Annotated in this window: 55 protein-coding genes and 2 pseudogenes (2 of these 57 only partly in view); 34 read left to right on the top strand and 23 right to left on the bottom strand. The window is 69.4% G+C overall.

Going from position 1 to position 55,323, the window contains the following annotated elements:
• Positions 1 to 832, bottom strand: the 5' portion of a protein-coding gene (locus ID574_RS50605) for an AfsR/SARP family transcriptional regulator (protein WP_223167914.1). It extends 1,274 nt beyond the left edge of the window; 832 of the gene's 2,106 nt are visible here — the first part of the coding sequence; its start codon is at positions 830 to 832; the stop codon falls past the left edge of the window.
• Between the two features lie 101 nt (positions 833 to 933).
• Here ID574_RS50605 and ID574_RS50600 point away from each other — a divergent pair, with 101 nt between their 5' ends.
• Positions 934 to 1,803: an alpha/beta fold hydrolase gene (locus ID574_RS50600; protein ID WP_188196242.1), complete on the top strand. Its 870-nt coding sequence runs from the start codon at positions 934 to 936 to the stop codon at positions 1,801 to 1,803.
• A 319-nt stretch (positions 1,804 to 2,122) separates the two neighbouring features.
• Here ID574_RS50600 and ID574_RS50595 read toward each other — a convergent pair whose 3' ends face one another.
• A complete protein-coding gene (locus ID574_RS50595; protein ID WP_188196241.1) occupies positions 2,123 to 3,259 on the bottom strand; it encodes an epoxide hydrolase family protein in 1,137 nt (378 codons plus the stop codon).
• A gap of 62 nt (positions 3,260 to 3,321) precedes the next feature.
• Between ID574_RS50595 and ID574_RS50590 the strand changes: the two genes are divergently transcribed.
• Positions 3,322 to 4,338: a helix-turn-helix transcriptional regulator gene (locus tag ID574_RS50590; protein WP_188196240.1), complete on the top strand. Its 1,017-nt coding sequence runs from the start codon at positions 3,322 to 3,324 to the stop codon at positions 4,336 to 4,338.
• Between the two features lie 63 nt (positions 4,339 to 4,401).
• On the opposite strand, the gene ID574_RS50585 is transcribed toward ID574_RS50590, so the two are convergent.
• The 3 genes from ID574_RS50585 to ID574_RS50575 all read right to left on the bottom strand — a co-directional run bounded on the left by ID574_RS50585 (position 4,402) and on the right by ID574_RS50575 (position 6,837).
• The gene (locus ID574_RS50585) at positions 4,402 to 5,859 is read right to left on the bottom strand and encodes a serine hydrolase domain-containing protein (RefSeq protein WP_188196239.1); all 1,458 of its coding nucleotides are present in this window, start codon (positions 5,857 to 5,859) and stop codon (positions 4,402 to 4,404) included.
• Positions 5,860 to 5,901: 42 nt separating this feature from the next.
• Positions 5,902 to 6,246, bottom strand: a complete 345-nt coding sequence (locus ID574_RS50580; protein ID WP_223167921.1) for an MFS transporter — start codon at positions 6,244 to 6,246, stop codon at positions 5,902 to 5,904.
• 159 nt (positions 6,247 to 6,405) lie between these two features.
• Positions 6,406 to 6,837 carry a VOC family protein gene (locus ID574_RS50575; protein ID WP_223167913.1) on the bottom strand — a complete coding sequence of 144 codons (432 nt, stop codon included), beginning with the start codon at positions 6,835 to 6,837 and terminating at the stop codon, positions 6,406 to 6,408.
• Between the two features lie 130 nt (positions 6,838 to 6,967).
• Between ID574_RS50575 and ID574_RS50570 the strand changes: the two genes are divergently transcribed.
• Complete coding sequence (locus tag ID574_RS50570) at positions 6,968 to 7,861, top strand: LysR family transcriptional regulator (RefSeq protein WP_223167912.1); 894 nt, start codon at positions 6,968 to 6,970, stop codon at positions 7,859 to 7,861.
• 558 nt (positions 7,862 to 8,419) lie between these two features.
• Here the strand turns inward: ID574_RS50570 and ID574_RS50565 are convergent.
• Complete coding sequence (locus tag ID574_RS50565) at positions 8,420 to 9,526, bottom strand: serine hydrolase domain-containing protein (protein ID WP_188196238.1); 1,107 nt, start codon at positions 9,524 to 9,526, stop codon at positions 8,420 to 8,422.
• A gap of 302 nt (positions 9,527 to 9,828) precedes the next feature.
• Here ID574_RS50565 and ID574_RS50560 point away from each other — a divergent pair, with 302 nt between their 5' ends.
• Entirely contained in the window at positions 9,829 to 11,082 is a 1,254-nt protein-coding gene (locus tag ID574_RS50560) for a sensor histidine kinase (protein ID WP_188196237.1), read from the top strand.
• Positions 11,079 to 11,738 (top strand): response regulator, encoded by a 660-nt coding sequence (locus ID574_RS50555; RefSeq protein WP_188196236.1) that lies wholly within the window; start codon positions 11,079 to 11,081, stop codon positions 11,736 to 11,738. The genes ID574_RS50560 and ID574_RS50555 overlap by 4 nt, the downstream gene beginning before the upstream one ends.
• Before the next feature lie 10 nt (positions 11,739 to 11,748).
• Here the strand turns inward: ID574_RS50555 and ID574_RS50550 are convergent, their stop codons facing one another.
• Positions 11,749 to 14,844, bottom strand: coding sequence for a DUF7825 domain-containing protein (locus ID574_RS50550; RefSeq protein WP_188196235.1), 3,096 nt, complete (start codon positions 14,842 to 14,844; stop codon positions 11,749 to 11,751).
• Positions 14,845 to 15,018: 174 nt separating this feature from the next.
• Here ID574_RS50550 and ID574_RS50545 point away from each other — a divergent pair, with 174 nt between their 5' ends.
• From ID574_RS50545 to ID574_RS60995, 3 genes are all read left to right on the top strand, one after another.
• The gene (locus tag ID574_RS50545; protein ID WP_188196234.1) at positions 15,019 to 15,423 is read left to right on the top strand and encodes a YybH family protein; all 405 of its coding nucleotides are present in this window, start codon (positions 15,019 to 15,021) and stop codon (positions 15,421 to 15,423) included.
• 456 nt (positions 15,424 to 15,879) lie between these two features.
• Positions 15,880 to 16,041, top strand: coding sequence for a hypothetical protein (locus ID574_RS61000; protein ID WP_223167911.1), 162 nt, complete (start codon positions 15,880 to 15,882; stop codon positions 16,039 to 16,041).
• 5 nt (positions 16,042 to 16,046) lie between these two features.
• Positions 16,047 to 16,196 (top strand): hypothetical protein, encoded by a 150-nt coding sequence (locus tag ID574_RS60995; protein ID WP_223167910.1) that lies wholly within the window; start codon positions 16,047 to 16,049, stop codon positions 16,194 to 16,196.
• Between the two features lie 293 nt (positions 16,197 to 16,489).
• On the opposite strand, the gene ID574_RS50535 is transcribed toward ID574_RS60995, so the two are convergent.
• On the bottom strand, positions 16,490 to 16,783 hold the full coding sequence (locus ID574_RS50535; RefSeq protein ID WP_188196233.1) for a hypothetical protein: 294 nt from the start codon (positions 16,781 to 16,783) through the stop codon (positions 16,490 to 16,492).
• 130 nt (positions 16,784 to 16,913) lie between these two features.
• Here ID574_RS50535 and ID574_RS50530 point away from each other — a divergent pair, with 130 nt between their 5' ends.
• A complete protein-coding gene (locus tag ID574_RS50530; RefSeq protein WP_188196232.1) occupies positions 16,914 to 17,777 on the top strand; it encodes a hypothetical protein in 864 nt (287 codons plus the stop codon).
• A gap of 1,057 nt (positions 17,778 to 18,834) precedes the next feature.
• On the opposite strand, the pseudogene ID574_RS50525 reads toward ID574_RS50530, so the two are convergent.
• Positions 18,835 to 19,128: pseudogene (locus ID574_RS50525) on the bottom strand (hypothetical protein); the annotation flags it as partial.
• Positions 19,129 to 19,210: 82 nt separating this feature from the next.
• Here ID574_RS50525 and ID574_RS50520 point away from each other — a divergent pair.
• The 5 genes from ID574_RS50520 to ID574_RS50500 all read left to right on the top strand — a co-directional run bounded on the left by ID574_RS50520 (position 19,211) and on the right by ID574_RS50500 (position 21,782).
• A complete protein-coding gene (locus ID574_RS50520; RefSeq protein WP_188196230.1) occupies positions 19,211 to 19,378 on the top strand; it encodes a hypothetical protein in 168 nt (55 codons plus the stop codon).
• 185 nt (positions 19,379 to 19,563) lie between these two features.
• On the top strand, positions 19,564 to 20,124 hold the full coding sequence (locus ID574_RS50515; protein WP_188196229.1) for a transcriptional regulator: 561 nt from the start codon (positions 19,564 to 19,566) through the stop codon (positions 20,122 to 20,124).
• A gap of 11 nt (positions 20,125 to 20,135) precedes the next feature.
• A complete protein-coding gene (locus ID574_RS50510; protein WP_188196228.1) occupies positions 20,136 to 20,822 on the top strand; it encodes an SRPBCC family protein in 687 nt (228 codons plus the stop codon).
• A gap of 213 nt (positions 20,823 to 21,035) precedes the next feature.
• Entirely contained in the window at positions 21,036 to 21,185 is a 150-nt protein-coding gene (locus ID574_RS50505) for a helix-turn-helix transcriptional regulator (protein WP_188196227.1), read from the top strand.
• A gap of 3 nt (positions 21,186 to 21,188) precedes the next feature.
• Complete coding sequence (locus tag ID574_RS50500; RefSeq protein WP_188196226.1) at positions 21,189 to 21,782, top strand: helix-turn-helix domain-containing protein; 594 nt, start codon at positions 21,189 to 21,191, stop codon at positions 21,780 to 21,782.
• A gap of 668 nt (positions 21,783 to 22,450) precedes the next feature.
• On the opposite strand, the gene ID574_RS50495 is transcribed toward ID574_RS50500, so the two are convergent.
• Positions 22,451 to 22,942, bottom strand: coding sequence for a hypothetical protein (locus ID574_RS50495; protein ID WP_188196225.1), 492 nt, complete (start codon positions 22,940 to 22,942; stop codon positions 22,451 to 22,453).
• Positions 22,943 to 23,035: 93 nt separating this feature from the next.
• Between ID574_RS50495 and ID574_RS50490 the strand changes: the two genes are divergently transcribed.
• Together ID574_RS50490 and ID574_RS50485 are read left to right on the top strand one after the other, a co-directional pair.
• Positions 23,036 to 24,103, top strand: coding sequence for a serine hydrolase domain-containing protein (locus tag ID574_RS50490; RefSeq protein WP_223167909.1), 1,068 nt, complete (start codon positions 23,036 to 23,038; stop codon positions 24,101 to 24,103).
• A 972-nt stretch (positions 24,104 to 25,075) separates the two neighbouring features.
• Entirely contained in the window at positions 25,076 to 26,002 is a 927-nt protein-coding gene (locus ID574_RS50485) for an AraC family transcriptional regulator (protein ID WP_188196224.1), read from the top strand.
• A 196-nt stretch (positions 26,003 to 26,198) separates the two neighbouring features.
• Here ID574_RS50485 and ID574_RS50480 read toward each other — a convergent pair whose 3' ends face one another.
• Positions 26,199 to 26,480 carry a hypothetical protein gene (locus ID574_RS50480; protein ID WP_188196223.1) on the bottom strand — a complete coding sequence of 94 codons (282 nt, stop codon included), beginning with the start codon at positions 26,478 to 26,480 and terminating at the stop codon, positions 26,199 to 26,201.
• Positions 26,481 to 27,001: 521 nt separating this feature from the next.
• Complete coding sequence (locus ID574_RS50475) at positions 27,002 to 27,319, bottom strand: hypothetical protein (RefSeq protein ID WP_188196222.1); 318 nt, start codon at positions 27,317 to 27,319, stop codon at positions 27,002 to 27,004.
• A 733-nt stretch (positions 27,320 to 28,052) separates the two neighbouring features.
• On the opposite strand from ID574_RS50475, the gene ID574_RS50465 reads away from it, so the two are divergent.
• The 4 genes from ID574_RS50465 to ID574_RS50450 all read left to right on the top strand — a co-directional run bounded on the left by ID574_RS50465 (position 28,053) and on the right by ID574_RS50450 (position 31,004).
• Complete coding sequence (locus ID574_RS50465; RefSeq protein ID WP_188196221.1) at positions 28,053 to 28,952, top strand: hypothetical protein; 900 nt, start codon at positions 28,053 to 28,055, stop codon at positions 28,950 to 28,952.
• Complete coding sequence (locus ID574_RS50460) at positions 28,949 to 29,332, top strand: GntR family transcriptional regulator (protein ID WP_188196220.1); 384 nt, start codon at positions 28,949 to 28,951, stop codon at positions 29,330 to 29,332. Before ID574_RS50465 ends, ID574_RS50460 begins: the two co-directional genes overlap by 4 nt.
• A 384-nt stretch (positions 29,333 to 29,716) precedes the next feature.
• The gene (locus tag ID574_RS50455) at positions 29,717 to 30,316 is read left to right on the top strand and encodes an RNA polymerase sigma factor (protein WP_188196219.1); all 600 of its coding nucleotides are present in this window, start codon (positions 29,717 to 29,719) and stop codon (positions 30,314 to 30,316) included.
• Between the two features lies 1 nt (position 30,317).
• Positions 30,318 to 31,004, top strand: a complete 687-nt coding sequence (locus tag ID574_RS50450) for a hypothetical protein (protein WP_188196218.1) — start codon at positions 30,318 to 30,320, stop codon at positions 31,002 to 31,004.
• Positions 31,005 to 31,421: 417 nt separating this feature from the next.
• On the opposite strand, the pseudogene ID574_RS63180 reads toward ID574_RS50450, so the two are convergent.
• A pseudogene (locus ID574_RS63180) lies at positions 31,422 to 31,941 on the bottom strand (transposase); the annotation flags it as partial.
• Positions 31,942 to 32,598: 657 nt separating this feature from the next.
• On the opposite strand from ID574_RS63180, the gene ID574_RS50430 reads away from it, so the two are divergent.
• Complete coding sequence (locus tag ID574_RS50430) at positions 32,599 to 33,387, top strand: hypothetical protein (protein WP_188196216.1); 789 nt, start codon at positions 32,599 to 32,601, stop codon at positions 33,385 to 33,387.
• 652 nt (positions 33,388 to 34,039) lie between these two features.
• Positions 34,040 to 34,528, top strand: coding sequence for a pantetheine-phosphate adenylyltransferase (gene coaD / locus ID574_RS50425; protein ID WP_188196215.1), 489 nt, complete (start codon positions 34,040 to 34,042; stop codon positions 34,526 to 34,528).
• Here the strand turns inward: coaD and ID574_RS50420 are convergent.
• The 3 genes from ID574_RS50420 to ID574_RS50410 all read right to left on the bottom strand — a co-directional run bounded on the left by ID574_RS50420 (position 34,506) and on the right by ID574_RS50410 (position 36,793).
• A complete protein-coding gene (locus tag ID574_RS50420; RefSeq protein WP_188196214.1) occupies positions 34,506 to 34,886 on the bottom strand; it encodes a hypothetical protein in 381 nt (126 codons plus the stop codon). The genes coaD and ID574_RS50420 overlap by 23 nt on opposite strands.
• Before the next feature lie 63 nt (positions 34,887 to 34,949).
• Positions 34,950 to 35,150, bottom strand: coding sequence for a hypothetical protein (locus ID574_RS50415; RefSeq protein ID WP_188196213.1), 201 nt, complete (start codon positions 35,148 to 35,150; stop codon positions 34,950 to 34,952).
• Positions 35,151 to 35,425: 275 nt separating this feature from the next.
• Positions 35,426 to 36,793 (bottom strand): MFS transporter, encoded by a 1,368-nt coding sequence (locus tag ID574_RS50410; protein ID WP_188196269.1) that lies wholly within the window; start codon positions 36,791 to 36,793, stop codon positions 35,426 to 35,428.
• A gap of 67 nt (positions 36,794 to 36,860) precedes the next feature.
• Between ID574_RS50410 and ID574_RS50405 the strand changes: the two genes are divergently transcribed.
• The 3 genes from ID574_RS50405 to ID574_RS50395 all read left to right on the top strand — a co-directional run bounded on the left by ID574_RS50405 (position 36,861) and on the right by ID574_RS50395 (position 39,715).
• Complete coding sequence (locus tag ID574_RS50405) at positions 36,861 to 37,595, top strand: helix-turn-helix transcriptional regulator (protein ID WP_188196212.1); 735 nt, start codon at positions 36,861 to 36,863, stop codon at positions 37,593 to 37,595.
• A gap of 768 nt (positions 37,596 to 38,363) precedes the next feature.
• Positions 38,364 to 38,750 (top strand): hypothetical protein, encoded by a 387-nt coding sequence (locus ID574_RS50400; protein ID WP_188196211.1) that lies wholly within the window; start codon positions 38,364 to 38,366, stop codon positions 38,748 to 38,750.
• Between the two features lie 365 nt (positions 38,751 to 39,115).
• Complete coding sequence (locus tag ID574_RS50395) at positions 39,116 to 39,715, top strand: Clp protease N-terminal domain-containing protein (RefSeq protein ID WP_188196210.1); 600 nt, start codon at positions 39,116 to 39,118, stop codon at positions 39,713 to 39,715.
• Positions 39,716 to 40,219: 504 nt separating this feature from the next.
• On the opposite strand, the gene ID574_RS50390 is transcribed toward ID574_RS50395, so the two are convergent.
• On the bottom strand, positions 40,220 to 41,212 hold the full coding sequence (locus tag ID574_RS50390; RefSeq protein ID WP_188196209.1) for a threonine ammonia-lyase: 993 nt from the start codon (positions 41,210 to 41,212) through the stop codon (positions 40,220 to 40,222).
• Positions 41,213 to 41,564: 352 nt separating this feature from the next.
• Between ID574_RS50390 and ID574_RS60985 the strand changes: the two genes are divergently transcribed.
• Positions 41,565 to 41,732, top strand: coding sequence for a hypothetical protein (locus ID574_RS60985; RefSeq protein WP_223167926.1), 168 nt, complete (start codon positions 41,565 to 41,567; stop codon positions 41,730 to 41,732).
• 5 nt (positions 41,733 to 41,737) lie between these two features.
• Complete coding sequence (locus ID574_RS50385) at positions 41,738 to 42,073, top strand: class I SAM-dependent methyltransferase (protein ID WP_262496160.1); 336 nt, start codon at positions 41,738 to 41,740, stop codon at positions 42,071 to 42,073.
• A 215-nt stretch (positions 42,074 to 42,288) separates the two neighbouring features.
• On the opposite strand, the gene ID574_RS50380 is transcribed toward ID574_RS50385, so the two are convergent.
• The 4 genes from ID574_RS50380 to ID574_RS50365 are packed head-to-tail and all read right to left on the bottom strand — an operon-like array spanning position 42,289 to position 46,284.
• A complete protein-coding gene (locus tag ID574_RS50380; RefSeq protein WP_188196208.1) occupies positions 42,289 to 43,137 on the bottom strand; it encodes a shikimate dehydrogenase family protein in 849 nt (282 codons plus the stop codon).
• Between the two features lie 45 nt (positions 43,138 to 43,182).
• The gene (locus ID574_RS50375; protein ID WP_188196207.1) at positions 43,183 to 43,956 is read right to left on the bottom strand and encodes an enoyl-CoA hydratase/isomerase family protein; all 774 of its coding nucleotides are present in this window, start codon (positions 43,954 to 43,956) and stop codon (positions 43,183 to 43,185) included.
• Between the two features lies 1 nt (position 43,957).
• Positions 43,958 to 45,529: an acyl CoA:acetate/3-ketoacid CoA transferase gene (locus ID574_RS50370; protein WP_188196206.1), complete on the bottom strand. Its 1,572-nt coding sequence runs from the start codon at positions 45,527 to 45,529 to the stop codon at positions 43,958 to 43,960.
• Positions 45,526 to 46,284, bottom strand: coding sequence for an SDR family NAD(P)-dependent oxidoreductase (locus ID574_RS50365; protein ID WP_188196205.1), 759 nt, complete (start codon positions 46,282 to 46,284; stop codon positions 45,526 to 45,528). Before ID574_RS50365 ends, ID574_RS50370 begins: the two co-directional genes overlap by 4 nt.
• A 56-nt stretch (positions 46,285 to 46,340) precedes the next feature.
• Between ID574_RS50365 and ID574_RS50360 the strand changes: the two genes are divergently transcribed.
• From ID574_RS50360 to ID574_RS50350, 3 genes are read left to right on the top strand one after another with little or no spacing between them, the layout of a single operon-like run.
• Entirely contained in the window at positions 46,341 to 47,402 is a 1,062-nt protein-coding gene (locus tag ID574_RS50360) for an amidohydrolase family protein (protein WP_188196204.1), read from the top strand.
• 37 nt (positions 47,403 to 47,439) lie between these two features.
• On the top strand, positions 47,440 to 48,600 hold the full coding sequence (locus ID574_RS50355) for a Gfo/Idh/MocA family protein (RefSeq protein ID WP_188196203.1): 1,161 nt from the start codon (positions 47,440 to 47,442) through the stop codon (positions 48,598 to 48,600).
• Positions 48,600 to 49,454: a sugar phosphate isomerase/epimerase family protein gene (locus ID574_RS50350; protein ID WP_223167908.1), complete on the top strand. Its 855-nt coding sequence runs from the start codon at positions 48,600 to 48,602 to the stop codon at positions 49,452 to 49,454. The genes ID574_RS50355 and ID574_RS50350 overlap by 1 nt, the downstream gene beginning before the upstream one ends.
• 16 nt (positions 49,455 to 49,470) lie before the next feature.
• Here the strand turns inward: ID574_RS50350 and ID574_RS50345 are convergent, their stop codons facing one another.
• Both ID574_RS50345 and ID574_RS50340 read right to left on the bottom strand, forming a co-directional pair.
• Entirely contained in the window at positions 49,471 to 50,505 is a 1,035-nt protein-coding gene (locus tag ID574_RS50345; RefSeq protein WP_188196202.1) for a LacI family DNA-binding transcriptional regulator, read from the bottom strand.
• Between the two features lie 192 nt (positions 50,506 to 50,697).
• The gene (locus tag ID574_RS50340; RefSeq protein ID WP_188196201.1) at positions 50,698 to 51,726 is read right to left on the bottom strand and encodes a LacI family DNA-binding transcriptional regulator; all 1,029 of its coding nucleotides are present in this window, start codon (positions 51,724 to 51,726) and stop codon (positions 50,698 to 50,700) included.
• A gap of 195 nt (positions 51,727 to 51,921) precedes the next feature.
• Here ID574_RS50340 and ID574_RS50335 point away from each other — a divergent pair, with 195 nt between their 5' ends.
• The 4 genes in view from ID574_RS50335 to ID574_RS50320 are tightly spaced (each overlapping or abutting the next) and all read left to right on the top strand, a layout consistent with a single transcriptional unit that may run on beyond the window.
• Entirely contained in the window at positions 51,922 to 52,902 is a 981-nt protein-coding gene (locus ID574_RS50335) for an ABC transporter substrate-binding protein (RefSeq protein ID WP_188196200.1), read from the top strand.
• A complete protein-coding gene (locus ID574_RS50330) occupies positions 52,899 to 53,756 on the top strand; it encodes an ABC transporter permease (RefSeq protein ID WP_188196199.1) in 858 nt (285 codons plus the stop codon). Before ID574_RS50335 ends, ID574_RS50330 begins: the two co-directional genes overlap by 4 nt.
• Positions 53,756 to 54,550 carry an ABC transporter ATP-binding protein gene (locus ID574_RS50325; RefSeq protein WP_188196198.1) on the top strand — a complete coding sequence of 265 codons (795 nt, stop codon included), beginning with the start codon at positions 53,756 to 53,758 and terminating at the stop codon, positions 54,548 to 54,550. Before ID574_RS50330 ends, ID574_RS50325 begins: the two co-directional genes overlap by 1 nt.
• A protein-coding gene (locus tag ID574_RS50320; protein ID WP_188196197.1) for an ABC transporter permease crosses the window boundary here: on the top strand, positions 54,547 to 55,323 show its 5' portion. The gene runs 42 nt beyond the window's last position; 777 of the gene's 819 nt are visible here — the first part of the coding sequence; its start codon is at positions 54,547 to 54,549; the stop codon falls past the right edge of the window. Before ID574_RS50325 ends, ID574_RS50320 begins: the two co-directional genes overlap by 4 nt.

Below are 55,323 nucleotides of genomic sequence, written 5' to 3'. Positions count from 1 at the left end.
CCGACGGCACGCTGCGGTCGTAGGCGGCCGCCGCCTGCGCCCACACCGACCCCGCCGTGTCCGGCGCCGGGTCCAGATGGGGCGCGTGGCGCAGGATGTCGGCCTCCAGAGCGCGCAGGCGCGGCCCCGGGTCCACGCCCAGATGCTCCACCAGCAGGGCGCGCGCCCGGCGCAGCACCGCGAGGGCGTCGCCCTGGCGGCCGGTACGGTACAGCGCCAGGGCCAGCAGCCGCCACGCGTCCTCCCGCCACGGGTGCTCGGCCACGTGCGCGTCCAGATCCGGCACCGCCTCGGCCGCCAGCCCCGTCGCCAGCCGCGCCTCGGCCTGCCGTTCGACGGCGCGCAGCCGCAGCTCGGCCAGCCGGGACCGCTCCGCCCGCGCCCACGCCTGGTCGGCGAAGTCGGCGTACGCGGGCCCGCGCCACCAGCCCAGTGCCTCCTCCAGCCGCTCGGCGACCTCCTCGGGTGGAAGCGCCGCGGTGACCGCCTGCTCGAAGCGCCAGGCGTCCACCGCGTCGGGGGCGGGGCGCAACGCGTACCCGGGCCCTTCGGTGACCAGCAACCGTGGCGCGGTCCGGGGTGGCCGGTCGGGCTCCAGCGCGCGGCGCAGCGCCGCGACGAACGTACGCACCGCGCCCACCGCACCCTCCGGCGGGTCGTCCTCCCACAGGTCGGCGACCAGGTGGGAGACGGGCACGACCCGGCGTCTGGCGACGATCAGCCGGGCCAGCACCGCCCGATGCCGCGGACCCTTCACGTCGATCACGCCCCCGGCCCCGTCCCAGGCCGTCACCGGCCCCAGCACCCCGAACCCGACCCGCACCGCCGACATCACCCTCCCCCGCCAGCCACGGTAGCGCGCTGATCGGATGCTCATTCGCGCCCGGCACGCTGGAGCCGACCGGATCAGTCATCGCAAGAGGAGCGGAAATCATGATCACCGGGTTCGACTACCGGCGCGTCCCCGTCGCCGACGGTGTGTCGCTCAACGTGGCCGTCGCGGGCTCGGGCAGCCCGATCGTCCTGCTGCACGGTTTTCCTCAGACCCACCTGATGTGGCGGCACGTCGCCGCCGACCTGGCCGCCGACCACACCGTGGTCTGCCCCGACCTGCGCGGGTACGGCGCCAGCGACAAGCCCGCCGAGGCCGGCCCCGGCACCTATGCCAAGCGCACCATGGCCGCCGACGTGGTGAGGCTGGCCCGTGAGCTCGGGTTCGAGCGGTTCGCGCTGGCCGGGCACGACCGCGGCGCCCTGGTCGCCTTCCGCGCCGGGCTCGACCACCCGGCGGCGATCTCCCATCTGGCCTGCCTGGACGTGCTGCCGACCGTGGACATGTGGGACGTGCTGCGGGGCGCGGGCGCGGCCGTCGGCTTCCACCTGTACCTGATGGCGCAGCCGCCCGGCCTGCCCGAGCGCATGATCGCCGCCAGCGCGGACGCGTTCTTCGGCCATTTCCTCGACCTGTGGACCGGCGACCCGCAGGCGATCCCGGACGACGTCCGCGCCGCCTACCTGGAGGCGTGCCGGCAGGCGATCCCCTCGATCGTCGCCGACTACCGCGCCTCCGCCGGCATCGACGTCGAGCACGACCTGGCGGACCGGGAGGCCGGCAACCTTCTGCGGATGCCGGTGACCGTGCTGCAGCAGGACTGGGGCGCCGCACTCGGGTACGACGCGGCGGCGTTGTGGCGGGCCTGGGCGCCCGACCTGCGGCACGAGACCGTCACCTGCGGCCACTTCATGGCCGAGGAGGCCCCGGCCGACATCGCCAAGGCCCTGCGCGCCCTGCTCGCCCGCTGACCACCTCTCATTAGGGGCTGCTCACCTGAAGGCGTCGAGGTCCTCGGCCGCCCAGTCGCGGAAGGTGCGCGGTGTCAGGCCGGTCAGGTCGTGGACGGCAGGCAGCGGGGTGCCGAACAGGACGGCGTTCCTCTCAGCCCCGCCCAGACGACCAGCGGGCAGGTCGGTCAGGCGGGGGACCGGGCCGGCACCCGGTGCCGTACGCCACTGGGTGCCGACCTGGGCGCGGCTGCGGACGGTCAGCTCTCTTGGTCGCTAGCGCCGTGGAGCGCGTGCCGCTCCAGGTGCCGGGCGCACACCTGTGCCCACGTCAGGTTCGTCACCGCAACGCGCCGAAGAACGCCCGGATGTCGGCCGCGTGGTCCTGCGGCACCTCCATCGCCACGAAGTGGCCGCCGGGATTCCCCTCCGGCCAGTGAACGATCTTGTTGTCCCGCTCGGCGAGGCGGCGCATCAGAGCGGAGCCGCCCCCATACACGCCGGACGGCACCCGGTTCTGCCCCTTCGGCCAGGCGAAAGCGCCGTCCTCGGCCAGGGTCACGCGCTCGTACATCGGCCACGAGGACGACCCTGACGTGCCGGTGAACCAGTACAGCGAGGCGTTGGTCAGCATCAGGTCCCGGTCGATGGCCTGCTCAGGAGTGTCCACCGTGATGCTGAACTCCTTGAACTTCTGGATCAGCCAGGCCAGCAGCCCGACCGGGGAGTCGTTCCAGGCGTAGGCGAAGGTCTGCGGCGCGGCCCGCAGCAGCGCGTGATGGTCCACGCCGCCGCTCATCCACTGTTGCATCATCTGCCATTCGGCCCGCTCGGCGTCGTTCATGTCCGGCACGTCGGCCTCGGTCGGGAAGCCGAACCCGCCGTCGATGTGCACGCCGACGACGTGCTCCGGGTCCGCCGCGGCCACCGCCGGCGCGATGTAGGCGCCCAGGTCGCCGCCCTGGGTGCCGTACCGGTCGTAGCCGAGGCGGGCCATCAGCTCGGCCCACATCCGGGCCACCCGCTCGACCGTGAACCCGGTTCGCGGCGGGGCCTGGGAGAAGCCGAAGCCCGGCACCGACGGCACCACGACGTGGAAGGCGTGCGCCGGGTCGGCCCCGTGCGCGCGAGGATCGGTCAGCGGGCCGATCAGATCGGCGAACTCTACGAACGAGTTGGGCCAGCCGTGCGTGAGGATCAGCGGCAGCGCGTCCGGCTCCGGGGAGCGTACATGCAGGAAGTGCACGTCCAGCCCGTCGATGCCGGTGATGAACTGGGGGAACTGGTTCAGCCGCGCCTCGTGGACGCGCCAGTCGTATCCGCCCGCCCAGTGGTCGACCAGGTCCCGCAGGTAGTCCACCGGCACCCCGCGGCTCCAGTCGTCGCCGGGCAGTTGCCGGGGCCAGCGGGTACGGGTCAGCCTGTCGCGCAGGTCGTCGAGGTCGGCTTGCGGGATGTCGATCCGGAATGGCGTCATGTGAATCACCCTAGGATTCATGTAGGTCAGGTTCTGGCACATATGGCTGGCATTCTTGATTCATGTCTTCAGATACCTCAGGCCGGCTGCTGAGCCTGCTGTCGTTGCTGCAGACCCCCCGCGAGTGGCCGGGCAGCGAGCTGGCCGCGCGGCTGGGCGTGAGCCTGCGCACCATCCGCCGAGACGTGGACCGGCTCCGCGAACTGGGCTACCCGGTGAACGCCACGATGGGCGCGGTCGGCGGGTACCGGCTGGCCGCCGGCAAGGCGATGCCGCCGCTGCTGCTGGATGAGGAGGAGGCGGTGGCGATCGCGGTGGGGCTGCGCACCGCGGCCGGGCACGCGGTGGCCGGCATCGAGGAGGCGTCGGTACGGGCGCTGGCCAAGCTGGAGCAGGTGCTGCCCGCCAAGCTGCGGCACCGGGTCGGCGCGCTCGGCGCGGCCACCGAGCCGCTGCTGACCTGGGAGCAGCCCGCAGTCGACCCGGAGCGGCTGGCCACGCTGGCCTCGGCCATCGCCAACCGGGAGCGGCTGCGCTTGTCGTACCGCCGGCACGACGGGGTGACCGGCGAGCGCCGGGTGGAGCCGTACCGGCTGGTCTCGGCGGGGCGGCGCTGGTACCTGGTCGGCTACGACAACGACCGGGACGACTGGCGGATCTTCCGGGTGGACCGGATCGGGGAACTGACGTGCATCGCCGTGCGTACCGCGCCGCGGCAGCTGCCCGCGGCGGACGCGGCCGCGTATGTGACCGGCAAGCTGCTGGAACTGGCTCCGGTCTACCGGACGGTGGCGACCCTGCACGCGCCGATCGAGCGGGTGGCCGGGCGGGTCGGCGACTCTCCCGGCGACCTGCAGCCCATCGACGCGGGCAGCTGCCGGCTGAACGGCCACACCGACACCCTGGAGTGGACGGCGTGGCGGCTGCTGTCGCTCGGCTGCGAGTTCGAGGTGCACGAGCCGCCGGAGCTGGTGGCGTACCTGCGCGAGCTGGCCGGCCGAGCGGCCCGGGCGGCGGGGCCGCCGACGGACGGCGCGGCGTCCGAGAAGACCGCCGGCGAGCCGGCGGCGGGCGACTGAGATGCCCCTCATCTCAGTCGCCGTGCGGCTTCCCCGACCAGGTCGTACGCCTCCGCGCCGACATCAGGTGATCTTGGGGGTGGCGCGCATGCCGACGTATACGCAGGCGGTCCCGTCGGACAGGGTGGAGAAGACGACGGGCATGTAGTCCTCGCTGAAGGAGGGGCCCGCGCCGGAGGCGGCGAACACGGTCGGGGTCACTGGGGTGAGGTCCATGTCCAAGGGCGGGGACATGTCCTTCATGCCATCGATGAACTCGTACCGCATGTGCGCGCCGCCGTCCACGCCCCTGCTGACCGTGATGACCACGCCTTCGCGCCGGTAGGTGCCGAGCAGCGGGGCGAGGTCGACGGCGGGCGGCTGCGCCGGCGGCCCGAACGGGGCGGGCATGGTGACCCCGGCCAGCTCGGCGAGCAACTCGCGGAACAGGTCGGCGTAGAGCAGGCGGGCACTGCCGCCGTTGGTCATCAGGACGAGGACGAGCCCGGCGTGCGGGACGACCCGCAGGTAGGCGTACTGGCCGATGGCGGCGCCGTCGTGGCCGTAGCCGGGGATGCCGGCCCAGTCGTAGAGGGTCCAGCCGAGGCCCCAGCCGTCGGCGGAGACCGTCCACTTGTCGGGCACGTCGACCTCGCGGCGCTGCATCGCGGCGACCGCCTCCGCCGACAGCACGCGGGTGCCGTCGGGGGCGAGGCCACCGTCGAGGTGCAGCTTGGCGAAGCGGGCCATGTCGCCGGCGGAGACGATGACGCGGCCGGCCGGGCCGGCCGAGCGCGGCATCAGGTCCCAGACCGGCGCCGGGTCGGGGTCGGCGCCGGGCTCCCCCAGGTGGCTCATCGCCGTCCGGAAGCGCAGCGCCTCCTCCGGCAGCGTCATCGAACGCTCCAGGCCGAGCGGGGTGAACAGCAGGTCCTTGAGCGCCTGGTCCCAGGTCCGGCCGGTGAGCACCTCGATGAGCCGGCCGAGCACCACGTAGCCGAGCCCGCCGTAGGAGATCGCGGTGCCGGGCGGGCAGTCCAGCGGCACGTCCCTGGCGGCCTGGACATACAAGGCGAGACAGTCGTCGCCGCGACCGCTGTCGTGGTTGAAGTCGTTGGTGACGCCGCCGGTGTGGGACAGCAGGTGCCGGACGGTGATCTCGGCGGTTGACCGGGGGTCCGGGGTGGCGAACTCGGGCAGCACGTCGGCCACCCGCGTGTCCAGGCCCAGCCGGCCCTCGTCGATCAGCCGCATGACGAGCGTGGCGGTGTAGACCTTGGCGATCGAGCCGGACAGGAACACCGAGTCCGTCGTCACCTCCACACCGGTGCCGCGGTGCAGCACGCCGCTGGTCAGCTCGTGCACCCGGCCGTCGGTCAGCACGGCCAGCGCGGCGCCCGGGACGTGGTGCGCGGCGCGCAGCTCGTCGAGCCGGGCCTGCCAGTGCTCGCGCTCGAAGCGGCGGCCGGCCGAGTCGCGCAGGCCCCAGTCGCCCTGCGCGGTCCAGGAGCCCTCGGCGTTCCAGCTCAGTTCCGTGGTCATGAATCTCTCCTCAGTACGGTGTCGATAGGGGTAAGGGTCAGGTCAGGAGTGGGTGGGCGTCGCGAGCTCGCGCGTCGTCGCGCCGGTGGGGCCCGCCGGACCCGGCGCCCCGGCCTCCTTGCCGCCGCGCAGGACTGGACCGCCGACCAGGCCGACCATGGCGACGGCGCTCCACGCGGTCAGCGCCTTGCGGTGCTCCCGCTCGTCGAACACGGTGATCAGGATGGACAGCGCGCTGGGCATGATGAGGGCGCCGCCGACACCCATCGCCACGCGGGCGGCGGCGAGCTGGACGGGATCGGCGGCGTGGGCGGCCGCGAGCCAGGCAGCGCCGAACAGCGCCGGCCCGATGACCACGACGCGACGGCGGCCGAAGCGGTCCGACAGGCAGCACCAGCGTGCTGAGACACAGGACGATCAGGATCAGCCGGCGACGCGAACTGCTGATGTTCATGCAAAGCCTTCTTCAGGTACGTACGTTGTTCGCCTCATGCGCACGCTGTACTCCACCGGACGTGTGGGCGCGCGGGAAAGGCGGAGTGGGGGTCAGAACCCGGCAGGCGGGACCCATTCGACGAGTTGCACGACGATGCCGTTGGGGTCGGTCAGCCGCAGTTGCCACTCCCCCCACGGCGCTTCGCGCAGCGGCGTGGTGATCGGGGCGTCCTCGCGACGCAGCCGTTCGTGCTCAGCGACGATGCCGGTCACCGTGAAGGAGACGATGACGCCGGGGCGTCCGGCAGACGGCCGGGGCGGACGTCCGGCGTCGCGCTGCTGCAGGACGATGTCGACGGCCGCGTCGTCGCGTGTCAGGCAGGTGAACCCGTCGCCGACGACCGCCTCGCGGAAGCGCAGGTGCGAGGTGAAGAACCGGACGGAGGCGGCCAGATCCTCCACGGTGAACCACAGCGCCGATTCCGTGACGTTCATGCCGCCGGCGCCGCCCCGCCTCTCGCTCAAGGGTGTCGGTCGATACATGCCACACTTCCTGGTCTGTGCCCGTTCGCCGCGGTCGGCCGCGACGAGTCGAGCATGCCGGGCGGAGCAGGCCAGGAACAACGGCCGCCTCCGCAACGTCGATTAACACTGGGGTTCACGATCGGGGGACGTGGTGGAGTTACGTGACATCGAGATCTTCTTGACGCTCGCGGAAGAGCTGCACTTCACCAGGACCGCCGAACGCCTGCACGTGAGCCCCGCCCGCATCAGCCAGGCCATCAGGAAGCAGGAGCGCGAGGTCGGCGCCAAGCTGTTCGAGCGCACCAGCCGCAGCGTCCGGCTCACCTCGATCGGCGAGCGGCTGTACGGCGACCTGCGCCTCGTCCACCGGGGCCTGCGCGAGAGCATGGAGCGGGCCCGGCTGGCCGCCCAGGGCAAGACCGAGGTGCTGCGCGTCGGCATGCTGCCAGGCAACGCCTACGACCTGCGCCCCTACTGGGAAGAGTTCCGCGCCCGCCACCCGAGCTGGGGGCTGCGCATCCGGCACAACCCGTTCATCGACCCGTTCGCCCCACTACGCGACGGCGAGGTGGACGTCCTGGTCTCCTGGCTCCCGGTGGAGGAGCCCGACCTCACCGTCGGGCCGGCCGTCTTCACCGAGCCCAGGGTGCTGCTCGCGGCGCCCGGCCACGAGCTGGCCGACCGAGGGTCCGTCTCGCTCGAAGCCCTGGGTGATTTCGGCGTCCTGCGACCCTCCACGGCCCTGCCCGACTACTGGGAAGACGCCTTCGTCCCCTTCGAGACCCCCAGCGGCCGCCCCATCGAGCGGGGCCCGGCCGTGCGGGAGATGGACGATATCCTCACCATCGTCGGCTCCGGCGAGGCCGTTCACCACCTAGGCGCGCACGCCGCCCGCTACTACGCCCGCCCAGGAGTCCTCTACCTGCCTCTGCGCGACGCGCCCTGCCTGAAATGGGGCCTGGTATGGCGGAGCGATGCCGAGACCGAGCCGATCTGCGCTCTGGCCCGGGTGGTCCGCGACCTCGGCACCGCAGCGCTGTAACCACGGGCCGCCGCGGCGATCCAGGCGTCCCGTGCCGTTGGCGCGTCGACTACCGCTACGCCATGGTGCGGTCTCGTCACAATGCCAGGTGGGGCTGCGTAGGCCGGCTTGGTAGGCGATGACGACGAGTTGGGCGCGATCGCGGGCGCCGCGCCGCCCGACGACGCCGTGATTCTCGACCTGAGCCTTTGGACGATGTGCCGCAGAAGGATATGACGCCCGCTACAGATAACGCCCTATTGTCTGTGACATCGCCGATCGCGACCTGCGGTAACGGATGCGGCCACCGCCGCGATGCTCGGCCGTGATCGCCTCCATGCCGCCCCTTTTGTTTCATTTCATGGGGTCCCGCCACCAAGAACGATCTCCCAGTGACCTCCACAGCGATCACACAAGAGGCGCAGGAGAGACGATCATGTGAAATGCGGGCTCGGCACGGCGTCAACCGGATCAAACGGATGCCTGGACGTGCCGTCCGCTCCGGCAAGACCCGAAGTGCCACCTGACCGGCCTGTGGATCCGGACCGCTCGCCCGCCCCGGCCGTGACGGGCGAGGGTTCACCGGTCGCCGCAGACGGCGGCGGTCAGCGCGGTGATCGCGGCCGGGACGACCGTGGCCGGGTTGGGGTTCAGGGTGACCGCGATGGCCGCCTGCCGCCGCCCGTCCGGCGTGCTGACGACCATCCCCGTGTATCCGCGCACGCCGCCGACATGCCCGTACACCGGGCCGCAGCCGAGGTCGTAACGGTGCACCCCCAGGCCGATCCCCTTCACCCACGGCATCGGCATGTCGGCGGCCGGGACCGACGCCGTCATCTCCCGCATCAACGTCGCCGGAAGCAGCCGGCCGGTGAACAACGCTCGGTACAACGCGGTCAGATCGGACACTGTGGACACCATCGAGCCGGCCGCTCCGCTCTGGTTGATCGTCTGCTCGGTGAAGTCCACGAGCCGGTCGTAGTCGGCGTCGGGTCTGCCCGGCAGGTCGCCGGGCATGTAGCCGCGCAGATGCGGGCCGCGGACGCGGGCCCGGCCGTCGCCGTAGGAGGTGCCGGACAGGCCCAGAGGCCGGATCAGGCGGCGAGCCACCTGCTGCTCGTACGTCTCCCCGGTGACCCGCTCGATCAGCTTGCCGAGGACCACGTAATTGGTGTTCGAGTACGTCGCCCGCCCGGCGCCGGGCGGCCCACCGGGCTGGGCGAACGCCAGCGCCAGCCTGCGCTCGTCCGGCAGCCGGTCCAGGCGGTGGCGCTGCCAGTCCTGCGAGGTCCGCAGCCCCAGGGCGGCGTAGAAGTCCGGCAGGCCGCTGGTGTGCCGGAGCAGGTCGCGTACCGTGATCGCCCCGCCGTTCGGCACGCCGGGCAGCCACCGGCCGATCGGGTCCTCCAGCGCCACCCGGCGCTCGGCGACCAGCTGCAGCACCACCACGGCCGTGAACGTCTTGGTGATGCTCGCCACCCGGTATCGATCCGATGCCTTCGCCGGGCGGCCGGTGCGCCGGTCGGCGACGCCGGCCGCGGCCCGCTCCACCCGGCCGTCTTCCCGTACCGCCATGACGGCCGCGGGCGCGCCCTCACGCGTGATCGCCTCCAGCGGCGCGCTTGCTGAAGGCTCCGGGGCGGCGCTCAGGCCGGCCACCAGAGCCAGGACGATGAGGATTCTCATGGCCGCCGACGCTAGGCGCACGCCCTGACCGGCGGCATCGGAGCACAGGACCATTCCGCGGCTACGCCGGCGGCGTGGCATCTCATCCTTTCGCGTATTCTCCGTCCGGCGGCCGCTCGCTACCGTTCTTCAGGTGATCCGACGGCATCCGGCGGCGGCGCTCGAGGCGGGTTCGGCTCTGGCCACCGCGCTCGCCGTCGTCGCCTTCCCCGCCCTGACCGGCGGCCCGCTGTCCTGGGGCGGGACCGTCCCGGCCGCGGTGTGCCTGGCGGGCCTGCACCTGGCCGGGCGCCGCCGGCCCCGTGGCCGCGCTGGTCGCGAGCGCGTTCGTCCTGATCGGTCTCGGTGCGGCCGGGATGGGGCCCGGCTGGGTGTGGCCGGCCAGCGCCGCCTACGCCCGCGCGGCGCTGCGCGGGCGCCTCGCCTGGGCGGTCGGCGTCGGGGTGCTCTGCCTCGTCACCGGCTCGGCTCTCGGGGCACGCCTGCCGGCCGGGGAGGCGCTGTGGCTGGGCCTCCTGCTGGCCGGCGCCCTCGCCTACCGCGCCCATGCCCGCCTCCGGCAGGAGAGCTCCGCCCGCCGCCGCGCCGCCGAACGGGTGGCCCTGGCCCGGGAGGTGCACGACGTCATCGCCCACACTCTCGCCGTTCTCGGTGTGCAGCTCACGGTCGCCGAGGACGCCTTCGACGACGCTCCCGCCGAAGCCAGGCAGGCGCTGCGTACGGCTCAGCGGGTGCGCGGCGAGGCCGTGGCCGAACTGCGCTCCCTGATCGGGGCCCTGCGCTACGACGGCGATCCCGACGGCCGCCTGGCGGCGCTCCTCGATCAGGTACGCGCCTCCGGCCTGCGGGTGACGCTCCACCGGACCGGCCGCCCGCCTGCCGCCGTGCCGGATCCGGTGTCCTGGACGATCTACCGCGTGGTGCAGGAGGCCCTGACCAACACCGTCAAACACGGCCAGGCCCGCTCCGCCGAGGTGATCCTTCACTACCGGCCCGCCGAAATGCGCCTCACCGTCACTGACGACGGCCAATCCGGTCACGGCTGTACGGACAGCGGCGCCCCCGCAGGCGACGACCGCCCCGGCGGCCACGTCCATGTGCACGAGGACCGCGCCGTCGGCGGCTCTGCCGGCGGCGACCACGCCTGCGACGACAGCGGCCGTCACACCACCGGGGGCGACCGGCTCACCGGCCGTGCGACGTGCGGCGATGGTCCCGGCCATGGCATCGCGGGCATGCGCGAGCGCGTCGCCTCCCTGGGCGGCGCCCTGACGGCGGGCCCGGCCGGGCGGGGCTTCGCCGTCGAGGCCGTCATCCCCTTCACCGGCCCGGCGGCGCAACGCTCTGATCGGCCATCGGGAGCCGCCGGACGGCCGCATGCCGATCGGCCATCGGGAGCCGCCGGACGGCCGCATGCCGATCCGCCGTCGGCGGCCGCTGGAAGGCAGCATGCCAATCGGCCGTCGGCGGCCGCTGGACAGCCGCACGCGGATGCGCCGCCGCGATCCACCCAACCGTCCGCCTCCGGCGGTCCGGCGGCCCGGTCCGCGCCATGACCATCACCGTCCTGATCGCCGACGATCAGGATCTCGTCCGCGCAGGGTTCCGCAGCCTGCTCGGCCGGGCCCGTGACATCAGGGTCACCGCCGAGGCCGCCACCGGCGACGAGGCCGTGCGCGCCGCCCGCCAGGTCCGCCCGGACGTCGTGCTGATGGACATCCACATGCCCGGTCTCGACGGCCTGACCGCCACCGAACGCATCCTGGCCGACCATCCCGCCACCCGCGTGATCATCGTGACCACGTTCGACACCGACGAGCACGTCTTCCGTGCCCTGCGCATCGGCGCGGGCGGCTTCCTCACCAAGGACGTGGGGGCCGACGAGCTGCGCGAGGCGGTCAGAACGGTCGCGGCCGGCGACGCGCTGCTCTCCCCCGGCGTCACCCGCCGCGTGATCGAGCAGTTCGCCCACCAGCCGCCCCCGGCGCGGACCAGCCTGCCCGGCCTGACCCCGCGCGAACACGAGGTCATCCGCCTGGTCGCCGCCGGCCACTCCAACACCGACATCGCCCGCCGCCTGTACATCAGCCCGCACACCGTCAAGACGCACATCACCAACATGATCAACAAGCTGGGGCTGCGGGACCGGACCCAGCTCGCCATCCTGGCCTACGAGACCGGCCTCGTCCGTCCCTCTGCCCGCCCTGACTGACCTCCGCCGTTCACCGGGCCACGAGCTGCCGCAGCCGTCGTGCCTCCTGCACGAGCCTGCTGGATCCCTTGCGGGCCGCGATCTCGGCCACTTCCGGCAGGTCGGCGCGGGCCCCGGCGATCCTGGCCGCTCTGGCGCCGGCGGCCAGCAGGTCGGCCAGCCCGGCGCGCGGCCGCTCGCCGGCCTTGGGCAGCAACCCGGGCAGCACCCGTACGATCAACGCCCATACCGCCTCGTGCGCGCCCGCCTGCGTGGCGTCGTCGAGGACCGCAACCATCCGGTTGAGCTTGAGGAAGCCGGCCTCGGCCAGGCACACGACGGCCTCCCCCAGCTCGGCCACGGGCACCTCGCCGCGGGTGGCGAGGGTCAGCAGGGCCTCGGCGGCGGCCGCCCGGTCGGCCGCATGGGGGTGGCCCATGCCGCAGGCCAGCGCGTAGGCCATGCCGGGGCCGGTCGGGCCGTCGCCATGGGCCAGGCTCGCCAGCACACGGGCCTCGCCGCCGCCGGTCTCCATCGTGGAGAACAGGCGGTCGGCCAGGTGGGCGGCCACGACGTCACGGTGTGACGGCATGGCGGCCGGCCACCACGACGGCGTGGACAGGTGGCCCCACCGCGGCTCCAGCAGCTCCCCGATGGCGCCGATCGCGTCGGGCGCGTCGGGCGCGTCGGGCAGGGTGACGGTGGCCTGCAGCACCGGCCACGAGCAGCCGTGCCGGTACTCCTTGCCGAGGCGGACCGTCACCCGCGGGTCGGCGGGCCGGCCGGCGGCCATCCAGGCGGCGCAGGCCCGGCCCGCGTCGGAGGTGAGGCGGCCGGCGCGGGCGGCGTCGGCGGCGGGGATCTCACGCGGCAGCCGGAGCAGGGCCTGCGTCAGGTCGGCGGGCAGCGCCGCGACGCCGGCCGCCTCCAGGCGTTCGAGGCGGTCGAGCAGCACGCCGGGCTCGAGGTGGCCGGTGCCCGCCGTGGGGGTGGCCAGCACGACGGGGTAGGCGCCGCCGTCCTCGAAGCGCGCCGTGAACTCTTGGGCGCGGCGCAGGTAGAGCCGATCGATCGTGCCCGCGGTCGCCGTCCAAGCGTCGTGGTGGTGCGGCGATGTCCGGGACAGGGCCCTGCTGTCCTGCGGGGAGGCGAACGCCAGGAAGGCGCGGCGCAGTGCTTCGACCACGGTGTCGAAGGTCATGTGCCCGTAGCGGCCGAACGCGCGTGGGTCGAACGGGTGCCACCACGGGTGTAACGCGGCGCGCAGCGCCTCGGGGTCGCGGTGCGACCAGTCGGCCAGGTCGGCGAGGAGGCGTTCGAAGTCGTACACGTCCGGCGGCCAGACGAAGGTGGCGAGCGCGTGTGCGAGCTCGCCCGGCGAAGCGAAGTGCGGCGGCATCCGCCGGCCGTCCCCGGCCTCGGCCAGCGGCGTGACGGTCGCCGCCTCCTCATCGATGGCGCCCCCGTACGCGGCGGCGATCTTCTCACGCAGCTCGTCGGGCAGGACGGCCGCCGAGTCCCGGACCGCCTCCCGCCCGTCGGCACCGGCCTGCGGGGCCAGCGTGACCGCCAGCGCTGCGGCCCGCTCCTGCAACGCCAGCGTGTCCTGCCGGAAGATCATCGCCATCGCCCGCAACACCGTGTCCACCCGCCCCGGCCCCCCGCCACGCCCCGCCGCTCCACCCCCGGCGATCTGCCCGGGACCTGTCGGGTCGAGGGCCGGGATGGCGGCTGGCTGCCGTCCTGGGTCTCCGCTCCCGGCAGCCCGTCCGGGCTCCCTGTCACGGCTCGTCGGGCCGATCCCGGCGATCTGCCCGGGACTGGTCGGGTCGAGCGCCGGGATGTCGGCCCGGCCGGAACCTGTGCCATGGCCCTCCGTGCCGCCCCCTGCGGTCGGCGCAAGCGCTCCGCCATGCCCGGCCGGATCGCTCCCAGCGGCAAGTCCTGGGTCTCCGCCACCTCGGGCCGAGCCGCTCCCGGCGACCCGTCCCGGCTCTCCGTCACGTCCCGCCGGGCCGGCCCCGGCGACCGGCCCGGGGCTGGTCGGGTCGAGGGCGGGGATGCCGGCCTGGCCGGGAGCTCCCTCACGCCCGGTCGGGGCGGTGGTCGCTTCGGGGTCTTCGTCACGTCCCGCCAGGGCGGCGGTCGGTTCGGGGAGTTCGTCGGGGCGCGCCGGGACGAGGGCGGGGATGGGGTGCGGGGCGCGGAGCACGGCGTCGGCGGCCCAGGACAGGACGGCGCGCAGCAGCTTCTTCTCCGGGCGGAACGCCAGCGCCTCCAGCGCCTCGGCGAACAGCTCCTCCTCCAGCCGCCCGGCCTCCTCCAGCCGCCGCAGCTGCGCCAGCGCCATGTCGGCCACCGCGACGGGACCGGCAGGCAGCAGCCTGGCGTAGTCGCGGGCATGCCCGGCCGCCTCGTCCAGATCGAGGTCGAGCCGGTCGTGCAGGACCGCCAGCGGGGCGGGCGCGGCGGGCCCGTCGCGCAGCAGCCGCCCGATGAGCCCGTCGATCACGCCCGCGCGTTCGAGCAGCCCGTCGGCGACCAGCCGGACGACGCTCTCCACCACGCGCCTGACGTCCATCAGGGCCAGCGCGTCGATCTCGAACAGGCGCGGCCCGTACGCGGCCAGCAGCGGGTCACCGGCGGCCGTGCCGGGGACGAGCTGCCGCAGCCAGCCCGTCATGAACGGATCTCCGCCCGGCGGCTCGACGCCGTTCTCGCGCACGAGCGCCGCGGTCACCGCCCACGGCCACCGGTCGGTGTGGCGCAGCCGCGCGGCCAGGCGCAACGCCAGGTCGGCCTGCCAGGCGGCGGGCCGCAGGCGCAGCAACCGGAGCAGGTGGGGCACGTCGCCATATCCCCCGCGGCGCCGGAACTCGCGGCGCAGCAGCCACGCGGTGACGGCCGCGGCGCCGCTCAGGCAGCCGGCGCCCGCCACCAGCAGGGGCGACAGCCGCCGGTCCCATTCCCACCAGCCGACCCGGTCGGGCCCGTGGGCGGCCAGGTAGCGCGGCAGCTCGGCCGCGATCGTCCTGCGACCGGCCGCGTCCAGTTCCGCGACCAGGCGGGTCGTGCCGGCCACGTCGCCGGCCCGGACGTGTGTGAGCAGGTCGTCCCATGCGCTCACGCGGGCGCTCCCTGCGGTTCGGCTCACCATGATCAGGACGTTAGCGGGCGTCCACGACAATCCCGCGGACCGTCCGGCGACGACCCTGTGACCCATCCGGCGAAGGCCGCGTGACTGTCCGGCGACGCCCCGCGCCCCCGGCTGCGGCCCTGAATGTGATATGATCATTTTGTCATGAACACTCATGACACCCCGCAACCGCACGTGATCCTCGCCGGCGACCCCGACAGCCCCGCCTCACGCTTCGTCGCCGCCATGACCTCCGGCGACTCCCAGGCCCTCGACCACGCCTACGAGGACGACGCCGTGCTGGTGCCGGTCCCCGGTTGCCCCGTCACCGGCCCCGATCGGCTCGCCGCCAACCGTCACCTGCAGAGCTTCGGGCTTCCCATCCAGGCCAGTCCCCGCCACGTCTACGTCGCCGGCGACATCGCGCTGCTCATCGTGGACTGGTCGATGCGCGGCACCGCCCGCGACGGCAGCGCCGTCGACCTCAGCGGCACCGCCACCGACGTCGTCCGGCGCGGCGCCGACGGCCGGTGGCGTTATGTCATCGACAACCCCCACGGCACCGCCTGACCCGGGTCCTAGGGCGAAGGCCCGGCAACGGTCGCGGACCATGGGAGCGAGGCGCCGGGCCGCGGCCCGCCCCAGCGTGTGGGGGCCATGACGTTCCTGGTGAACCGGAGCGACCTGCAAGGCCGGCCGCCAGGTCGTACGTGAGTTGCTGCCTCTTGGCCGGCCGGTGCGGGCCCTGACCCGCGACCCCGCCCCGGGCCGGCCTGCCCCGAGCAGGAGACCTGACCGACCCCGGCCGCGTACGGGCCGCGCTGCGCGGCGTGGTCGGCGCACACCTGCTGACCGTGGGCGGCGACGACCACGCCACGCTGCCCACCGGCCCCGAACTGGCCGCGATGGCGGCCGAGGCCGGGGCGCGGCGGGTGACCCTGATGTCGAACGGGGCGCCCGGCCCGGTGGAGGAGGCCTTCGAGCACGGCGACGTCGAGTGGACGCGGATCGAGCCGGTCGACTTTCATGAGCAACACGCTGGGCTGGGCGCCGGCCCTCCGCGCCGAGGGGCGGGTGCCGGAGCCGTTCGGCGACGTCCCGATGGCCGTGATCCACGAGGCCGACGTGGGCGCGGCGGTGGCCGCGGTGCTCGTCGCCGGCGGAGGCGGGTTACGCCGAAGGAGCTGATCGAGTTGCTGGCTTCCTGGCAGGGCCACCCGCCGCCGCAGGCGTACACGGTCTCGCCGGCGGTGCGGGAACTCACCGGCCGCCGGCCGCGCACGTTCGAGCAGTGGGTACGCGAGCACGCCCGCTGCTGGTCCTGGACGGCTACGAGCACCTGACGCAGGGATGCGCGCAGCTGACCGAGGAGCTGCTGCGCACCGCTCCACGCCTGCGCATCCTGGCCACCAGCCGCCACCGCCTGGGCGTCACCGGCGAGCAACTGCTGGCCATCGGACCGCTGCCGCTGGCTGACCAGCATGCGCCACAACGCGAGATCGCCCGCAGTGACGCGGTACGGCTGCTGATCGACCGGGCCGCAGGCTCTCAGCCCGGCTTGACAGTCGATGCCACCACCGCTCCCGTGCTCGCCCGCATCTGCCGGCGGCTCGACGGCATTCCGCTGGCCATCGAGCTAGCCGCGGCCCGGCTGCACGCCTGCTCCATCGAGCAACTCCAGCGCCAGCTGGATGACGACGCTCCCTTTCTCGGCCACAACCCGCCGGCCTGCGCGGCGCTGCCGTACCACCGTCTGAGCGCCACCATCGAGTGGAGCCATCGCCTGTGCTCGCCTGCCGAGCAACGGCTCTGGAGACGCCTTTCGATCTTCCCCGGCGGCGTCGACCTTGCCACCGCCGAGGAGGTCTGCTCCGGCGACGGCCTCGCCGTCGACGACATCGTCGACCTTATCGCCGCCCTGGTCGACCACTCCATCGTGACCGCCCAGCCGTCCGCGACCGGCATGCGCTACCGCATGCTGGACACCCTTCGCGCCTACGGGCAGCAGCAGCTGACCTCCCAGCAACTGCTACCACACGCCGGCCACGGCCGGCACCGGATTGCACATCGCTGCCCAGCCGGGCGCCTTCTGGCTGCTGGCCGGGGCGTTGAGCGAGGGCCGGCAATGGCTCGGGCGCGGCCTCGACCTGGCACCGGCGCCCACCCCGGCACGCATCACCGCGCTGTGGATCGACGCCGTGCTCGCGCTTTACCAGCACGATCTGGCCGCCGCCATCCCGCGGCTGCAGCAGTGCCGCTCCCTGGCCGAGCAGCTCGCCGACGACAAGGGGCGGACGTTCGCGGTCATGACGGGCGGCATCGCCGAACTGTCGAGCGGCCACACCGGGCGAGGGCTGGCCCTAATGCAAGCGGCGCGCACATGCCAGCGGCAGGAGGGCGACCTCGATGCCGTCGCCTTCAACCTCTACCTGGCCGCAACGTCCTGCGCCGCCGGTGATCCCAACACCGCCGCAGAACTCGGCCGCGAGCTGCTGGCGTTGTGCGACGTCCACGGCGCGTCCCTGTTCGGCGCCTACGCGCAGTTCCTCATCGGCATCGTGGCCTGGAAAGGCGGCCACTGGCAGCAGGCCGAGAAACTGGTCCAGCAGTCAGCCGAGCCGTGGATCGCCATCAACGACCACTGGGGCCTGGCCAAAGCGCTGGAAGTGCTCGCCTGGACCGCACAGGCACGCCACGCCCATCACCGCGCCGCCCGCCTGCTCGGCGCCGCTGACAGGCTGTGGCACGAGATCGGCTTCTCCCCGACCTGGCTGCCCTACCACACCCACTCCCACCAAGACTGCGAGAGCGGAGCCCGTCAGGCGCTCGGACAACGAGCCTTCACCATCGCCTTCCGGCGCGGAGCAGAACTCGATCTCCACACCGCGGTGGCGTACGCGATCAGTCACGACGATCGCCAATGACCGCCACGCCGGCGCGCTCGGGCGTGACGGCGACGGACACGGTCGGCACACCGTCCCGCTACCCAAGCAGGCACCCGTCACCGCCCAGTCGGCCAGCCGCCCGCGCTGACCGGCGCCCGGCTTGAAACTGCACGGTCTGCGTCCAGGAACAGGGCGCCTCGATCGCGGCTCTCGCGGGTAGGTACGGGTAAGCCGGGCTCTATCCGGACCGCGTCGGCAGGGCTGCCCCGACCAGCCGATCCCGCCCCGTCGGTCAGGATGATCAGGGGAGCAGAAGGGGCCTACTACTCCAGCCACTTCCTCGGAAGACCTCGTCGAGCACCTGGGGAGGCCGACGCCGTGCTGATCGGTGATGACGGCGGTTTCGCCAAACACGACCAAACTTCTCCAATTCGGGCTCCACGTTGAGAGAAGCGCAAATACTAGGCTCTGCCGGTGTGAATGAGTCACATGCCCTGGAGCATCGGGTGGCTGCCGCACTGGCGAACGGTGAGGAATTCGACGTTCGCAGGGAGACGGACCCCACCATCCGGGCATCCATGTTGCGGGAACTGATACTGGTCGCGGTCTGGAGGCCTGGGCACCACGCGGGCTGCGGATACGTGGCGCCGTGATCGACGGGCCCATGGACTGGCCGATGTCAAGGCGGTGATGCCCGTCGAACTGGTCGACTGCACGGTCGAGCATCCGATTGTTCTGGATCGGGCTCAGTTTCCGCGGCTGTCCCTCGCCGGGTTGCGGGCACCAAGGCTCAGCGCTCGGGCGCTGCGCATCGAGGACGACCTGGTGCTCGACCGTGTCGAGATAGCGCACCCCGGCGAAGGCGCGGCCCTCGACCTACTGCGAGCGACGATTGGCGGTGACCTGTATTGCCGGGGTGTCCAGTTGTCCGCTGCGAAGGGGATAGCTCTGTTGGCGGATCGCTCGGCGATCGGAGGTCACGTCACGGGTGGAGGACGCCAGTTTTCAGGGCGCTCAAGGATCGCTCCACCTCGTCCAAGCGCGGATCGGTGGCAGCCTGCTGCTTACCCGATCTGTCCTGTCCGCCGCCACGGGGTCAGCCCTGGATGCTACTCGTGCGGACATCGTCGGCTCGATCGCGCTGGACGATGGGTTCCGTATCGAAACCGCAAGTGATGAGCCGGCCGTCCAACTGGCCTCCGTCCGCCAGGGCGAGCATGGCCGGGGTGATGTATCGGTACCAGGCGGGATAGAGCCGGACCTGGTAGTGGTCGAAGGCGGCCTCGTTCTTGCCGGTTTGGAAGCATTCCTCGATCGTCCAGCGAGCTCCGGCCACCTGGACCAAGTGTTGTAATGAGACGGGCCGCGGGGTGTGACACAGGTAGAAGGCCACGTCGGAGGAGTTGCTGAGCGAGCCGCGCCCTCCCCCGTGAGATGCGTTCCGGCTGCCCCGACCGACCAGAGTGTGATTCATGTTGATCGAAAAGCCGACCGGCGGCGGGGCCGGCAGCCTCCCGCCGGTGACCGCGCAGACCCGGTCCTCACCCCAGTTCCGGCGATGCACCACGAAGCCTGCGGCACGGGTCGAGCGGCGGGCGATCCTCGGGGGCCTGATCGATGAGTACTCGCAGGTCGCATAGCCGAGCTGATTTTTCGAGCCCCACACCACCGGCGGCGGTGCCCGTTGGGGTTCCCTACGGACACCGCTCATCACTGCCTCAACATCCAGCCAACCTGGGTAGTCGCTGGTCCTGCACTGGAAGCTACGAGAAGGGCTCTCCCCACCATTTGACAGATTATTCTGTCCAATGACAGGCTGCTGGCCATGAGATACCTCGGGGAACCCGACCAGGTCCGGGTGGCGCTGTCGCCGATCCGGCGGCGGCTGCTCGAGTTGCTGCGCGAGCCATCGTCGGCGAGCCGGTTGGCCAAGGAACTCGACCTGCCCCGGCAGCGGGTGCACTACCACCTGAAGGAACTGGAGAAGGCCGGGCTGGTCGAGCTGGTCGAGGAGCGGCAGCGGCGTGGGTTCACCGAGCGGGTACTGCGGGCCATCGACACCACGTTGGTAGTCGATCCGGGGGTGATGGGTCGCGCCTTTGATGGCATTCAGGATCAGTACTCGGCCGAGCACCTGGTCGAGGTGGCCGCCGGGACCGTGCGCGAGGTCGCGCGGATGCAGGCCAAAGCCGACGAGGCCGGGCAACGGCTGCTGACGTTCACCATCGAGGCCGAGGTCCGGTTCGCCGAGCCCGGCGACCTGCACCGGTTCGCCGACGCCCTGACCGCGGCCGTCCGCCGGACAGTGGAGGCGTTCGACTCCCCCGGCGGCCGCCCGTACCGACTAGTCGCGGGCGCCCACCCGGCACCGCGCAAGCCACACTGAAGGAGACAGCAATGACTGACCCCCCACGGATCCAGGTCACCGTGGCCGCACCGCCCAGTACGGTCTGGGATGCCTTCCGGAACAAGGACAAGATCCGGCACTGGCACGGCTGGGAGTTCGACGGTGGCCCGGACGGCAGCCTGGACAAGGAGATCGAGCTCATCTACTTCACCGACGTGACCGCCGACGATCGCGTGATCAATCTGAACGGCGGCGACCGAGTCGAACTCGAACCGGTCGAGAACGGCACCCGAGTCACACTCACCCGCGCAGCACCCGGCGACGATCCCGACTGGGCCAAGTACTACGACGACATCACCGAAGGCTGGATCACCTTCCTGCACCAGCTCAAGTTCACGGTCGAGCGGCACCCGGTCGACGCCCGCCGGACCGTCTTCCTGTCAGGCACGGGCAAGACATCACCGCTGACGGCACTGGACACAGCGCAGCTGTCCCCCGGCCAGCGGTACCAGCTGGAGCTCCCGGGCGAGACCGCGACCGGCGAGGTCTGGTACCGCTCGGAACACCAGCTCGGGCTGACCATTGACGGCTGGAACGACGGGCTCCTGGTCCTAAGCCACAATCCTGACAGCGGTGCGTCCATGGCCGTCCTCAGCCTGTATGAGGTCAACGAGAGCCGCCACGCGGAACTGAGCAAACAGTGGAACGACTGGTGGACCGAGACGGTGCTGTCCTAATCATTGCGCGCCGGGGCCCGATCGGCCAGCCGTAGGGTGGGCCGATCGGGCTCGTGATGAGGCTGAGCGAGCCGGTCGACGACCGCCGGCCTCAACGGCACCGAAGTCGCGCTGCTCGACGTCCTGCTCCTGTACGTCCTGCGGGCCTGGTACACCGCCCGCCCCGGCCACGAGGCCACCGGCTGGGCGGCGGCCCTGTGCGATCCGCGGATCATGGAGGCGCTGCGGGCCGTCCATCGCGACCCGGCCCACCCGTGGACGGTCCAGTCGCTGGCCGCCCGAGCCGGGCTGTCGCGCACGGCGTTCGCGCAACGGTTCGCCACGACCATCGGGTCGCCGCCGCCGGCGTACCTGACGTGGTAGCGGATGATCGCCGCCGCGCTCCTGCACGACTCTGACCTGCCGCTGCGATCGGTGGCCGAGCCGACCGGCTACGCCTCGGAGTTCGCGTTCGCCAGGGCGTTCAAGCGGGAGTTCGGCACGGCTCCCGGCCGTTACGGGAACGGGCAGGATGGGCTGCGGGAGAGGGCCGGTGCTGAGGGCGCGCTGACGCACGGGCTGCCGTACTACACGATGGGCGCGGGAAAGCCACTGGTGGCGCTGCGGTGGTTCGCGCCGGAGCATGCCAACCCCACGGGTTGGGTGCTGCGCTCGGGGCTCAAGGCATTGGGCCCGCTCGGGCGGCACTTCGAGGTGTACGCGGTCAACCGGGCGCCGGGGCCTGGCGGCGCGCCACAGGAGCTGCTTCCTGCGGTCAAGGGCGTCACGGTGACACAGAACGTGCCATCGCTGACGGACGACGAGGCGTGGCGTTCAGCCTCAACGACGACGGGGCACGGCAATCGCTCGTCCTGGACCCGCAAACCTTCCGGTATCTGGGCACCAACTCGACGCGGCGGGAGGACCGGACGTACCAGTGGGCCGATGGCGATGACGAGACCTTCAAGGCCGGCACGGTGAGCCTGACCGCGCAGCTGGAAGCCACGATCGTGAACCAGCCCGGCCAGCGTCCCTGATCGCAGCAGAATCAGGCGCGACGGCGATGACCAGGGCGGCGGTTCAACCGACGCCCTGATACACCGCGCTGTCAGGAAGACCAGGAAGACCCCCGGTGTTACGGTGGCCTGGCGTCAATGCAGTCTCCGAGCCCCTTCATATCTCCGGCCGCCGACTACCTCGACGGCCTGAAGCTGAAGAAGGCGGACCTGATCGAGCTCGCCGACGAGGTCGGGTGGAGGCGTCCCGCCGCGACACGGTCAAGGACCTCAAGGACGTGACCGTGGGCGGCCGCCTGGACAGCGCCGCCATCCGCGAAACCGTCGCCTCCACTCCGACCCTCGACTCGGCGCAGTGGTACCAGGCCCGAGCTGAAGGGGACGTGACGCCGAAGCAGACGCCATGCCGAACAGCCCAGAGGAAGTCGAGGCCCGCATCCGTGAGGGCGTTCGCAAGGCGCCTCCCGCCTCGCACATGGGCGAGCGGTGGCCCACGCTCACCGACGCGCGAGCATCTCGCAGGGGTGCCCTGGGAACAGGTGGACGAGGTGTTGGATCGCATTGTGAGTGGCGAGGTGGTTCACCACAGAACCTCCCCATCTTGACCGCCTGGGTGCCTCCCGCGCGCAGCCCTCAGTCGAGCGCCTGCCCGTGCTGCGCCGGAGCGTCTGACAGGACAACCTCTTCTTCGGCCTGGTCGACGTTGGCGGCGAGCACCAGAGCAGCTGCCGTCGTGGCTACCGCCGCGACGGCGGCTGCCCGCCAGCGGCGTCGCGGTAGGGGTCGAGCGGAATCTGGTTCTAGTTTCGGTCCCGGTCCGGGTGGCACTCCCATGTCCAGTCGCTTGCGGACAGCGCCCCACGCCGCGGCCGCCTGCTCGTCAAGTCCACAGCCGAGGACGAACGCCGTAACCACCTCCCCGCGGGGCAGCGTCTCGCGCTTGAGCATCCCGGCCGCAGTCGAGTACGGCAGGTGGTGGCCGGCCCGTTGCGCCTGGGACTGAATGTCGCGGTAGCTGCGCCCGGACCACGCTTTGAGTCGTTGCAGTGCGGCCACGAACTCGGCGTCGGTGTGTGCGGCAGTTGGATCGGGACATCCTGACTGCTCGTCTGATCTGGTGCTCATAACCAGGCAGTACAGCGGAGTCGCACAAATCCGCACAAGTCGGAACAGCACATTCCTTGAGTACGGGCCGGCGGATTGGCCAGCGTCGAAGGCGTGATCTCCACCTGGTTCCACGCCGCTCTGGCCGGCGTTCTGTTGTCCTCTGCTCCGGTCCATCCACGGATCGAGTCATTTCTTGATCGAACGTTGCCGCCCGGGACCGGCGGCACGGTGGCGGTGGCCCGCCATGGCAAGCTCGTGCACTGCGCCGGATTCGGCCTGGCCGACCGCGAGACCAGGACCCCGGCTCGATGTGATACGGCCTACGACATCATGTCGATGACCAAGCAGTTCACCGCTGCCGGGATCATGAAGCTCCAGATGATGGGCAAGCTGCGTACCACCGACCGGATCGCTGTCCACCTCGGTCCGGTACCGGCCGACAAGCGTCTGATCACCGTGCGCCATCTGCTGACCCACACCTCCGGACTGCGTGACCTCGGCGACGACTACGCCCCCGTCTCCCGCGACACCATGACGCGACGCGCCCTGGCGTCCCCGCTGCGGTCAGCACCGGGAGCCCGGTTCCACTACTCCAATGTGGGCTACAGCCTGCTGGCCGTCCTCATCGAGCGCGTATCCGGCAGCTCGTACGAACGCTTCCTGGCAGAGCACCTCTTCGCCCCCGTCGGCATGACCAGCACGGGATACGTGCTGCCCCGCTGGGCGGCAGGCCAGGTCGCGATCGAATACGACAAGCACGGCAAGAAACGAGGGAAGCCCACCGAGCATCTTTGGGCAGCCGATGGCCCCCACTGGTACCTGCGGGGTAACGGCGGCATGCTCTCCACCGCCCGCGACATGTACCGCTGGCACCGGGCTCTGGAGGGAGAAAGGATCTTGTCCCGCCGAGCCAAGGCGGAAATGTTCACCGCGCAGGTGCTCATCGATCAAAAGGCGAAGGCGTACTACGGCTATGGCTGGGGCGTGTTTCCGCGCACCGAGCACGGCCGGGTCGTCGAACACGACGGCGGCAACGACTGGTCCTTCGGTGAGTTCGCCCGGTTCCTCGACACGGGCGTGATGGTGTTCTGGATCAGCAACCAGGCATATCAGGCGGGGAAATGGAACCTCGAGGACATCAACGGCAAGATCACGCTGGGTCTCCTGCGCGCATTGTGACGCCGCGACCGAGCGGAACACCCACTTGCTCAGCCAATCGGGCCACCGCCGCCGGAGGAGCCGCGGTGCCGTTGGGCCCTTCCAGATCCGCGCCGATCACCTGCAGCCCCTCGCGGTCGGCTTCGACAGCGAAGGATGGGAATCTTCATGGCAGCGGCGGTCTCATCACCCTGCCGGAGTGGGCCGACATGCTGGACCGAGGTCATGTCGCGCAGGAGTATCAGCGTGCCGGGTACGCGCGATTGATCGCATCGCGGGTTGCGCTGGATTCGCGAACAACGCCCTCTCAGCTCCCACACCATCAAGTGCTGCTCGGAACCGCAATCTGCGTCGGTCCAAGCGGACAGAATCACCTGTCATCGTCCCCCTGAACTGACGTACCCAGTTCGGCTACGTCAGTTCAGGGGGACGCAACAGCGGGGCGGCGCATGCCTGTCGAGTCGGCGACCCACGCAACAAAACTTTCACGTCGAAAGCTGGGCGAGTGCACGGCCGGGGTTACCGCCTACCGTCGGAGGGACGGGTATTGAGCCGCTGTGAGCTGCCGCCGCAGGAGGGCGGCTCGTTGCCGACCACCACCTCCGTCGGGCGTCCGAGTCGCTCCAGCAGGCCGCCCCGGGCGCAGTGGGACGGGCGGTAGCGATCGAGCGCCCCATCGCCGGGCCAACTCGTCGAGCAGCACTAGCCCTGCCTCCGGACCGCTCGCCATGCCGACCGCAACCGCCCGGTTCAGCACCACCACCGGCGAGGGCGTCACGACGCTGCAGCAGGTCGTGCAGCGCGACGATCTGCGGCCAGCCGGTGGTTTCCACCAAGCCGGCTTGACAACCCAGGCCTGCAGCTCTCTATCCCAGGGCAGCGCAGGATTCTCTACAACTTTTACGAAACGTCCGAATCCGGGCCGTCGCATTCATACACTTCTGTCGATGAAAGTTCAAGGGGATCAGTGCCATGACGTCCCAAGGTCATTTTATGGGCGATTTCCAAAAAATACGAGACTTCGTGTCGCGCACCTCATGGCCGCACAGCGTCGAGGTCATCAAAGAACATCCGGCAGGAGGCTTCTACAAGGAGTTGTACGAGGGCAAAATCGGCGTGCGCATCCTGTCGTACGGAGCCGAGATCCGAGTCGTCGTCCCGGAGACCCCTGACTTCTACAAGATCTACCTTCCGCTGAGAGGCGCGGGAAAGGTGAAAGTCGAAGGCGAATATATCGACGCCCCGTCGGTCATCGTGGGCCCCCAAGAAAGATCCGACATGTGGTGGAGCGTCGACCACGAGCTGTTGATCATCCAGGTTCCCTCGACGCTGGTCGAGCGGACACTCGCCGACTATCTGGGCGATCCTCCGAAGCAAGCCCCCCGCTTCCGGCCGGCTATTAACTGTGACAGTGCTTTCAGCGGGGTCCTCACCATGTTGTCGCTGGTGAGCGCGGACGGCAGGCTACCCTTCATGGCCTCGCCCCTGGCCGGGCATCACTTCGAGCAATTTTTGCTGCACACCCTTCTGGACTCGCAGCCGCACGACTACTCGCCCATCCTCGGCGAGCCTGACGCCGCGTTCGGTCCAGCTGCCTTACGGCGAGCGCAGATCTACTGTGAGGAACACGCGGATGAATGCATCTCCCTGCGAGACATCGCCGCCGCGGCCAGGGTCAGCGTCCGCACCCTGCAACACGTTTTTCGCAATCACCTGCAAACTACGCCTCTTGCCTACCTGCGCCAGGTACGACTGGCGCATGCCCATGCCGACCTGGTACGCATCGCCCAGACAGGCGCTCGGACCACCGTCACGGAAGTGGCCATGCGTTGGGGTTTCACGCATCTGGGCCGCTTCGCCATGCTCTACAGGCAGACATATGGCCGATCGCCCTCCAGCACCCTGTACGGGTCACGGTGAGGCCTCACGCCTTGCCTCGCCGCGCAATCAGGGCTGCAGATGACAAACGGCGCCCCCTCATGATCACTGCGTGTCCACGCCAGTCGACCAAGAACAGGGACGCCTTGGCGTGCCATCATCCCTCCAACCGACATGCTCGACCGCCGCCTGGAACACATCACCGTCATCGAGCCGCTGACCAGCCTGCTCGATCTGCTCACGCCCGCCGAGGCCCTAGCCGCCGTCCCTGGCGCGCGAAGATCATTTCCAAGAGCGAAACCTTTCCCATGATGTCCAGGGCGGCCTCGGTCTGCGCCAGCTTCTTCTCCGCCCGCGCCTTGTCCCGCGCCAGTGCCGATTCTCCATGCGCAGCCGCCCCTGCTCCTTCGACGGCCAGGCGATGTACGGCCTGTACCCCTACGTCGACCCGGGCGGTGAGTGCGGCGGCCTGGCGGCCAGGATGCGCCATGCGCCGGCTGAGCACGGCGTCGCCGACCATCCCCACCCCGTAAGGGCGGCGGGTGAGGGCACCCTCTATCCGAAAAGCGCAATCTTTGCACGCGGCCCGGATAGCCACAGGCCATGTTTCCCTATTCAATTAAAAGGCGCGCCCCAGAACTGAATGAGCAGGCTGGACCGACCGCGGTGACTTCATGCCCACGAACCACGAGGTGAGAAAGATATGAATCTTTTCAAAAAGGCAATGATCATCATGTCAATGCTTGGCGCGATCCTCTGCCTCACATCCGTGCTAGGGGTCCCAACTGCTCAGGCTGAAGTATGGAATTGCGAGGCGGAGCCCGATACGGAAGCCAACATGGGATATGCCCGCTGCTTTGAGGGATTCGGCAGCTATCACGTACGGGTCGAATGCAACTCAGCACACTGGCCATACACGAGAAACATCGATGGCCCCGTGGTGTACAAAGGGACAAATCAGAGGCCGGGGCCAACTTCTGCGGTCTGGGGACAGCCAAATGGCTGCCATGTCGTTCGTGCGTGGACCGTTGCCCTCTAACCTCAATCTTCCCTCCGCCCAGCAGGACGGACGGCGAAGGCGTGACGTAGCGGCTGATCGTCTGCTCGTGAGCTCAGTCGATCTCGGGCGGCGTAGTCGGCGTAGTCATCGACATGCTGGGTGATGGTCTTGAGCGCTGCTCCGAGTTCGGGTGGCGCTTGAGGTTGATCCGGCCGCGGTGAGCGGACGAGTAGCCGGTTGTAGATCTTGGTGTAGAAGACGGCGATGCGCACACCGTCCTCGGTCAGGACGTAGCGGTTGGAGCGGGGCAACGGGCGGATCAGCCCGTTGAGTAGCAGGCGGCGCAGGTCGAAGGTCATCTGGCTCGTGCTGTAGCTGGTGGTGCCGAGCAGTCCGGTTCTGCGTCTCTGGAGGTGGAGGCACGCCGACCGACGCCACGTCGAGGGCTGACCTGGTTTTCTAGACAAGAGTCTTGACCTGAGGGCTCCGCTTCCTACGCCCCGGTCTGCACCACACCCTGACCACACAGGCCCGAAGCCCTAACTACACCGCCTTGGCCTTTAGGCGAGTGGCTCCGTGGCATCCGACCACGGAGCCTCCGCGAAAATCCGTTGGCGGACCACGGCGACCACGCTAGTTTTCCGGAGGCCGTGCCAGAGAGCGAGGAGGTGGTACCCGTGAACGCAGTATCGACATGGGTGCTCCACTCCGGGGTCACGGTCGGGCGATAGGTCGTCCGGGAGCGCCGTACAAGAGCACTCCCGAAAGGCACGACCATGCGATTCACTTCCGAACAGGGCCTCGACGACGGCGTCCTCGAACGTGAACTCACCCTCGGCGAGATCCCCAGCGTCCTGTGGACGCCGGGATCGCACCGGACCCACCGATCCTGATCGGCCACCCCGGCGGCTTTCACAAGCGGCTCCCCGGCTGGTGGCCCGGGCCCGGCACTACGCGGCGGAGTACGGCTTCGCGGCGGCGATGGCGCGCTTGGCGCTGTCTAGAACGCAACATCGAAGTCACCGTCCCGACGCCCCGGGTTTCCAGGGTTGTGTGCTAATGTGCTGCATCATTAGTACATAAGGATGGGCCATGGTCGGCTGGAGTCTGGTGATTGCGTTCTACGTGGCCATCGTGGGACTGCTGCTGTACCGGGCCTTCCGCCCTCAGCGCCGCCCCGAAGTGATCGAGTGGGCCGTCGGCCATGGCCTGCGCACCACCGACCTCGACTGGGACCAGGCCAGCCGTTACCTCTACCGCAGCCGGTGCCTGCGCACCGTCGGGTTCATCATCCCTCTCCTCGCGGGAGGCACGACGAGCATCGTCTGGGCGCTGGTCTACACCCAGCCGTCCCCGCCCTTCCCGTTCGACCTGCTGGGCCAGCCATCTTGGCTGGTGGGGTACCTGCTCGGGGCGGTCCTGGCCGAGGTGACCTGGACCCGTCCACGCACCCAGAAGGCCGCCGCCCTCGTGCCCAGACGGGTGGCCGACTACATCGGGCGCCCGACGCTGATCCTCATCCGCGTCGTCGGCCTGGCCACGATCGCCGTGGGCGTGATCGGGCACTGGTTCCTCGCCGGCCACATCCGCGCCGGGCTCGGGTTCGGGCCCGCACCGTCGGTGACGGCGGCGGCCGTGCTGGTGACGATGGAGGCATCGCTCTGGTTCATCGTGCACCGGCGCCAGCCCGTGGGATCCGAGTCGCAGATGATGCTTGACGACGCCCTGCGCTCCACCACGATCCACCGGATGACCGGAGCCGGCCTCGGCATGATGTTCCTGTTTCTCGGATACGAGCTCTTCTCCATTGGGGGCGGCATCGAGGGTCAGGTCCTGCGGGTCATCCTGCCGTGGGCCGGGATGGCGTGCGTATTCGTGTGCGCCCCCCTGAGCTGGCGGCGCGTCGGGCATCCTCGCCTGTGGCTGGTCAGGCGCCATACGTCCAGCGAGGCAGGCCCGCGGACGGACACAGCCGACCGGACGGCGACATGATCCTCCATCTCGACCCCGCCTCACCGCTCCCTCCGTACGAGCAGCTGCGGGCGCAGATCGCCACTATGGCCGCCACCGGCGTGCTGCCGCCGCTGACCCGCCTGCCCAGCATCCGGCAGCTCGCCCGAGACCTGGGCCTGGCCACAGCGACGGTCGCGCGCGCCTTCCGCGAGCTCGAGCGTGACGGCGTCATCGAGACCCGCGGGCGGCACGGCACCTACGTCTGCGAGGCTTCCGATTCCGCCCCCGCCGTGGACGCCGAGCAGCGCCTGGCCGAGGCGGCGCAGGCGTTCGCTGTCCAGGCGCGGCAGCTCGGCGTCGACGCCACCCGCGCGTTGCAGCAGGCCAAGGTGGCCCTGGAGACGGTCGCGGGCCGCTGAAGCATCATTGATCCCGGCTTGCCTCCGCGTTGTGGTCGCCTGGTTGATTCCACCGGCGGCTCTGGGATCCCACCTCTCGAGCTTGAAATCACCGGGTATTTCCCGATCAAAATCCTTGACGAGGCGTCATGCCCTCATGCTCGGTGGCGGGCCAGCCCTAGGGAGCCCGGCGCGGCCCGCTCCGCTGTCCACGTTGCCCTGGCCGGCGCCTGCGCGGAGATCGTCCGCAGGTGCCGCGAGCGGGGCCGCCTGGTCGGCGCGGCACGACCCCAGCTCAACGACCCCGTGAATGGATTCGCCGCCTGCCCGGCCTGCACACCGCCTGAATATTTTCGATCTGGCGTGAACCGGATCGGTATCGAGACACCAATAAGGGTTGTGACAATGGACAGCATCGACCAGCGCCCGTCCAGTGCCGAGGCGAGCGACGCGGCCATCATCGAGCGATCACGTGGAAGACCCGAGGCGTTCGCCCAGATCTTCGACCGCCACGCCGACCGAGTGCATAGGTACCTTGCCCGCAGAATTGGCGTCACAGATGCCGATGATCTGCTGTCGGCAACTTTCCTCACAGCCTTCGAGGAACGCCATCGATTCGACCCCGGCAAAAGCACTGCCGGCGCAGCGCCATGGCTCCTCGGTATTGCGACGAATCTGCTCCACAATCACCGGCGGGCCGAGGTGAGACGCCTGGAAGTCCTCGCCCAGGCGGCCACTGTTCCGCACGAATCCTCATCTGCCGACCGGGTCGACGCACGGGTGGACGCCAGCGCCGCAGCGAAGCTGGTCATGGACATACTCGTGAAACAGCCGGTCGGTGATCGCGACGCCTTGCTGCTCTTCGCCTGGGCCGACCTGAGCTATGAGCAAATCGCCGACGCCCTGGACATTCCCGTGGGCACAGTACGCTCACGGATCCACCGCGTTCGGACCAGGATGCGTACGTCAATCAATAATCCGCTCTCTTCTGATGAAGGTCAGTGACATGGATGAGATGGATCTACTTTCCCGGCTCGGCGCGGACACTCCCCCTCTGGCCGATGACACACGGAGGAAAGCCCGCGCAATGCTCGTAACAAAAACCTCCCAGTCAACCGTCGCAGGGCGGACCCGATCGCGCCGACGGTCCGGCCTCTGGATCGGCGCAATCGCGGCCGGGGCGGCCACGCTGGCAACCGCCGTCGCGGTGGCATCAATGACCAGCTCACCCGCCTACGCAGTGGATCAGCGAGGCGACGGCACAGTCGAAGTCACGATCAAGGAGTTCGTGGACGCCAAGGGACTTCAGCGCAGGCTCATCGACGCCGGGATTCCTGCGGTCATCGACTACATTCCCGACGGCAAGGGCACCTGCACACAGCCGCGGGGAGATGAGCTTCCGCCCAACCAGACGCCCATGCTCACTTCACCTCAAGGCGATAGCCCAGCCAGCTTCAGCCTGTCTCCGGCCATGATCCGGGCAGACCAGACCCTCGTACTTGAGGCCATTTTCGACGCTCGCAACCCGGAGAACGCATCAGCCGTCCGCGTGAGCATCGTCCGCGGCCCGGTGTCTGCCTGCAATCCCACCGCTGGGCCCACCGACGGGCCCACCACTGGGCCAATCATCGAGCACACTGATGACCCCGCGAGCGGCTCCACCCAGGAGACCTATTCCAGCTCCGGCTCCTGACAATGGGGGCGGCCAGCTCCAACAAAGGCCATCACGAGCGGGCCGCTCCTGCCTTGGAGCCGATCCGACTCCACGCATAGGCAAGAAGGTTCTGTCCAGTGGCGATCATTCGGTTCTTCGGGAACCCGTCCAGCGGGCGCGCAGTCAGATCCCGGAGCACCCGCTGGAGTGTCCGTTGCATCGTCACGCACGGCAGGAACGCCGAACTGTCGACGACGCGTGAGCTCGGGCTCAGTCACACATTCCGTGAGTGGGCCATCAGTCCGCCGGCAAGACGCGAAGGCGGAGGAGATCGTGCTTGGCGCGGCGGTACATCTGCCTCTTGATCGTTTTGATCCGATTGACGTGGCCTTCGACGGGACCGGAGCTGTAGGGGCAGGGTGAGGCCGGCGGTGACAGCGTCCTGGTCATGATGGCCTGCTCGGCGGCGCCGATCAGGCCGGCGCGCCGTCGGAGATGATCAGCAGCGGCGGCTGGAGGCCGCGGGCGACCAGGTCGGTGAGGAAGTCGTCCCAGGCGTCGGTGATGCCCCAGGCGGCCAGGATCGGTTCGGCCCGCTACCCGTCTGGATTTTGAAGTGCGAGGCGTCCAGGAACAGGTAGTCCAACTCGACGCCGGACAGGTCCCGCTGGCACCAGGCGTCGTACTCGGCGACGATGGCCTGGCAGATGGTCGAGACCGTCGACTTTGACAGGGCGGCTTCGGGACCGAGCGCGTCCGCCATCGTGCCTTCGGCGTCGCGGACGGACATGCCGCGTACGAAGGAGGCGCTGACCAGGGTTTCCAGGGCGTGGGTATGGGTGACGCCGGTGCCGAACAGCCGGGAGGCGAACTTCTCGGTGGTGCCGTGCGGCTTGGGGGGCCACGATGATCGGGCCGCTGGTGGTCTTGATCGTGGTCAGGCGGTGGCCGTCGCGGTGGCCGTCGCGGTGGCCGTCGCGGTGGCCGTCGCGGTGGCCGTCGCGGTGGCCGTCGCGGTGGCCGTTGCGTTGGCCGGGCCGCACCACGGCCTCCTACTCGCCGCGGCGGCGTCTGCCGCGGCGATGGTGGCGGCACGCTGGTAGCGGGCACGGCCGAGAAACGCCTCGATCTCGGCCTCGACTGCGGTCTGGATGATCAGGTGGGCGCGCCACGACAATGTCCAAGAAACGACAGCCACTTTGCGTTACCCGGATAGCTGGATCCATGCAGCGGCCATAGCCTGCCGTGTGGTCAAACATGAGATCCTCCTGTTGCGATTCAAGCTTGAGGTATCTCTGAATGAAAGGGAAATCGAAATGCTGGTCTCTCATCCTGATTGACATCCGCCTTCGTCAGCAGAAGGAGCACTCGGTGAACAGATCCAGTGCACACTCGATCTCATTCATCGAGTGATGCCCAGAATTTAGAGGAACGTCAGCCGGCACTCATTGAGAAGACCAAGTGGGGCCTGCTCCGACTCGCACGTGTCATGGCGGTACCGGAAGCCCTGGTCGCCTTGATACCGCGCTCGGCTACCCCACATCCGCCTGCACAGGATTTCCACATCACCCACGGCAAGCATGTTCTCGAACATGGCCATAGTGAATCCACACGATGAGATACGGAGTCTAATATGCGCTTTGAGCGCTGGAAAATCGCTGCAGCTCTGGTGATCGCGGCGTCGGCCGCTCTGCCGATGGCCACTACTCAGATTGCCGGCGCATCCACCGTCATGGCGGCGCAGGTCGATGACGTACTCGCGCCTGGTGACCGGCTGACGGCTAATGCCTACCGCGAGTCCTCCAACGGGCTCTACCGGCTGGTGCAGTTCGGCGACGGCAACTTGGTGGTCATCAACACGGCCACGAAGAAGGCGCTGTGGAACGCGCAGACCCACGGCAACCCCGGTTCCTTTACGGAGCTGCAGCGGGACGGCAATCTGGTGGTCAAGTCGCCCCAGGGGAAAGCCCTGTGGAGTACCAGAACACACAGCAACCCCGGGGCGCGGCTGGTCATGCAAGACGACGGCAACGCCGTGCTGTCCGATGGCGCAAAGGTGCTGTGGTCATCGGAGCGGGGCACCTTTGTGTTGGCCGCCGGTGAGCGGCTGAAAGCCAATGGCTACCGCCAGTCCCCCAACGGGCTCTACCGGCTGGTGCAGCTGGGCGACGGCAACTTGGTGGTCATCAACACGGCCACGAAGAAGGCGCTGTGGAGCAGCAGGACGCACGACAACCCCGGTGCTCACACGTACCTGCAGCTGGACGGCAACCTGGTGGTCATTTCGTCCCAGGGCAAAGCCCTGTGGAGCAGCAAGACGCACGGCAACCCCGGCGCGCAGCTGGTCATGCAGAACGACGGGAATGCGGTCATCTACTCGAGCACCGAACGCGCCCTGTGGTCCACCAGAACGACCCGCTGACCACTGTCGAGCTTTCTCTCCTCGGTGTCCAGCGTCGCCAGCACCCGCCGGGTTTGCCTGTGAAGGTGCCCGGCGGGTTGCGTGGCCCCTTGGCAGCAAGAACAATCAGGCGGCGCCTGCAGGAGTCGCGCAAGGCACACCCGCACAGCCGCCGCGATCGCGATCGTGTTCTGGCACGACCCGGACTTCACCCTCCCCTGAGTCCGCCGACTCAGGTGTCCGCTCTAGCCGTGACAAGGAGCACAAACTCCTAGCGACTCGCAAGATCACCTCGACCGCCGTGACGCCGTCACCGAGAACCCTCAGCCCTACCTCGACCTGGTCGAGCCGGTGCGGCGCGTACTGGCTGACCAGCAGCAGCAGCGCCTACACCACCATTCACGAATCTGGCCACCGCAATGGTTATCTCGGGTTGTCAAGCGAAGTGGCCGGTCAGACGCTTGGAGGTCTGTCAGGCACGTCAGGCAGACAGACGCCAGCATGCCGCGCCTGGTGGATCCGGCGCGAAAGCATTCGGCGTGTGAAGAGGGGCTCGACCAGTCAGGGCCGTTGCCATGAGGCGCCGCGGCGCGACGTAGGCGGGTGGGCCTCAGGTGGGCTGACTGCCTGGGCGCTCGCGGCGAGCCGCCCAGACGGCACGTACCATGTGTCGATGTTTCGCAATCCTGTAGGCGATCCCGGATGCTCCCGAGCTGTCTATCCCGGAACGTTCGACCCCTTCACTGACGGTCATCGGGATCTCGTTGATCGGGCCCGGCGCTTGTTCGAACACGTAACGGTGCTGGTCGCGGTCAACGATGAGAAGCGGCCCACCAAGACGGGTGCGGAACGCGAGCTGGACATCCGTGCCACTCTCCCGGCGGACTGGCAGAACGTGACAGTGGCAGCCTGGAGCGGGCTGACAGTGGCCTACTGCCAGCAACACGGAGCCGCAGTGATCATCCGTGGCGTGAGGAACGCTACCGACGTAGTGCACGAGTTTCAGCTGGCCGCCATGAACGAGATGCTGGGCATGAAGACCCTATTCATGCCCGCTCGGCCCGAACTGGCCACGATCTCCTCGACCGCGGTCCGCGCGGCTGCGACCGACGGCGGCCATGCCGCGGAGACGGCCCTGATCAGCCGGCCGCCGTCTCACTGAGCCGGACTTCCAGGTCGGCGATCATCTGGATGAGCAGGCTGGTGTTCTCGCGCCGGACCGCCTGCGAGCCGACCGTGTCGATGCCGGACACCTTGGTGATGCACTCGTCGGCGGCTTGGGCCATGGTGGCGAACTCCGTGCGGGCGATCGAGTGGGGGTTGGCAGCCTCGAAGGTGGTGGCGCGGTGCATGTCTTTCACCGACGTCATCGCCGCTCGTGCGGCGGACATCGCGTCGCGGGCGCTGGACTCATCGCCGTGTCCGTTGCGCATGTAGCCGGTGGTCCAGACCCTGCGCCGGGCAGGATCCGTCAACGGCATGAACCCTTCCAGGCGGTCGCCCCGGTCGTCCGCGATCACGCGGACGGCCCCGACAGCCGCCGCAGCCGGGGCCGTCGGGGATCATGACGCCGGCGGCGACCTTCACCTGGCCGGCGACGAAGGCGACCGCCTCGTCCGGCAGTTCGGAGCGGCCCTCGGGAAGCGGCCGTGCTGGGCGAAGAACTTCAGCCACAACGCCAGCGCCAGCTTGGACGGGCCGGTCCGGCCGGTCAGCAGGTCCGGCTCCTTGCCGATCAGCAGCCAGTGTTCGATCAGCTCGTCTTCATCCAGAGTGCGCGCCACGGGGTGCAGGCCTCTCTTCTACGCTCATGAAGATGGCGGCCTGTCGGCCGCCGCAGGCATGCGTGCGTGGAAAGTACCGAGAACACGCGGAGGCGGCACTTCCCCCGAAACGGCTCCCATCCTGGACGTACACGCCCTACGGTGTCCAGAAATCTGCGAAGTGCCGATGCCACGTGGCAAGTCGGCACTTCGGTCGGAGTGGGATGAGGTCGCGCCCGAGTGGGTCTCTCTCCAAGCGGGCGTGTCCCTTCGGATTCAGGCGGAGCTGCGACTGCTCAGAGCCGGGGAGCGGTTGCCGGCTTGCTTCGGCCATCGGCTCCATGTCCAGCGGTCCGCCGCGGGCGGCTGGCCCGCGACGGCAGCAGCACGACGATGATCACAGCGCCGAGCGCCACGCAGACCGCGCCCGCCGTGAGCCCGCCTGAGTAGCCCATGATGGCCAGCGCGGCCACACCGACGGCACCGCCGACCTGCTGAACGGAGGTGAACAGGGCCGAGCCGAGACCGGCGTCCTCCTCGGTGGTGCCGTCGACCGCGGCCACCGCCATAACGGGCAGGCTCAGCCCGTTGCCCACACTCAGTATGAGCATCCCGGGCAGTACGTGGGCGATGTAGGAGTCGCCCGCCGCCACGCCGGACAGCAGCAGCAGGCCGGCGATGTTGACCAAGAACGCCAGCAGGAGCGCCCAGCGCGTCCCGGTCCTGAGCGAAATGCGGGAGGACAGCCACATGCCTGCCAGGATGCCGGCGCCGTAGGGCAGATAGGCGATGCCGGCCAGGAGCGGGCTGTAGCCCAGAACGGTCTGGATCTGGATCATCAGCAGGAACGACATCGCGTACATCGCCATCGAGAACAGCAGGGTCGCACCGTTGGCGACCGCCCGTGTCCGCGAGGCCAGGAACGATGCGGGCACTAGGGGCGCCGCCGCCCGCGACTCCGCCACCAGGAACGCCGCCGCCAAGGCGGCGGAGAACACGGCGGCCCCGATGACGATCGGATCGCTCCAGCCGGTCTCTCCGGCCCGCAGCAGCCCGTACACCAGCGACACCGCAGCACCGGTGACCAGGACCGCGCCGGGAACGTCGAGGCGGCGTCGGCCGGGGGCACGGGACTCGGGGACCAGGCGCGGGAGCAACGCCAGGGCCACGGCGACGATGGGCAGGTTGATCAGGAAGATGCCGCGCCAGGACACCAGGTCGGTCAGCGCCCCGGACAGCACCAGGCCCGAGGTCCCGCCCAGGGCCGCGATACCGCTCCAGATGCCCAGCGCCTTGGCCCGTTCCTCCGGCCCCGGATACAGCAACGTGATCATCGACATCGCGGCAGGGCTGGCCATCGCAGAACCCGCGCCCTGCACAAACCGCCCGATCACGAGCTGCCACGGCTCCTGCGCGAGCCCGCAGGCCAGGCTGGCCACCCCGAACAACGCCACCCCGATGAGGAAGACGCGACGGCGGCCCAGCAGATCCGCCATCCGGCCGCACAGCAGCAGCAAACCGCCGAAGGCCAGGAAGTAGGCGTTGACGACCCAGGGCAAGGCGGACGCGCTGAAGCCCAGCTCGTCGCGGATGCTGGGCAGGGCAACGTTCACGACGGTGTCATCGAGCACGAGCATGAACTGGACAAAACACAACACAATCATTGGCACCCGACGACGCTATGATCTGCCGCATTTGGCCACAATCCGCGATGAGGCCAGAGTATGTCGCATGGAGGACATGGGTGCGATCATCGTCGGCCACTTCCCGCTGGCCTCGGGGGAGTGGATCCCCCCGCACAGCCACACCCACCACCAACTCGCCTGGACTCGCCACGGCGTCCTGAGCGTCAAGGTGGGCGAGGTGTACTGGGTCCTGCCGCCCACCAGGGCGCTGTGGCTGCCCGCGGGTGTCACCCACGCCACCGGCGCGACCCGCGACGCGGTGCTGTGCAGCCTGTACCTGGCGCCGGAGCGCTGCCCACTGGACTGGCCCGAGCCCACCGCGGTCGGCGTCGACGGCCTGCTGGCCGAGCTGATCGGGTACCTGGCCCGTACTGACCTCACCGACGGCGCGCGGCTGCGCGCCGAGGCGGTGGTGCCCGACCTGCTACGCCCGCTGCCCACCAGGCCCATCGACGTGCCGCAGCCCACCGACGAGCGCGTCCGGGTGGTGGCGGCCGCCCTGCTGGCAGATCCCGCCGACCCGCGCACCCTGGAGGCTCACGCCCGCGCGGCGGGCGTGAGCAGGCGGACGTTGACGCGGTTGTTCGTACGCGACACGGGCATGAGCTTCGACCACTGGCGCACGCAGGTACGGCTGCGCGCCGCCCTGCCGCTGCTGGCCGAGGGGCAGCCGGTGTCGCGGGTAGCACACGACGTGGGGTACGCCACGGCGAGCGCCTTCCTGGCCGCTTTCCGCCGCACCGTCGGCACCACGCCCCGGCGCTACCTGCTCAGTCGTTGACTTTGATCCTCTCCACGGTGAGCCGTGAGGTGCCTCGATGGTTCCGGACAGACAGCCCGTTAAGGGCTGAAGCTGTCCGGAAAGGGTTAGGGTTAGTCTCTGTTCTCCCTGGCGGGAGGCCCGTTCCGGGCTGAAAATCGGGGTGATTGTCCGCCGACGTCGTTGCTCTTTGGCCGGTTGAGGCCGTGGGTTAGTGGGACGCGGGAGCCGCGCTATGGGCCCTTCACTGTGCTTCGAGCGCGCGGACTAGATTCGCTTCTTCCCAAGCGGCTCTCACGGGCACCGTGCAGGGAGCGAGGCAACGGCGCCGGGAGGTGCGTCATGCTGGAGGAGACCAAGGAACACGAAGAGATCGTCGAACGCGTCGCAGCGCTGGACATCGACAAGGCCGAATTGATGTGCTGCGTGCGCGTCACAGCGGCGCCTACCTGCTCAAATTCGCCTGGACGAAGATCACCCGGCACACGCTGGTCAAGGGCTGGGCCTCACCCGACGACCCGACCCTGACCGGTTACTGGGCAGCTCTGCGGCGACGCGGGACCCCCGTTCGATCCACCCCGGCTGCGGCTGCTTCAGCGACAGCGTGGACGCTGCCCGCTCTACGGACAGTTTCTTCTGCACGCCGACAGGGAAACTCGCACGCCCCGTTCGGGAAGAGAAACCCACCGGGAGCAGTCCCGGCAGGGCGCCCCGGTCCGACCCCCCGGCCCGCCCACCGAGTGAAGTCGACCGCTGGCGAGGTGCCTATGGCCAGGTCCTTTTCCGTCGGTGCAGGGCTTCTCCGGCAGCTACGGCATAGTCCGCGACCACATCGCCCGCAACAAACCCGCACCTGCGCCGATCGCGCCGCAACCACCCACCGTGCGCCACGTCACCGCCTGCTTAACCCGGCACCCCGACCAACTCGCCGAAGACGAGCGCCTGCTGCTGAAGGAGATCTTCGAGCGTTGTCCCGAGATCGACACCCTCGCCGGGCACGTGCGCACGTTCGCCACCATGCTCACCACGCTGACCGGCCAGGACCTGCCCCGATGGATTGAGACGGTCACCGCCGACAACCTCCCCGGCCTATCCGCCTTCGCCAAGGGCCTCAGGCAGGACCTCGCGGCGGTTCTCCAGGGACTCACCACACCCTGGAACTCCGGCCCGGTCTAGGGCATCGTCAACAAGATCAAAATGCTCAAGCGGCAGATGTTCGGGCGAGCCGGAACAGCCTTGCTCCGCAAGCGAATCCTGCTCATGGCGCAACCCCGCTGAAGCCAGATCCGAGGCGATCAGGAAATGACTGAGCGCGAGCCCCACCGCGATCGTGCCGCGCGCGAAACCCGCCGACAGCGTATAGGCTCCGCACCAGAGGCGGTTGAACGTCCCGCCCGCTCCGAGCCGCAGGTGCCTACGCCACCCGGCGAAGAGGACAAGGTCCACCGGATCAGCGTTCCTTTTCTTCACCGGAAATCTTCCCTCAGCGGACACAGGTCCCGGCGGAGTGCGTAGGACGCCGCTGGAGAGGATTGAAGACCATGGTCAAGGACTCCGCCCGCAAGAAGGCCATCAGAGAGCGTATGGCGCACACAGGCAAGAGCTACACCGACGCCGCCCGCGAGATGGACCAGCAAGCCGCCGATCGCAGCCAGCCGCAGGCGGTCACCTTCGACTGGTTCAGTAGCCAGGCGCGCCACGTCGTCGATCTGGCACGCGAACATGCCCGATCGCGCAGGCACAGCGCACTCGGCACCGAACATCTGCTGCTCGGGCTCCTCGACGACGGGGCGGGCGGCCTGGCCTTTGAAATCCTGGACGACCTGGCGGGCAGTGTGGAGGCTGTCGAATCGGCCATCGCCACCGCCGTGCCCCAAGGTGCGACCCGCGCGCCGCAAGAAGTTCCCTTCAGCGACCACGCCGCATTCGTGCTGGCCAAGGGCGCACGGCGACAGGCGGACAAGACCGGGCACGGCTACGTCGGCTCCGAGCACATCCTGCTTGCCCTGCTCAGCGTTCACGACTGCCGTGCCTGCCAGATCCTCACCAGCCTGGGAATCGCTTACAACCCCGTCAAAACTGAGGTCGTCGTTCGGCTGAACGCCATGGGAGTGCTCAGTCGTTACCACAACCCGCGCTGACGTGCCCTTGCGGACGTCCCCCGCCTCAGTCCTCCGGGCAGGCCACCTTGCCCGGAGGAACGGGTGAATCGTGACCACCCCGTCCGGTAGAGCCGTCTCGATCACGAAATGTGGGCCAGAACCAATTTCTCACTGTCGAAATCAGGCCGCCTACCGTGACGACCTGCGCACACTCCCGCGACGCACCGCACGCATAGGAATCGCAACCAGCCGACACTCGGCCCGCTGTTGTGAACCGGCCCCGAGGACATGGACAACGAGGAACTACACCAGCCACCCCCAGCATCCCCGGCGTCTGCCGAGCCGAGCTCACGCCACTACACCGTTCCCCAACGCCCCCAACCGGCTCGGCCGCCACCCGATGACAAACGCCGACCGCGTACCTCGTCGCCAAGACCTCAATCGAACTCGAACAAGCACGGGCAGATGCCGCGACAGACGCGGTGGCCACCCGGCTCGACAGCCGACGAGCGCAGTACTTCACACCTCCCGGATGAGCAATGGTCAAACCCCGTGGAGGGGAGCCGCACCGACCCAGCGGTGATAGGCGTCCACGTCGACATTGCTGCCGCACACGATGGTGACGACGTGCCGACCGGCGAAGCGGTCGCGGTTTTCGAGGATCGCCGCGATGCCGAGCGCCGCCGACGGTTCGACAACGAGGCCGGCGTGGTGGAGGAGCAACCGCATCCCGGCGATGATCGATGTCTCCCGGACCAGGACGGCGTCGTCAACGACCAGGAGGAGGTCGTCCAGGACGGCCGGAATGGGACACCGGCCGGCGACGCCGTCGGCGATGGTGTCGGTCGAATCGGTGGTGACGACGCGCCGCTGGTGCCACGAGTGTGTCATCGCCGGTGCACCCAGCGGCTGGACGCAGATCACCTCGACGCCGGGCGCCAATGCCTTCAGCACATGACCCACACCAGTGGCCATCGCCCCGCCGCCGAGAGCGATCAGGACGGCGTCAAACGGCGGCGCGGTGTCCACCAGGGTGTCCACCAGTTCCAAGCCGATGGTAGCCGCGCCCTCGCAGGTCTCGATGTCCAGGCTGTCTTCGACCAGCCGGATGCCGGCGTACCGAGCGATCGCCGCTGCCCGCTCGCGTGCCATGTCGAAATCGCCGTCCACCAGCTCCAAGCGGGCGCCCAATGCGCGGATGCGATCAAGCTTGGCCGCGGGCGCGAAGCGGGATGCCACAACGGTGACGTCGAGCCGCCGGCCGCGCCCAGACCACGCGAGGGCTTGGCCAAGATTGCCCGCGCTGGCGCACACCACGGCTCGCGATCCATTCTCGGCAAGCAGACTCGCGACCAACTCGGTGCCCCGCCCCTTGAAGCTGCGCACAGGGTTCGCCGTTTCTAGCTTGATGCTCACCGTGCACCCGAGGTCGGGCTCCAGCGCCTGGCAGCGGTACAGCGGAGTATCGAGAAAAATTGGGTCGATGACTCGGCGAGCCGCCCGGATCCGAGCGGTGTCGAGACGCGTGTCCTGCATGACACAGCAGCGTAGCGCCGCCAGCGCTGCTCTCCGAGCGACCGTCCAGGACCTTCCCGTCTGATCCGACCCACCGCATTCCGACACTGAGGTCGACTACTGAACATTCTGGCAGCGTGACGAAACCGCCGCTGTCGTCCCGGTCAACTTGATCGGATCGTCGCGGACGCCTGCGGTGAGGAGCTGCTGGTCGCGCCTGGGCTGCCCGTCGCCCCTGTGCCGGGAGCTAACGTGTGCGCCGGTCCTGCTGCTTCGATGCGCCGTGGCAGGGTGGATCATGATGCATTAGGGGGAGACGCTGGCCGAGCGGCAGCGCCGGCACCGGCAGGCCACCTACACCACACATCCGGGCATGTACGGGCCGCAGCCGTTGGATGCGGCGGTGCACGCTGCCGGCGTCTTCATCGAGCACGGCGCGAGCCGGGTGGCCGAGCTCGGCGCCGGGCACGACCGCGACACCCTGTACCTGGCCTGGCGCGGACCGTCCGTCGAGTCGGTGGACTTCAGCCCCCTGCGGTAGAGCAATTGCGCGCCGCCGCCGAGCAGGCGGGCCTCGGCGCCCGGGTGCGGGCATCCGTGCACGACGTACGCACGCCGCTGCCGTGGCTGGACAGCTCACTGGACGGGGTGTTCGCGCACATGCTGCTGTGCATGGCACCGTCCACTCAGCAGATCACCACCCTGGTCGGCGAGGTACGGCGGGTGCTGCGGCCGGGCGGGAAACTCGCGCGGCGCGCGACGAACGCAGGAACGATCACGAAGATCGTGACCAGCGGCACGACAACTGCCGCCAGACAGAACATGATCAACACCAGGCCGACCGGAATCCAGATGATCGCGAAGAACCACCCCAACCAGTAGAGCAGCATGAACCACCTCTCATAGGAGACGTGGGTCCAGAGCCACCACCCCGTGACCGCACTCCCGGCGCACCAGCCGACCATGCCGACGAGGGCGCGCTTCTCATGCGACTCCCAGAGGCTCCCCTCCGCATCGACTGGCCTCAGCCTCCGGAAGATCAGAAGGAAGTCGTGGACGATGGCGCCGGTGAGGCCGTCGGCGGGCGGAGGCCCGCATCAGGGAACGAGATCGTCGCGAAGGAGTAGCGGTTCGAGTGCTTTCCGCATGACGTTCGTGGGATCGTCCGTGCCGGTCCAGCGAACGAAGGCCGTGGCCGCCTGGGCTACCAGCATGTCGGTGCCGCCTGCCGCGCGCATGCCGCGGGCCTTGGCCTGGCGCACGAGTTCGGTCTCTCTGGGGATGTACACGACGTCGAACACCGCGGCCGCCGGTGAGATGCGGGAGACGTCCACCACGGGCCCCGGGGTCAGCATGCCGACCGACGTGGCATTGACGAACAGATCCGCCTCGGCGAGCCGGTCGCCGGCCCGAGGATCGTCGAGGGCCATGGGTTCGATCCGCGCGAACGCGCTGAACTCGTCGGCGAGCCTGCGCGAGTCGGCCACATCGAGATCGAGAACGGTGAGGCAGCCGGCTCCCGCTTCGGCCAGGCCGTACGTCGCGGCGTGGCTCACTCCGCCGGAGCCGGCGACGACGACCCGGGCGCCGGTCAGATCCTCGCCCGCGCAGGCCCGCACTCCCGTCATGAAGCCGGTCACGTCGGTGTTGAAGCCGATCAGCCGGCCCATCGCGTCGATCTCCACGCTGTTGACGGCGCCGATCCGCCGGGCGCCGAGCTCGACCTCGTCGAGCAGGGGCATGATCGCCTGCTTGTACGGGGCGGTGACCTGAAAGCCGAGCCACTTCTCATCCCTGGCCTGCCGCACCTGATCGGCCAGTTGTGACTCCTGCACCTCGCGCAGTTCATAGCGGGCGTCGATGCCGAAGGCGGCGAATGCGGCGTTGTGCATGACGACGGAATGGGCACGGCGCAGCGGGTTTCCGAACAGAGCGACTGTGCGCATCACGATTCCCCTGAAGATTGTCGAAGGTTCCATGCAGGTCATTGGTCAGTGACCGGTGAAGGTCGGCGGACGCTTCGACAGGAAGGCCCGCGCGCCTTCGAGGGCGTCCTGAGTGGAGAAGATCTTCTCTGACGCGTCGAGTTCGAGGGCCAGCCCGTCGTCCAGGGTCCGCTCGGTCGCCTGGTCGATGAGTGATTTCGCGGTCTGTACCGCGACCGGCCCGCGGGCGGCGATGGTCTCCGCCATCTCGCGCGCCGCGGCCAGGGCTGAGCCCGCCCGCACCACCCGGTTGACCAAGCCGATCGACAGCGCGGTCGCGGCGTCGAGAATCTCCCCCAGCAGGATGATCTCCTTGGCGCGGGCGGGCCCGACGATGCGCGGGAGCCGTTGAGTGCCGCCGCTTCCCGGGACGACCCCGAGCTTCAGCTCAGGCAGGCCGAGTCTGGCACGCTCCCCCGCGATCCGCAGGTCGCAGCACAGGGCGAGTTCGAGGCCCCCGCCGAGGGCGTACCCCTCGATGGCCGCTATGGACGGCACCCGCAGCTTGGCCACCTGCCGGTACACCAGCTTCTCCAGCAGGAGCTTGCCCTCGGCCACCCGGCCGTGCAGGTCTTCGAACTCGGCGATGTCCGATCCCGCGCAGAACGCCCGATCACCGGCACCGTGGAGCACGACGACACGGGTGCGCTCATCGGCCTCGACGGCGCGCAGTGCCTCGCGGAGCCGCGCGGTCACCTCATGTGAGACCACGTTCATCGGCGGGTTGTCCAGCTCGATCTCCGCGCACACCCCATATGTCACGTTGACCAGCGCGGCCATGTCAGCTCCTCTCGTCGGCGGTGAAGTCGGCGGCGATCCCCATGCGAGCGGGGAGGAACAGGCGTGCGTCCATGAGGCGCAGGCGCCCGCTGACCTTCGGCCGGAACTCCATGTGCGCGAGCACGTCCTTTTCCACGTCCAGCCCGTCGGCGATCTCGATCAACTCCAGGCCCTCCGCTGTCAGGGCGAAGACAGCGCGTTCGGTGATGTACCGGACGACCTGCCCCTTGCTCAGCGCGATCCGGCCGTTGAAGCTGATCTCTCTGACAGCCTTGACGAACTTGCGCTGGACCCCCTCGCGTTCGATCTTGGGCGCCCCGTCGGTCAGCGCGACGCGCACGCCGCCGGCCGTGAACGTCCCGACGAAGCAGAGGCGCCTGGTCAGAGCGCTGATGTTGACGAATCCGCCCGGGCCTCTCATGCGCTCGTCGAACGCGTGGACGTTGACGTTCCCGTGCTGGTCCACCTGCGCGAACGAGAGACTCGCGATGTCGAGGCCACCGCCGTCGTAGAAGTCGAACATCGAGGGCTGCTCCAGGCGCGCCTGGTAGTTCACCCCCGCACCGCCGTCCGGGCCGTGCGCGGGGATGCCCCCGAAGATCCCCTGCTCGACCGTGAGGGTCAAGCGTTCCGACACGCCCTCCTCGGCGGCCACGGCGCCGATCTGCTGGGAGATGCCGAAGCCCAGGTTGCAGATGTCGCCGGGGCGGAATTCGAGGAGGGCGCGGCGCGCGATCACCTTGCGGACGTTCAGCGGCGTCGGGACGCCGCCGCCGGACGGCATGCGCAGTTCTCCCGAGTAGAAGGGGGAGTAGCCGGTGCTGTAGGTCTGCCTCTGCTCCTGGTCGACGTAGACGTGGTCGACGATCGCGCCGGGGATCCGCACCTCGTTCGGGCGCAGCGTGCCCCGCGCCGCCAGGCGCTCGACCTGGGCGATGACGAGGCCGCCGCTGTTGTGCGCGGCCATGGCCAACGCGAGGGAGTCCCCGAGAATCGGCTCGCGTTCGAACGTCAGGTTGCCGTCCTCGTCGGCGGTGGTCGCGCGGATCACCGCGACGTCGACCGGCAGCGCCGGGTAGAAGAGCCACTCCCTCCCCGCCAGCTCGACGACCTGGACCAGTTCCTCGGCGGTGCGCACGTTCTGGCGCCCGCCGGTCTGGCGTGGGTCCACGTAGGTGCCCAGGCCCACATGGGTGAGGTGGCCCGGACGGCCCGCCGCGATGTCGCGGCACAACGCCGAGAGCACACCCTGGGGGAACGAGTAGGACTCGATCGCGCCTTCGGCCGCCAGCGCGCCCAGGCGCGGCTCGTTGCCGATGTTGCTCCCGATGGTGCGGCGGGTCAGCCCCGGCAGCGCGAGCTGGGAGAAGCCCCGGTCGCCGAAGTCACCGATCCCGACGACACGCACGGTCGTCAGATCGCGCGGCGACGCCGAACGGGCGAACTTCGCGGCGAGTTCGTCGATGAACGACTGCGGGACGCCGTGGCCCGCGCCCGACCCGCCGATCCACAGGGCGTCGCCGTCGCGCACCAGATCCACGGCCTGTTCGACGCCGATGAGCTTGCCAGTCATGGCATCAGCCCGCCGCCGTTGGGATTCAGCGTCTGGCCGAGAAGCAGACTGGAGGCGTCCGAGAGGAGGAAGACCACACACTCGGCCACCTCCTCGGGCTCCCCGAACCGGCCGAGCGGCAGCTCCCGCATACGCTGGCGGCCGACCTCGCCCGCCATCACGGTGCGCCCCATGGCGGTGTTGGTGACGCCGGGTGCCACGGCGTTCGCCCGGATTCCGCGCTGCCCGAACTCCCGCGAGATCGATTTGGCGAGCGCTATCGCTCCGGCTTTCGCGCTCGCGTAGTGCGCGACCCCCGGCCAGCCGACCAGGCCGAGCCTGGAAGCGATGTTGACGATGACGCCTCCGCCTCGCTCCAGCATCCCGGGAAGCACCGCCTGGCTGGCATGGAACATGCCCGACAGGTTGGTCTTCAGGACGAGGTCCCAGTCCTCGGGGGACATCTCGAGGAACGGGGACTCCGGCATGATGCCGGCGTTGTTCACCAGGCCGTCTATCCGCCCGAAGCGTTTCTCGGCCCAGGCCGTGAGAGCGAACACCTCGCCCCGGTCCGACACGTCGCACGGGTGGATGTCGGCGTCGCGGCCGAGGGCCTGGATCTCCTCGGAAACCTCGCGGGCCCCGGCCTCACTCGAGTGGTACGCGATGGCGACGTGGGCTCCGCCACGAGCGGCGGTCTTCGCGATGGATCTCCCTATCCCGCGGCCGGCCCCGGTGACGAGGACGACCCGGTCGAGCAGGGGTTGCAAGCGCATCCGATCAGCCTTCTCTACTAGAAAGCGCTTTCAATTTCCATGTACGTTCTCACAGCATGACGACAATGGCAACGGAAGGGCCCAGGAGGATCCCGGTCATCGACGTGCACGCCCACGCGGTGCCGCACACCCTGATCGAGCGTCTGCGAGCCGATCGCCCCGGCGTGGCCCTGCTGGAGGACGGGGACGGGATCCACCTCGACATCGGCGGCCGTGTGACGCCGGTGATCGACGAGCGGCTGACCGATCCGTCCCGCCGGCTGAGCGCGATGGACGAGATGGGAGTAGACGTCCAGGTCGTCTCGCCGTGGATGGAGCTGACGCCTGACGAACTCGGCCCTCGCGACGGCGCACGGTTCGTCCAGATGGTCAACGATTCCCTCGGAGAGCTGGTCGACCACGCGCCCGCCCGGCTTCGCGGCCTGGCGCTGGTGGACCGGCGGGATCCGCGCTCGGCCGCCGCCGAGATGGCCCGCTGCCTGGACACCGGCCGTTTCCACGGCGCCGAGATCGGTCTCGGAGGCTCCGGGCCCGCCCTCCACGAGCCCGACTGGGACGCGTTCTGGCACGCGGCGAGCCGCGCCGGCGCCCTTGTTCTCCTCCATCCCTGGCGGCCGGCCTCACCTGCCGGGATCGCCTTCTCCCGCCTGACCGACATCGTGGACAATCCCGCCCAGTCGACGGCGGCCGTCGGCGCCATGGCGCTGGCCGGAACGCTCCGGCGCTTCCCCGAGCTGCGCCTTTGCGTCGTACACGGGGGCGGCTTCCTGCCCTACGTCGCCGGGCGCTTCGACGCGATCGCCGCCCTGGAACGGGCGCCGGGCATGGCCGCGCCGAGCGAATGCCTGCAGCGGCTCTACTTCGACTCGCTGACCCACTCGGCTCAGGCCCTGTCGTGGCTGATCGGCTTCGCCGGCGCCGGCCAGGTGATGCTCGGCAGCGACTACCCGTTCCCGACGGGGTGCGCCGATCCCGTCGAGGCCGTCACCAGGGCCGCCGCTCAGGGTGAACGCCTGTCCGACGAGCAGGTCGCGGCCGTCCTGGGAGCCACCGCGCGGCGGCTGCTGGCCGGCTCCCGGCGCCCGGCGGCCTTGACAGGGGAAACGTGGCAAATATAGAAAGCGCTTGCAGTTTTTCCTCAAGAAAAGAGTGAGCATGGACCAGATCCGGGTGGGCATCATCATGAACGGCGTCACCGGTCGGATGGGGACTCGCCAGCACCTCGACCGGTCGATCGTCGCCATCAGGGACCAGGGCGGGCTGACCCTCGCCGATGGACGAAAACTCCTCGTCGACCCGATTCTCGTCGGCCGCAACGCCGCCAAGCTCAAGGAGCTCGCGAGCCGCTACGGCGTCGATCGCTGGACCACCAGCCTCGACGAGGCCCTCGCCGATCCGAACGACACGATCTACTTCGACGCCCAGCTCACCGACCTGCGCGCCGAGGCCGTCAAGGCGGCCATCGCGGCCGGCAAGCACGTCTTCTGCGAGAAGCCGACCGCGGGCAACCTCAATGAGGCGCTCGAACTGGTCCGGCTGGCCGACGCGGCCGGCGTCAAGCACGGAGTCGTCCAGGACAAGCTGTTCCTGCCGGGAATCCGCAAGCTGAAGCGGCTGATCGACGGCGGGTTCTTCGGAGACCTCCTCAGTTTCCGGCTCAACTTCGGGTACTGGGTCTTCGAAGGCGACTGGCAACAGCCCAACCGGCCATCGTGGAACTACCGCGCGGAGGAGGGGGGCGGCCTGATCCTGGACATGTACCCGCACTGGCGGTACGTGCTCGACAACATCATCGGACCGGTCAAGTCCGTGCTCTGCCACGGCCAGGTCCACATCCCCCGCCGCTGGGACGAGAACGGCGACGAATACCGGGCGACGGCCGAGGACGCGGCGTACGGCATGTTCCAGTTCGACAACGGTGTGCTGGCGCAGTTCACCACCTCGTGGGTGACCCGCCCGTACCGCGACGAGATCGGCGAATGGCAGCTCGACGGCACGCTGGGCAGCGCCATCGCCGGACTGCGTGACTGCCGCGTGCAGTCGCGCGCCAACACGCCGATGCCGGTCTGGAATCCTGACATCCCCAACCCGATCGACTTCCGGGCCGGCTGGTCGGAGGTTCCGGACAACCAGGAGTTCGGCAACGCGTTCCGCATTCAGTGGGAGATGTTCCTCCGCCACGTCGTCGAGGACGCCGAGTTCCCGTGGGACCTGCTGGAAGGGGCCAAAGGCGTTCAGCTCGCCGAGCTCGCGATGCGATCGTGGCACGAGCGCCGTTGGATCGACATCCCCGACCTGGAGATTCCGGCGTTGTGATGGACATCCCTCCCCCCGCCGAAGAGGACGCGCCGATGGTCACGGACCGCCTCAGCATCAACCAGATCACGGTGAAGAGCTGGACCTTCGAGGAGACCGTACGGGGATGCGCGCGCCACGGCATCAGATACGTGGGCGCGTGGCTGGATCGCGTAGCGGAGATCGGCGTGGAGAAGGCCGTCAGCATCCTCGACGATCACGGCGTCGCGGTCTCCAGCGTCTGCCGTGCCGGCTTCTTCACCGACAACAGCCCCGACGGACCATGGTCCGGCCGGGCTGACAACGAGCGGGCGATCGACATGACCGCGCGGCTCGGCGCCGACGTCCTGTACCTCGTTTGCGGTGGGGTAGCGGCCGATCGCGACCTTCCGGCCGCCCGCGACGCCGTGCGCGATGGTCTGGCCGAACTCGTGCCCTACGCGGTGGAGCGCGGAGTGCGGCTCGCCGTGGAACCGCTGCATCCGATGATGTGCGCGGAGCGGTCGGTCATCGTGACCATGGCCCAAGCAGTCGAGCTGGCGGCGCAGTTCCGGCCGGACGAGGTGGGCGTCGCGGTCGACACGTACAACGTGTGGTGGGACCCGCGACTCGCCGAGGACATCCGGCGCGCCGGCGATCGGATCATCGGCTACCAGGTGTGCGACTGGCTGGTGCCACAGCCGCACCCGGTCTTCGGCCGGGGCGTGCCCGGCGACGGTGTGATCGACCTGCGGTCGATGACCCGCGCGGTCGACGCCGCCGGCTACGGCGGACCGATCGAGGTCGAGATCTTCAATGAGAGGGTCTGGTCGTCTCCTCCGGACGAGGTGATTCGTATGATCAAGAAGCGGTTCGCGGCGGGGGTGCTCGGCTGATCGTTTCTGCCGGGAGTCACGGTTGTGGCGGTGCCGTGCTGTCCCGCAGCAGCACGGTGCCCCCTACCGCCACGGTGTGAGGTGGCTCCTCCCTGGGCAGCAGCGCGAGCTCCATCGCGACCTGGCCGATGCGCTCGAGCGGGAGTTCGACCGTGGTCAGGCCCGGGACTGCGTCGGAGGCCAGCGGCGTGCCGCCGAACCCCGCCACCGAGATGTCCGCCGGGATACGCAGACCGGCGGACCTGATCCACGCCATCGCGCCGACCGCCACGACGTCGGCGATCCCGAAGATGCACGTCGGCCGGTGCGGACGGTCGAGCAGCAGGCGGGCGCCCCGGGCGCCGCCGTCTCGGGAGATGTCCACGCGGACGATCGAGTCGGAGGGGAGCTCGATGCCTCGATCCTGGAGGCCGAGCCGGAACCCGCGCATGCGGTCGCGCACCGCCATGAGCTTGGCCGGCCCGGAGATCACGCCGAACGAGGTGTGCCCGAGATCGACGAGCCGGTGGGCGAGTTGGCGGGTGGCCTCGACGTTGCCCACGTCGACGATGTGGCCGATCTTGCGTCCCCGGGTCACCGACACGATCGCTCCCCCGGAGGCCTGATACGCCGAAAGCTGCTCCATCAGCGCGGCGGAATGAGCCCGGTCGGAGAACGAGCTGCCCGCCAGGATGATCGCGCGTGGACGCTGCGCGCTGAGCAAGCTGACGTAGTTGAGCTCCTGCTGGGGGTTGCGATACGTGCACACCATGGTGACGAGCAGCTTGTGCGCCTCGGCGACCTTGATCACTCCTCCTGCGATCATGGCGAAGTACGAGTCACGCACGTCGTGCACGACGAGCCCCACACTCGTCGAGGTCGAGCTGGCGAGCGCCCGTGCGTGCAGGTTGGGCAGGTATCCGAGCTCGGCCGCGGACGAGAAGACCCGGTTGCGCAGGGAGGCCCGTCCCTTGTAATCGGCGTCGCTCAACATGCGGGACGCGGTGGCGAGCGAGACTCCGGCGTGCTCCGCGACGTCCTGTAGACGGACCGGGCGGCCTTCCGGCGACATCGGCACTCCCCTACCACACCCCTGTTGCGACTCGCAGTGTAGCGTTTACGAGATCGATCATCACAACTGAAAGCGCTGACACCAGATGATTGATGATAGGAGAAGCCTAGGACGTGGAATGGCAGCACCTGGGTGAAAGCGCTTCCGGCCAACGGCCGGCACGCCGGCCGGATCCGGCTCACCACGAGACGGTCAGGGGTGCGTGCTGCCGGTGGAGCGCCGTGCGGTGGTCTCCCTGGGGATGACCCGATGGCTCAGGACGGTGGTCGTGGCATTGTCGGCGCCGGGCGGAGCGTCGATGATGTGGCGGGCGGCCATGGCGCCCATCTCGTACAGCGGCAGGCTCACGGTGGTCAGGCCGACGAACTGGGCGACTCTGAAGTCATCCATTCCGGCGACCGAGATCTGGCCCGGCACGTCGATGCCGGCCTGCCGAAGAGCGCTGAGCGCGCCGACGGCTGCTTCGTCGTTGGCGGCGAGGATGGCGTCGGGCAGGGGCGGGCGGGCGATGAGCCGCATGGTCGCGGCGTGTCCGGCCTCATAGTCGAAGCCGCCGGGGTGGCATTCCGCGGTCTCGGCGAGATCGGCATCACGCATGCAGGCGAGGAAACCGTCACGGCGCTGCTGTGAGGCGATCATTCCCGCGGGGCCTTCGATGAACGCGATCCGGCGATGCCCGAGCGAGACGAGGTGGTCGGTGATGTCGTACGCGGCGGTCCGGCTGTCCGCGGTGATGGTCGGGCATCCGAGCTCGCGCACGGTGAGCGAGACGACCTTGATGCCTTGTTCCTGTGCTTGGCGGACGGCCTTGGCCAGCTCCGGCGCCTCGGGGTCGTCGACGTAGCCGCTGCCCGCGAAGATCATTCCGGCGGCACGGTAGTCCCGCATGGTCTGCACGCGGTTGATCTCCGTGGCGGTACGCCTGTCGACGTTGGACAGCATGGTGACATAGCCGGCCCGGCTGGCCACGTCGTCCACGCCACGGGCGATGACGGAGAAGTACGGGTTGACGATGTCACTCACGAGGACGCCCAGCAGGCGGCTGCTGCGGGAGACCAGTGCGCGCGCCAAGGCGCTGGGCGAGTAGCCCAGTTGCTCGGCGACGGCGATGACCCTGGCACGGGTCTTGGCCGAAATGGGGTGACTGGAACCGGTCAGCACCCGTGACGCGGTGGACACGGACACGCCGGCCGCCCGCGCGACCTCCACCAGTGAACTCACGGCCCACTCCTTAGGACAACGTTTGCCTAATCATGCCCGACTCCACCCCAGGTCGGCAAACGAACAGGACGATTTCCCACGTGTCCACCCCGTGACGAGCCCTTGACGATTCCGTGTCTGACCCTATTAGCTTGCCCGCAAGGCATACGTTTGCCTAAGCATGAGCTCTAGTGGGTGAGGCTTGAAGGAGGAGCTATGCACGCCGGGACTCGGGTGAAACAGATCGCCGCGCTCGCGGCCCTGTCCTGCGCGGCCGCGTGTGGCGGCGGGGGCACCGCCACGAACATGGACGGAACGGCCTCGTTCACCGTGGCGGTCAACGAGCCGGACATCACGACCGTGCCGATCCTGGCGGCCGTCGACGCCGTCCGCCAGGCGGGTCACAAGGTCAAAGTGATCGAGCTCGCGGAGCCGGAGCTGGCCATCGAGGGACTGGCGAAGGGGGACTATGCGATCTCGGCGGAGGCGACGAGCCCGGCGCTGATCGCCATCGAGCAGGACGCCCCCATCAAGATCATCGCCGATGTGGTCGGCAACCAGTGGGCGATCTACGGCAAGCCCGGCATCTCCTCCTGCGCCGACTTGAACGGGCGTCCGTTCGGAATCTTCAGCGAAGGCGCGGTGGCGACCGCCATGGCCAAGCAGTGGGTGAACGCCGAGTGCGGCGGCAAGAAGCCCGAATACCTGACGATCGGCGGGTCGGATGTTCGTGCCCAAGCCCTCGTCACCGGCCAGATCGACGCAACTCCGCTGGAGATCTCCGATGTGGTCACCCTGGAGTCGACCGGCAAGACCGGGTTCACCCAGATCGTCGACTTCGCCAAGAGCCTGCCCGACGTCCATCCGCAAACCGTGTACGCCAACACCGAATTCCTCACCGAGCACAAGGACGTGGCTCAGGCGTTCGTGACGGCTCTGGTACGGGAGCACGACAAGATCAACGCTGATCCGCAGTACCTGGTCGGGCTGGTGACCAGGTACCTGCCGGACGAGGACGCCGCCAACGTCGCCGAGATCGCCAAGCGGTACGTCAAGGCGAAACTGTTCAACGCGGCGGGCCTGACCGAGCAGAACGTCCAGAGCACCATCAGCTTCTTCGTCCGGGCCGGCGTGATCAAGCAGGGCATGACCGCGAAGGACGCGGCCGATCTGAGCTTCATCCGGTCGGCCGCATGACCGCCGCGATCACGCCTCGAGAGCGGCGCCGGACCTCCGGCTTCCGCGCCGGCCCTCAGCCTGAAGGGCGTCCCTCGCTGTGGCGGCGGATCGCCGACGCGAGCCTGCCGTACCAACTGCTGACGTTCGCCGTCTTCGCCGCCGCCTGGGAGCTGTACGCCCGCGAGTGGGGCGGTCTGCTCATCCCCACCTTCATCGAGACCGTCGAGGCGACGGCGGAGTTGCTGGGCAGCGCGGAGCTGTGGCAGGCCATGTACGTCAGCAACCAGGCGCTGGTCCTCGGCTTCGGGATCGCGGTGGTCGTCGGCGTGCCCTCGGGCATCGTGCTCGGCCGCTTCCGGACGCTGGAGCGCTTCGCCGACGTCTATCTCAACATCCTGCTGGTCACCCCGATGGCGGCGATCATCCCGCTGCTGGTCATGTCCGTAGGGTTCGGGCTGACCTCGCGGGTCATCCTCGTCACGATCTTCTCGATCGTGATGGTGGTGGTGAACAGCCGTGCCGGCGTCCGGCAGGTGGACCCGTCGCTGATCGAGATGGCCCGCTCGTTCGGCGCCTCGGAGCGGCAGATCTGGTCGCGGATCCTGCTGCCCGGCGCGCTGCCCGCGATCATGACCGGCATCCGGCTGGGCGTCGGGCGCGCGGTGACCGGGATGGTGCTCGTCGAACTCCTCATGGTGTCCACCGCGATGGGTGGGCTGATCCTCGAGTACCGCGGCCTTTTCAAGGCCCCGCTGCTCTACGGCACCATCGTGATCATTCTGGCGGAGGCACTTCTGCTGATCTCCGTCGCGCGATGGTGCGAACGCAGACTGACCCGCTGGGCTCAGACGACTACCGCAAGGAGCGCCTGATGATCGAAATTCGTGGATTGAGCAAGAGCTTCGTCGGCCAGGACGGCGGCAGGGTGGAGGCATTACGGGACGTCGACCTCGACGTGGGCGAGAACGAATTCCTGACGGTGCTGGGGCCCAGCGGGTGCGGGAAGACGACGCTGCTCAAGGCCATCGCGGGGCTTATCCCCTGGCAGGATGGTGACATCCTCATCGACGGCACACCGGTGCGCGGGCCAGGCGCCGACCGCAGCATGGTGTTCCAGAACTTCGCGCTGCTGCCCTGGGCGACCGTGCTGGACAACGTCGCCTTCGGGCTCAGGATGCGCGGTGTCGGCCGCGCCGAGCGCGAGGAGCGCGCCCGATCGCTGATCGCCATGGTGGGGTTGTCAGGGTTCGAGACCAAGCGGCCCGGCGAGCTGTCCGGCGGCATGCAGCAACGGGTCGGCATCGCCCGCGCGCTCGCCGTACGACCGCGGGTCCTGCTGATGGACGAGCCGTTCGGCGCCGTGGACGAGCAGACCCGCCGCCTCCTGCAGGAAGAGCTCCTGGCGATCTGGGAGGAACACCGGCTGACCGTCGTGTTCATCACGCACAGCATGGAGGAGGCGGTCCTGCTGGGTGACCGTGTCGTACTGATGAGCGCGCGCCCCGGGCGCATCGCCGAGATCGTCCCGGTACCGCTGCAACGGCCGCGGTCCAGCGACGTCAGCGCACTCGAACGCTCCGGCAAGTATGTCGAGATCACCGCCTATCTGTGGGACCGGCTCCGTGACATGCACGAAGAGCACCGTCCCGCCACGGTGGCCCGATGAGCACGCTGGCCGGACAACGCAGAGCGCGGACGGCGCACCCGCGCCGGCAGCCGTCCTGGCGGAGACTGCCGGCCGCCCCGCTCAGCCTGGCCGCCGGCGCAGCGGCATGGGAACTCATCGGACATCTCGCCGGCGTGTCGTTCTTCCCTCCGCTGAGCACGGTGCTGGTCCGCCTCGCGGACATGGCTTTCAACGGGGTGATCTTCAGCAGCCTGGGCGACAGCTTGCTCAACCTCGCGCTCGGATTCGCCATCTCCCTGGCGGCCGGCCTGCTCACCGGCGTCGCCATGGGCCGCTACCGCAGGGTCGAGGCCGCTCTCGGCGTCTACGTCTACGCGTTGCTCACCGCCCCGTCGCTGGTCTTCGCGCCGATCTTCTTCTCCGTGCTCGGAGAGGGCCGCGGCTCGATCATCGCCGTGGTGGTCATGTACGCGATGTTCGTCATCATCATCAACACCGCCTCGGCGATCCAGTCCGTGCCCGCGCATCTGGTGGAAATGGCCCGCTCCTACGGCGCGAGCGAACGCCAGGTGCTGCTGCGCGTCATGCTCCCAGCCGCCACCCCCATGATCATGGCCGGCGTCCGGCTCGGCATCGGCCGCGCCGTCACCGGCATGATCAACGGCGAGATGTTCATCGCCGTCGTGGGCCTGGGCCGGATCGTCACCGAGGCAGGCGGGCGGTTCGACAGCGCCAGTGTGCTCGCCGTGCTCCTGGTCATCATCGCCGTCGCACTCGGCGGCGTCGCCCTGGTCCAGATCGTCGACCGCAGG

This window comes from Nonomuraea sp. SYSU D8015, assembly GCF_008065375.1.
GTDB lineage: Bacteria > Actinomycetota > Actinomycetes > Streptosporangiales > Streptosporangiaceae > Nonomuraea.
Note: the sequence above shows the minus strand (reverse complement) of the source record. Positions and strands in the feature narration are given on the sequence as shown.

Excerpts from the sequence above, each read along its gene's own strand:
- ID574_RS50510 (WP_188196228.1), top strand. The coding sequence starts at position 20,136 with ATGACTGACCCCCCACGGATCCAGGTCACCGTGGCCGCACCGCCCAGT.
- ID574_RS50430 (WP_188196216.1), top strand. The coding sequence starts at position 32,599 with ATGCGCTTTGAGCGCTGGAAAATCGCTGCAGCTCTGGTGATCGCGGCG.
- ID574_RS50500 (WP_188196226.1), top strand. The coding sequence starts at position 21,189 with ATGATCGCCGCCGCGCTCCTGCACGACTCTGACCTGCCGCTGCGATCG.
- ID574_RS50595 (WP_188196241.1), bottom strand. The coding sequence starts at position 3,259 with ATGACGCCATTCCGGATCGACATCCCGCAAGCCGACCTCGACGACCTG.
- ID574_RS50515 (WP_188196229.1), top strand. The coding sequence starts at position 19,564 with ATGAGATACCTCGGGGAACCCGACCAGGTCCGGGTGGCGCTGTCGCCG.
- ID574_RS50345 (WP_188196202.1), bottom strand. The coding sequence starts at position 50,505 with ATGTCGCCGGAAGGCCGCCCGGTCCGTCTACAGGACGTCGCGGAGCAC.
- ID574_RS50585 (WP_188196239.1), bottom strand. The coding sequence starts at position 5,859 with ATGACCACGGAACTGAGCTGGAACGCCGAGGGCTCCTGGACCGCGCAG.
- ID574_RS50370 (WP_188196206.1), bottom strand. The coding sequence starts at position 45,529 with ATGACTGGCAAGCTCATCGGCGTCGAACAGGCCGTGGATCTGGTGCGC.
- ID574_RS50365 (WP_188196205.1), bottom strand. The coding sequence starts at position 46,284 with ATGCGCTTGCAACCCCTGCTCGACCGGGTCGTCCTCGTCACCGGGGCC.
- ID574_RS50600 (WP_188196242.1), top strand. The coding sequence starts at position 934 with ATGATCACCGGGTTCGACTACCGGCGCGTCCCCGTCGCCGACGGTGTG.
- ID574_RS61000 (WP_223167911.1), top strand. The coding sequence starts at position 15,880 with ATGAGCAACACGCTGGGCTGGGCGCCGGCCCTCCGCGCCGAGGGGCGG.
- ID574_RS50375 (WP_188196207.1), bottom strand. The coding sequence starts at position 43,956 with ATGGCCGCGCTGGTCAACGTGACATATGGGGTGTGCGCGGAGATCGAG.
- coaD (WP_188196215.1), top strand. The coding sequence starts at position 34,040 with ATGTTTCGCAATCCTGTAGGCGATCCCGGATGCTCCCGAGCTGTCTAT.
- ID574_RS50380 (WP_188196208.1), bottom strand. The coding sequence starts at position 43,137 with ATGCGCACAGTCGCTCTGTTCGGAAACCCGCTGCGCCGTGCCCATTCC.
- ID574_RS50360 (WP_188196204.1), top strand. The coding sequence starts at position 46,341 with ATGACGACAATGGCAACGGAAGGGCCCAGGAGGATCCCGGTCATCGAC.
- ID574_RS50450 (WP_188196218.1), top strand. The coding sequence starts at position 30,318 with ATGGATGAGATGGATCTACTTTCCCGGCTCGGCGCGGACACTCCCCCT.
- ID574_RS50565 (WP_188196238.1), bottom strand. The coding sequence starts at position 9,526 with ATGAGAATCCTCATCGTCCTGGCTCTGGTGGCCGGCCTGAGCGCCGCC.
- ID574_RS50480 (WP_188196223.1), bottom strand. The coding sequence starts at position 26,480 with ATGGTCGGCGACGCCGTGCTCAGCCGGCGCATGGCGCATCCTGGCCGC.
- ID574_RS50505 (WP_188196227.1), top strand. The coding sequence starts at position 21,036 with ATGGAGGCGCTGCGGGCCGTCCATCGCGACCCGGCCCACCCGTGGACG.
- ID574_RS50575 (WP_223167913.1), bottom strand. The coding sequence starts at position 6,837 with ATGTATCGACCGACACCCTTGAGCGAGAGGCGGGGCGGCGCCGGCGGC.
- ID574_RS50390 (WP_188196209.1), bottom strand. The coding sequence starts at position 41,212 with ATGCAGGACACGCGTCTCGACACCGCTCGGATCCGGGCGGCTCGCCGA.
- ID574_RS50555 (WP_188196236.1), top strand. The coding sequence starts at position 11,079 with ATGACCATCACCGTCCTGATCGCCGACGATCAGGATCTCGTCCGCGCA.
- ID574_RS50355 (WP_188196203.1), top strand. The coding sequence starts at position 47,440 with ATGGACCAGATCCGGGTGGGCATCATCATGAACGGCGTCACCGGTCGG.
- ID574_RS60985 (WP_223167926.1), top strand. The coding sequence starts at position 41,565 with ATGTACGGGCCGCAGCCGTTGGATGCGGCGGTGCACGCTGCCGGCGTC.
- ID574_RS50520 (WP_188196230.1), top strand. The coding sequence starts at position 19,211 with ATGTTGATCGAAAAGCCGACCGGCGGCGGGGCCGGCAGCCTCCCGCCG.
- ID574_RS50465 (WP_188196221.1), top strand. The coding sequence starts at position 28,053 with ATGGTCGGCTGGAGTCTGGTGATTGCGTTCTACGTGGCCATCGTGGGA.
- ID574_RS50325 (WP_188196198.1), top strand. The coding sequence starts at position 53,756 with ATGATCGAAATTCGTGGATTGAGCAAGAGCTTCGTCGGCCAGGACGGC.
- ID574_RS50410 (WP_188196269.1), bottom strand. The coding sequence starts at position 36,793 with ATGATTGTGTTGTGTTTTGTCCAGTTCATGCTCGTGCTCGATGACACC.
- ID574_RS50330 (WP_188196199.1), top strand. The coding sequence starts at position 52,899 with ATGACCGCCGCGATCACGCCTCGAGAGCGGCGCCGGACCTCCGGCTTC.
- ID574_RS50405 (WP_188196212.1), top strand. The coding sequence starts at position 36,861 with ATGGAGGACATGGGTGCGATCATCGTCGGCCACTTCCCGCTGGCCTCG.
- ID574_RS50350 (WP_223167908.1), top strand. The coding sequence starts at position 48,600 with ATGGACATCCCTCCCCCCGCCGAAGAGGACGCGCCGATGGTCACGGAC.
- ID574_RS50495 (WP_188196225.1), bottom strand. The coding sequence starts at position 22,942 with ATGAGCACCAGATCAGACGAGCAGTCAGGATGTCCCGATCCAACTGCC.
- ID574_RS50545 (WP_188196234.1), top strand. The coding sequence starts at position 15,019 with ATGAACACTCATGACACCCCGCAACCGCACGTGATCCTCGCCGGCGAC.
- ID574_RS50395 (WP_188196210.1), top strand. The coding sequence starts at position 39,116 with ATGGTCAAGGACTCCGCCCGCAAGAAGGCCATCAGAGAGCGTATGGCG.
- ID574_RS50590 (WP_188196240.1), top strand. The coding sequence starts at position 3,322 with ATGTCTTCAGATACCTCAGGCCGGCTGCTGAGCCTGCTGTCGTTGCTG.
- ID574_RS50460 (WP_188196220.1), top strand. The coding sequence starts at position 28,949 with ATGATCCTCCATCTCGACCCCGCCTCACCGCTCCCTCCGTACGAGCAG.
- ID574_RS50475 (WP_188196222.1), bottom strand. The coding sequence starts at position 27,319 with ATGACCTTCGACCTGCGCCGCCTGCTACTCAACGGGCTGATCCGCCCG.
- ID574_RS50455 (WP_188196219.1), top strand. The coding sequence starts at position 29,717 with ATGGACAGCATCGACCAGCGCCCGTCCAGTGCCGAGGCGAGCGACGCG.
- ID574_RS50485 (WP_188196224.1), top strand. The coding sequence starts at position 25,076 with ATGGGCGATTTCCAAAAAATACGAGACTTCGTGTCGCGCACCTCATGG.
- ID574_RS50335 (WP_188196200.1), top strand. The coding sequence starts at position 51,922 with ATGCACGCCGGGACTCGGGTGAAACAGATCGCCGCGCTCGCGGCCCTG.